Origin of the sequence: Nitrosospira multiformis (genome assembly GCF_900110185.1) — a bacterium.
Lineage (GTDB): Bacteria > Pseudomonadota > Gammaproteobacteria > Burkholderiales > Nitrosomonadaceae > Nitrosospira > Nitrosospira multiformis_A.
The window spans coordinates 346029-403325 of record NZ_FOCT01000002.1 but is presented as its reverse complement, the minus strand read 5'-3'; the positions used below and the strand labels follow the sequence as shown (position 1 = coordinate 403325).

Here is a 57297-nt window from a genome sequence, read left to right as displayed (position 1 = left end):
ATCGGTCCAGTGGACGGACGTACTGGTGATGTAATTTATCTACCCACAGGCCGGAGTATTGCTATGCCAGGCTTAACATTGGTAATGCGCTGGTTGGAGGGATTGCGCCAATATCAATTTATTCAGACGAATCCTCACCAAGTCACTGTCCGGTTGGAGCGAGGCGTGGATTTTAAACTCAGTGAGGATGAAGTGGTAGCCTTCCTGCGGAAAAAAATCACTGGGGAAGTCGATTGGCAAATTATTTGGGGAGCGCCTGAGTTAACTCGCAACGATAAGCTTCTCATCATTAGAAATGACTGGCTACGCCAGCAAGGTTTGACCAGGCCGCCAAGGGGGGAGCCTCAGTCTCACCTTTAAGTGGTATTTTAGCTGGATGAACATTGGATTCCGTATGCTCCCGGAAATCAGCATTGTCTCCACCATGTACCGGTCGCGACCGTTTCTTGACCGGTTCCTTGCCGAGTCCCTGCAAGCCTTGTCCGGCATCAAGTGTGACCATTTTGAGATATTGCTCGTCAATGATGGCTCGCCGGATGAGTCCCTGGCTTATGTACTCGAACGCCAGGCAGACATCCCGCAACTCGTGGTGGTTGATCTTGCGCGGAATTTTGGACATCACGCTGCTATACAAGCTGGATTACGGCATGCGCGAGGAAATCTCATTTTTCTCATCGACTGCGACCTGGAGGTGTCGCCGCTGGTGCTGGTAGAGTTTTATGCCAAACTACGCGAGACCAAATCCGACGTCGTTTTTGGCTATCAGGACGTACGCAAAGGCGGGCGGTTCGAGCAAATCAGTGGCGGTCTGTTCTGGAAGGGATTCAACCTGCTCAGCGATGTAAAGATTCCTGAAAACATTCTTACGGAACGGATCATGACGCGCCGTTACGTGGAAGCGCTACTGCAGATGGGTGACCGGAATCTTTTTCTCGGTGGTATGATGAGCTGGACAGGTTTTCAGCAAATCGGCCTGCCTGTTGTCAAGAAACAGCGCGAAGGCAGAAGCACATATACTCTCCTGCGACGTATCGGACTGATGATCAATGCAGTGAGTTCGTTCTCCGCTCAGCCTCTGATCTGGCTGTTCAATATAGGCGTGGTCATTACCCTGCTGAGTTTCTCATTTGCATTCTATCTTGTATTACGAAAGCTGCTGTTTGACGACACCCTCATGGGTTTCACTTCAGTAATGACCATGATGATGCTCAGCCTCGGTATTCTCACCACGGCAATCGGCCTTGTTGGTATCTACCTGGGGAAAGTGTTCAATCAGGTGCAGAACCGTCCCAATTATATCGTGAGAAATATTTTTACCGCTGATGATCAACCTGCAATCGATTGACAGTAACGTGGCGTCCTTCTGATTTAGAATGAAGAGCAAGGGATAATTAAAAAGCTCGTGCTCCATTTCTTCTTAAATAAAGGAAGATATTCATGAGCCTGGAAAATGAGCAGGATCCAACCGCATATGATCGCACTTATGTCCTGGATAACCGGCTAACCCTACAGTGGTACCCCCAAAGAGTCGTTGCCATGGCACAAACTGGCAGCATGTTGGAACTGGGCTTGGGGCACGGTTACTCCACTGAATATTTTGCAAAGACTTTTCAGCGCTACCAAGTGGTTGAAGGCTCCCAGGAGATGATTGATCGCTTCAGAAAGCGCTTCGCAATCGAGGGCGTTGATATCGCGCAGGGGTATTTCGAGGATTTTGAGACTGCCGAACGCTTCGATTCCATTGGAATGGGTTTTGTTCTTGAGCATGTGGACGATCCGGCCGCGATTATACGACGTTATGCCCAGTTCCTTTCTCCAGGCGGATCCATTTATATTGCCGTCCCAAATGCTGAATCCCTGCATCGGAGGCTCGGGCATGCGGCGGGCCTGCTCCCCGATATTTATGCTTTAAATTCAGCCGATCTCGAATTCGGCCATAAGCGTTATTTCACTCTGGAATCGTTGGTTACAATGGTACAGGGCGAGGGATTGGAGATACGCAAGGTTGAAGGTCTCTTGCTCAAGCCGATTACGACGCAGCAGATGCTCGATTTGAATCTCAGCGAGGCAATTTTGCAGGCCATGCTCAAAGTTGGCGTTGATTATCCCGAGCTATGCAATTCTTTATTGCTCCAGGCGAGCAGGCCCGCCTAGCACTGGCGTTTGGGCTACCCGAAAAACCTGAGCTGGCTTCGTAACAGGAAATACTATTTTCGATGCAGGCGTTCGGTCTTCGCTTCCATCATTTTGGCCTGGCCAGCAGACGGCCGGAGCAGACGCTTAAATTCCTCAAGGGGCTGGGCCACAAGGTCGCTATGCAGGTCTATGACCCACTGCAAAACGTGAATCTCTGGCTGTGTCCTCATTCTTCCATGCCTACTGTGGAGCTGGTCGCGCCAGCGGAGGGGCAGGGTCCCCTGGATGCAATCCTCACCCAATCGAGCGAAAGCATTTACCATCTCTGTTACGAAACCGAAAATCTCGAAGCCAGCCTTGAAGCCTTGAAGGCAGGCGGATTCCGCGTAATCTGCGTATCACCCCCAAAGCCTGCGATCCTCTTCGATGACAGACGGGTCAGCTTCTATATGATCAAGGATTTTGGCATAATCGAATTGTTGGAATCCCGTTGACGATATCGCCGGAGAAAAGTGTTTGCAGCCGTTTCCTCATTCCCCGCGGATATTCCCCCGACTCTGTCGGATCTTATCAGTGCCTCCGATACCATGTATGCCGCGATGTCCTCTACGGCTCCCGCATATCGCTTCGGTTTCTTACGCAACGTAACGCTGGAAGGGATTGAGCCTTATCTGCGCTACCACATGTTGAGGATGGGGCTGCGGCCTGAACTGATCTTCGGAGGTTATGGATCCATACGTCAGGATCTGATATTGCCCGATTCACCGCTGGTCAAGCATTGTCCAGACCTTCTAGTAACGGCGTTTATGCTTGAGGAGTTGGATCCGCATTACGGCCTCCCCGGGTGGAACGCATCACATTCCCGGGAGGAGTTGAGTGCTATTTTTGACGCCTTGGCGGCCAGCGACGCTCCCACCATCAGCCTCAATACGTTCATCGTTCCTTTTCGCTCGGAGACTGGCACACTAATCGCGGCTCCGGACGTTGCGAGCGAGGTAATCAGGCTTAATGATTTTGTCCGGGCCTTTGTCCGTGAGCACAGCCCACGTTTCTGTATAATGGACTGGGACCGGCTTGCTCACCGTATCGGCGAGGCCGAGGCCATGGACTATCGATATTGGTATATTTCCAAGGCCCCGTTCAAACGATCCTTTCTCGATGCCCTGGCGCGGGAGTTAACGAAGGTTGTACTTGCCCTCAAGGGGCATAGCAAGAAATGCCTGGTCCTGGATTGTGATAATACGCTTTGGGGCGGCGTTGTCGGGGAGGATGGCATTGAAGGTATCCATTTGGATGGTCATGATTATCCGGGGCGGGCGTATTACGATTTTCAGAAGACCGTCCTGCAATTGGCTGAACGCGGCGTATTAATAACGCTCTGTTCGAAGAACAATGAACAGGATGTGCTCGATGTCCTTGACAAGCATCCCTGGAGCCTGCTCAAACGCAACCACCTGTCCGGCTTCCGGATCAACTGGGACGACAAGGCTGCTAACCTGATCGAGTTGGCAAAGGAGCTGAATCTCGGTCTTGATGCTTTTGTATTCGTGGATGACAATCGGCGAGAGCTGGAATTAATACGGCAGGTACTCCCTCAAGTGACTACCTTGCAAGTGCCGGATAAGCTCTATGAATACCCGGCATTGCTACAGCGTGATGGCTTGTTCGATACGTTGATAACCAGCCAAGAGGATAAACTGCGAACCAGTCTCTATCAGACCGAAGCGCAGCGCAAAGCCGAACGAAATCAGCATCCGGATTTGGAGAGCTACCTTTTATCGTTGCAATTGGTGGTGAATATTCAAGTTGCAACCGACCGGGAGGCAATGCGGGTTGTACAGCTGACCCAGAAAACGAATCAGTTCAATTTAACGACCCGGCGCTATTCCGACCACGATATTGCGAGGTTTCGCTCATCCAAAGATGCCTGTGTCTATACCTTATCCGCCAGCGACCGTTTTGGCTCTCTTGGATTGGTAGGCGTATTTATAGTCCAACGCCGGCAAGAGACCGCCGTGGTCGATTCCCTTTTGATGAGTTGCAGAGCGCTCGGCCGCCGTCTTGAGGTAGCCTTTGTCCTGGAGTGCATGCGGCGTATTGTAGCGGATTGGGGAATCCTCACTTGGGAAGCAGAATACCTGTCCACAGCCAAGAACAGTCAAGTGGCGGATTTCTGGAGTACCCTTGGTTTTGCTCTACTGGAACAAGCGGAAGGACGTCGGCTCTATCGTTTGCAGGCCGCCATGCCAGAGATCGATCCACCGAGCTTTATCCATATTGAAAGAGAGTAGGCATTGCTATGTCTGACATAGAGAATCGCACCCGTGACGTTATGGCGAAAGTCCTGCAAATCGTACCACAAGATATCTCTCCGGACATTTCACGTAAGAATCTTCCCGCGTGGGACTCACTCAAGCACATGAACCTGATACTGGCCCTGGAGGAGGAATTCGATATCGAGTTCAGTGACAAGGAAATAGCCGATCTAAACAGCCTGCACCTTTTAGTGGACGCTTTGCGAACCAAGCATTCATGAATGGTGGTCAGTCTGATAGGCCTTTAGTCATCTTCGGCGTGGGAGAACTGGCCCAGTTGGCCTACTATTACTTTACCCATGATAGCTCCCGCCGCGTTGCTGCCTTTACCGTAGACCGCACCCATTTCCGGGAAAATCAATGCATGGGGCTACCGGTGCTTGCCTTTGATGAGGTAGATACGCGCTATGCGCCCGAGGAATACGATATGTTTGTGGCCTTAGGCTATACCCGATTGAATCAGGTTAGAGCTGAAAAGTGTCTGGAGGCCAAATCCCGTGGCTACCGCCTGGCGACATATGTCAGCAGTCGAAGCGTGACTTGGCCCGACCTGACCATCGGTGAGAACTGTTTCATCATGGAGGGAAACGTAATTCAGCCCTTCGTGCGAATAGGCAACAATGTCATCATCTGGTGCGGCAGCCTTGTCAGCCATCACGTCGAAATTGACGACAATTGCTTCATCGCTGCTCACGCAGTCATCTCGGGTCATGTAAAGATAGGTGCTCACAGCTTCATCGGTATAAACGCAACGCTCCGCGACAAGATAACTCTGGGGGAGCGCACTCTGCTCGGTGCCGGTGCTCTGGTCACCGCCAGTACTGACGAGAATACCGCCTACCTCGCTGCATCCAGCCAGGAAGCCGGCGTTCCAAGCTATCGACTGCAATCATTGCTCTAACAGAGCCATATCGTGCAAGTCAGGCCCAACAAAGTTGCCATCCTGCAATCCAACTATATACCCTGGAGGGGCTACTTCGATCTCATCCACGACGTCGATCTTTTCATCTTCTATGACGACGTGCAATACACGCATTCGGACTGGCGCAACCGGAACAAATTGCTGACGAAGGATGGGCCGCGATGGCTGTCGATACCTGCTGGCCATAATCTGAAGAGTCTGATCTGCGAAGTGGAAATTCCGGATCAGCGCTGGAAACAGCAGCACAGAAGCATAATCGAACAGAACTACCGAAGCGCCCCTTTCATCAAGGAATCACGACCGCTGCTGGATTTCCTGTATGAGAATTCGGTAACAAATCTTTCCGATTATAACCAGCGCGCAATCAGGCATCTGTCCGATATCCTCGGCATTCAAACCCAATTTACTGATAGCAGGCTTCTTGGAATCAATGGCAGGAAAACTGAGCGGTTAATAGGCATCCTCGAGAAAGTCGGGGCAACGACATACATTAGCGGTCCTTCGGCGCGGGATTATATCGATGAATCTCTGTTTGATGAGGCCGGTATCAAGCTGGAGTATAAGGAATACCCTGCTTATCCCACTTATCTGCAATGTTTTTCACCATTTGCGCCATTTGTTACTATCCTGGATCTGATTCTGAACGTGGGATCCGACTCGCCTCGTTATATCTGGGAATGGCGCAAGCAAATATAAAGAGCGGCCGTAATTGACCCAGGATAAGTGATACGATTAAAAAGTTGCGTCAGCGTGATCTCTGGTTCTGTTCCATCCGGTGATCCACTTTCCATAAGCTGCTGCGCCTGAGGTGAAGATGAAGGAACGATTCGATATAGCAGGACATGTTTATATCCTGTTAACCCTGCTGTTCACCGTGTATGGTCAACTGGTGCTCAAATGGCAGATGGGGCGGAGCGGCAGCATGCCGGAAGGAGGAGTCGATAAGGTTCTGTTTCTGCTTCAGCAGTTTCTCAACCCATGGATCATCTCGGGTTTGTTTGCGGCTTTTCTTGCCTCGCTTGCCTGGATGGCAGCCATGACACGTTTCGAGCTCAACTACGCTTATCCTTTCATGAGCCTGGCGTTTGTCATCGTCATGCTCTTCTCTGTGCTTTTCCTCAACGAATCGCTCACTCTCCAAAATGTCCTGGGCACGGTTATGGTTGTCAGCGGGTTGATTGTCATAGCTCGAGCCTAAGAGCGCCTTACCCAGACACGCCTATTTCAGCCATGATTCCTTTTAATAAGCCCTATATGACTGGAAAGGAGCTATGGTATGTCAGCCAGGCTCATGCGAACGGACACCTGGCCGGCGATGGGGTTTTCACGAAGAAGTGCAACTCGTGGCTGGAACACCGTATCGGGTGTAAAAAAGCGTTGCTGACGCATTCCTGCACGGCTGCGCTGGAGATGGCGGCCATTCTTGCGCAGATCGGACCCGGCGATGAAGTCATCATGCCTTCCTATACTTTCGTCTCCACCGCCAACGCGTTCGCATTGAGAGGAGGCGTGCCTGTATTCGTGGACATCCGGCCTGACACATTCAATATCGACGAAGCCCTGATCGAGGCCGCCATCACCCCGAAAACCAAAGCGATCGTTGCTGTCCACTACGCAGGAGTGGGATGCGAGATGGATGCCATCATGTCCATCGCCGAACGGTATGGTTTGTTTGTGATCGAGGACGCCGCCCAAGGCATTATGTCAACCTACAAGGGCAGACCGCTGGGCAGTATCGGCCATCTGGCAGCGCTGAGTTTCCACGAGACCAAGAACATTATTTCCGGGGAAGGGGGAGCCCTGCTGGTGAACGACGTACGCTTTGCGGAGCAAGCGGAAATAATCAGGGAAAAAGGTACTAATCGCAGTCAGTTTTTTCGTGGGCAGGTGGATAAGTATACCTGGGTGGATTTCGGCTCATCCTATCTTCCCAGTGAACTCATTGCTGCCTTTCTCTGGGCTCAAATAGAAGAGGCGGATGCACTCACGCAACGCCGCCTCGATATCTGGGACGTCTACCACGCTAATTTCGAGCTTTTGGAAAAACAGGGGAAGATCCGGCGCCCGATCATTCCTTCTGATTGCGTGCACAACGCGCATATGTACTATCTCCTGTTGCCCGACCTGGACAAGCGTACCGCCTTTATCAATGCGCTCCGGCAGAAGGGAATAGGAACAGTTTTTCATTACGTTCCTCTTGACAGCTCTCCCATGGGGGAGAAGTGGGGTCGCAAATCAGGCGCGTTAACGTGGACACAAGAGCTGAGTGACCGGCTGGTGAGGCTGCCGCTGTGGCTCGGACTGGAGGAATACCAGAACGAAGTTATTCAGCATGTCGCGGCCGAGTTATGAAAAAAGTCACGTTTCGGTTTCCATATTCCTTTGCATAAGTCATTTGGCACGACTTCCTATATGTTCCTGACTGGAGTTTCACGTAAATCTTCCGTTAAGCCTACTGGACCTGACCGCAAAAAAAATTGATGCGAATTCTGCATATCCTTGATCACTCCATTCCCCTGCACAGTGGCTACACTTTCCGAACTCTTTCGATTCTGAATGAACAACGGAACCTGGGGTGGGAAACCTTTCACCTGACCGGATCGAAGCAGGAAAATTGCAGTGTGCTGGAAGAGTTCGTGGAAGGATGGCATTTTTATCGTACCCCAGCCCCGCGAGGATTGAGGGCACGGCTGCCCGTCTTGAACCAACTGGGTGTCATGGAGGCGCTTACCCATCGCCTGGCTGAGGTGGTCAAGATTGTTGAACCGGATATCCTGCACGCGCATTCTCCAGTCCTGAACGCTTTGCCTGCCCTGCGCGTGGGGCGGAGATCGGGTATTCCTGTCGTCTACGAAGTCCGGGCATTCTGGGAAGATGCGGCTGTAGATCACGGCACTCACCGCGAATGGGGCGCGCGATATCGTCTCACCCGTGAACTGGAGAGTTACGCTTTAAGGCGTGCTGATGCAGTAACCACGATTTGCGAGGGGTTGCGCGGCGACATCCTCAAGCGGGGTATTCCCTCAGAAAAGGTAACCGTCATTCCCAATGCGGTGAATCTCGAAAATTTCAGGATGAGCGAGCGCGGGGATTTGCAACTTGCAAACGCCCTCGGGGTGGAGGGCAAGGTGTTACTCGGCTTCATTGGCTCGTTTTACGCCTATGAAGGGTTGACCGTACTGCTCAGCGCACTGCCCGGGATGTTGGCAGCAAATCCCGATATCCGCATTCTTCTGGTCGGAGGAGGGCCGCAGGAAGACGAATTAAAGTCTCTCACAGCCCGGATGGGCCTGCAAGGCAAGGTTGTTTTCACAGGCCGCGTTCCCCATGATCAGGTTCGATGCTATTACAACCTGATCGATATTCTCGTGTATCCGAGATTGCCCATGCGCCTTACCGACCTCGTCACGCCACTCAAGCCGCTGGAGGCCATGGCGCAAGGAAGGCTCGTTGCTGCTTCAGATGTGGGCGGGCATCTCGAACTCATCCAGGATGGAAAAACCGGTGTGCTTTTCAAGGCTGGCGATTCTGATGCTCTGGCAGCCCGGATATTGAATCTGATATCTCGCACCGATACTTGGGATGCCCTTCGGGCCGCGGCCCGCGACTTTGTCGAAACCCGGCGTAATTGGGCTGGCAGCGTGGCCGGCTATAAGGAGATCTATTGCACTCTCCTCTCAAGGAAAGCATCGTCATGAAAGCTGGCTTGCGCATTGGATTGGTTGGGCCTTTGCCTCCTCCTTCAGGGGGAATGGCTAACCAGACGTTGCAGTTGGCAGGGCTTCTGCGAGAAGAGCATGTTGAGGTGGAACTGATCCAGGTCAATCGCCCCTACTGGCCTGGCTGGATTGGAAGATTCAAGGGGATCAGGGCAGGATTCCGCTTGCTGCCCTATATCAGCCAACTGTGGTTTTCAGCAGGCAGGGTTCAATTATTTCACGTGATGGCCAATTCCGGCTGGTCCTGGCACTTGTTTGCTGCCCCCGCTATCTGGATTGCCCGGCTCAGGGGTAAGCCGGTGATTATCAATTACCGGGGAGGCGAGGCGGACTCCTTTTTTGATAAAGCCTTTTCGTGGGTAAAGCCGAGCTTATCAAGAGTCAGTGCAATTATCGTCCCTTCCGGGTTCCTGGAAGGGGTTTTTGGCAAACGCGGCTTTTCAGTCAGCATCGTTCCCAATATCATCGACCTGAGCCGCTTCGGAGCAGGGATGCGATCCGATGCCTCTACCGCGGCAGCCGGATCTGACTTTCCTCATATCATCGTCACCCGCAATCTGGAGCCGATTTACGACAATGAGACCGCACTGCGGGCCTTTCACATCGTAAGGCGCTCCTTTCCCGCCGCGAAGCTCAGTCTGGCCGGATCCGGACCGGAACGGCAGATGCTGGAGCAACTTGCCTTCGCATTGGGCATAGCGGATGCCGTGACATTCACCGGGCGCGTGGACAACGAGGGCATGGCTGCAATCTATCGCAGCGCGAGTGTGATGCTCAATCCGAGTCTCGCCGATAATATGCCCATATCGATACTTGAAGCTTTGGCAAGCGGCGTCCCCGTGGTGAGTACGAACGTGGGGGGGATTCCCTATCTCGTTGAGCATGAAAAGAACGCCTTACTCGTACCTGCCCGCGACCCCCAGGCGATGGCCAATGCAGTTCTGCGGCTGCTCAATGATGCGACCAGGACCAGGCGTTTGATCGAGGCCGGTATGGAATGCGTGCAGCGCTACACCTGGCCGAACGTGCGCGTCTCCCTGTTCCGTGTCTATGAGCAGGTTCTTGCCGCACCAGACAGATCCTGTTGAGTGACGCTGAAAGCTTTGATAAATGAAAAACAGAGACTGGTATACATCACTCGTATCGGGTCTTCTCTTTCCGCTGCAAGAGCGTCTCAAGGACCATTCCACAGTATCAGTACGCAAGGCGGTGGAGGTGTCTCAATGGTGGAACCGGGAGCGCCTGGAGGACTTGCAGCTGTTGAAGTTGCGCCATCTGCTGGCTGAAGCAGAAGCGCACGTACCTTATTATCGCGGGATATTTGCGGAGGTTGGCTTCAAGGCAACCGCGGTGTCTAGCCTTGCCGATCTGGCGCGCTTGCCACTTCTCGATAAACCTGCGATCCGCGCCAATACAGAGGCATTGAAGTCCGAAAAAGCCAGAAGCCTGCTCTTTCAATACTGGAGGGTCGAGCGCGGGGAACCGCTCACCTTTTATATCGGCAAGGAGCGCGTCAGCCATGATGTGGCGGCAAAGTGGCGTGTTACGCGCTGGTGGAACGTCGACATCGGCGATCCTGAGGTGGTCTGGGGCTTCCCTATCGAACTCGGCGCCTAGGATCGTCTTCGCATATTGCGTGATCGCCTGCTCAGAACAAGGCTGTTTCCGGCGTTCGAAATGTCGGAGCAAAAGCTTGACCACTTCCTTGGCGAACTGCGGGCCGCGCCTTCCAGGATGTTTTTCGGCTACCCTTCGGCCTTGTCCCATATTGCCCGTCATGCGCAGGCAAGAGGGCAGCGAATGGACGATCTGGGTATCAAGGTGGCATTCGTTACTTCCGAGCGGCTCTACGATGAACAGCGACAACAGATCAGCAAAACCTTCGGATGTCCTGTTGCCAATGGCTATGGGGGGCGCGATGCAGGTTTCATTGCCCATGAATGCGCGGAGGGCGGCATGCACATAACGGCAGAGGATATCATCGTGGAGATCGTGGATCGACAGGGGGTTCCGCTACCTTGTGGCGAAGCAGGAGAAATCGTGGTCACTCATCTTTCTACCGGAGAATTTCCGTTCATTCGCTATCGTACCGGCGATATAGGGATACTGGATGATGGGCTCTGTCGCTGCGGGCGGGGACTTCCTGTGTTGAAGGAAATACAGGGCCACAGCCCCGATTTTGTCGTCGCGCGGGATGGAACCGTCATGCACGGCCTCGCCCTGATCTACATCCTGCGGGACTTGCCGGAAATACGCAGCTTCAAGATCGTACAGGAGAGCCTGGCTACTACTCGAGTTTGCGTTGTTACAGAAAGCGGATTAACTCGGGAGATGGCCGCAAAGATCGAACGGGAATTCAAGGCGCGGCTTGGAAAGGAAGTAGATATCCAGATCAAGGAAATAGCGGAAATTCCATTGGAAAATTCCGGGAAATTTCGTTATGTTGTAAGTAACGTGCCATAGTCTGACACGGAGATGAGTTTGTTCGGGATCTAAAATCAATCTTTTCAAAATGAAGTGATTAAATGAAAGCGGAAAAAACCCCTTCCTCCTCAAAAACATATTATGACGAGCCGCGTGACGAGATGGTGCGTTTCGTTCCCACTTCAGTCAAGCGGTTGCTCGATGTTGGATGCGGGCAGGGGGCTTTTGGGGTAAGTTTGCTCCAAACCCATAGTCAATTGCAAATTTGGGGTATCGAGCCATTTGCAGACGCGGCCGAGGTCGCCCGGCAAAGATTAGCGAAAGTAATCAATACAACTATTGAAAACGCCTTGGAGAGTTTGCCCGAGCAATATTTCGATTGTGTCGTTTTCAATGACTCACTGGAGCATCTAGTTGATCCATGGGAGGTGCTAAGTAAACTAAGGCCAAAATTAACCCAAGGGGCGAAAGTAGTGGCATCGATCCCCAATGTTCGGTATTTCTGGGTGATAAAACAATTGCTGCAGGAAGGTGATTTTCAGTATGGGCCCTGGGGGGTGCTCGATAAGACGCATTTGCGGTTCTTCACCCAGAAAAGCATGCAAAGGCTGTTTATAGAGAGCGGCTACTCAATTGATCAGATTGAAGGGATTAGGCCCATCACTTTTCCTTGGAAGTTCGGATTACTGAACCTTTTGTGCCGCAAGTCTTTAGAAGATGCAAGGTACGAACGCTTTACTGTATTAGCGAGTCCTGTAGACGCATGATTCTTCTGAGTGCTAACCTATCGCCTGAAAAAATCCCGCAAACTCTTAAAAAAAGAGGCGGAAACTTTGGGCTCTCGATCCCAGGTGTCATGACTGGCGTCCTTGACAGGATGCCATAAAAGATTCGGCTCAAAACCGGGGGCTTCCATGGGTGGCCGAAAGACGAATGTGCCAGGGGTCAATGATTTGTCGAGCCGATTGTTGCGATAGTACCGATTCTCCCTTCCGTCTGGCACAAACTCGCCCTCTCCGCCAATATCCTCTATTTGCAATCCCCGGTATGCGAGCACCGTGGGCATCACGCCCTCTGAATGCCCGGCCCAGGAATTCTGGCGATATTCTTCTGCCAGTATTTCCAGAGCTGCTCTTGATAATCGCAAGATGGGATTGAACGAGCGCAGCCACTCCTGCCGAGGCAGCACTATCCCATCCGGCAGTTCCAGCGATTTCCAGAGCGGCCATTCGGGAATCTGATCGTGGCGAGCAATGCTGGTGCTGAGCATATCGGCGGGATGGTCCGCAAAATCAGCAAAGAAACGTCGCCAGTGGCCGGAGTAAACCACGTCGTATTCCAGATACCAGTAGTTGTCATAGCCCGGCAAGCGGTGAAAGGCACTCAGCAGCATGCCATCCTCATTGCCCGGGATTTTGCCGGGAAAGTAATGGCAGGCCTTTTTGTACTGGTGCCAATCGTGACTACCATGCCCGAGGGCGGGTGCTACCCGTGCAGCCTGCGCCTGACTGATCCTGGTTTCGTCGTAATAAAAGAAAACGTCATGATGCCGCGGCACTTCTTCGCGCAGTTTTTTCAGCCGGGCAAGAACCGTTTCCCCCATGAGGTGGCTGCTGAAAAGAACCGTGGTACGTTTCATAAGGAAAGTTCTCCTGGATTTCCCTTCAACCCTGCTGTACCAGCAAATGTTCCTTCAACGGATTACTGGCATCAAGTTCATCGTCAGACGTATAAAGGCGCATATGAGACTGCGAGGGCAGCAGAAACTCATGCTCCTTGATCGTCGCTCTCCAGCCGTGAGCCCCGGTCTCGATGGGATCGTAGGATTTTTTCACGTATTTCTGGATGGCGTGATCCAGGCTTAGCACAATATAGTGCTTGAGCTTGAAATCGACGGGATAGGGCTTGATGCCGGGAAACTGGATCACGTGCCCGCCACTGTCCCGGAGATTTACTGATGGGGGTAGCCGGTGGTTGCGCACCAGTTCGCGTAGGAAAGCCTTCGCGCCGGGCCAGCGCCGATTCTGTTTTTTCCATGCATTCAACCGGTGAGGGTAGCGTTGCGCGAAGGGGTAATACCAGTGCATCGTTTTCTGGAACTCGGCATTATCGTGATCGTTCGACTCCCTTACGGGCAGAAAGGTGTATTCCATGAAGTTGACTGCGTTGTAGCCTTTTTTGTCCACCTCTGCGATAGCCTCAGCGAGGGTCTGCGTAGAGTTGGGGGCAACCCTGATTTCGTCAGGATCGGCATGCATCAGCCAGTCCGCCTCAATCTCATCAGCAAGCTCTTCCTTGCGCATCAGAATTTTTTGCCACTGGTACATCCCGTTCCTGGGGATGCGTTCGATTGCGATCAGGTTGCGGCCGAGGTACTGCTGGGCAATTTCCACGGTATTGTCCGTGGAATCGTTATCCAATAAATAGACCTCTATGCCCTGCCGAAGGTAATGATCGAGGCATGCGCCTATAAATCTCTGTTCGTTGTAGCTTGCTAGTATGACGACGATTTTCATAAATCAGGAAGGCGGATAATGGGATTTACCACTCGCGCCACTCTTTTTAAAAAAACTGGTCGGATAAACGAGAAAAGACTAGTTTACCGCTTTTGGTATTACCTCTTCTGAGAAGGTGACAGAGATAATGCAGCTAATCTACGTTATTGAAGGGTTGAGCCAATTATAGTATTGGCTCAAACTCAATTTCTATTGGAAGGGAACATGGCGTTAAGGAAGCATATGGTAGCGTATGCCTCTTCGATCGCTAATGAGCCACGAAATAAGTATCTAGTATTCTCAAGGCTATTTGAAGAGAGCTAGAGCGTCAAACCTCAATTCTTTGGGCCAAGCCTACCGATCAGTTAAAATATTGATACTCTTAGCCGTTATATTAGCTGAACCCTACCTGGTTACCTTACCTGAATGACTAGACCGTTTGCGTGTTTCGCATGCATACACACATTTACACTTCCGATCCTCCACCCACGCCTACCCTGGACAAGAGAGTCTACTAGCCCAACTCCTTTATAAATCAGGAAACGAAGAGATTTAAATGCAACGCGAAGAGCGAACAGCCTCAGAACAGCGAGTGGCAAGGGTAATTGCCTTTTATCTACCCCAATTTCACCCCGTCCCGGAAAATGATGTATGGTGGGGCAAGGGATTTACCGAGTGGACGAACGTCGCAAAGGCCAAGCCACTTTTCCCGGGGCACTATCAGCCCCACATTCCTGCGGATTTGGGTTTTTATGATTTGCGCGTGCCGGAGACACGGATTGCACAAGCAAATATGGCAAGGGAATATGGAATAGAAGCGTTCTGCTATTACCACTACTGGTTTGCCGGCCGACGGATTTTAGAGCGCCCATTTAACGAGGTGTTAGCGTCCGGGCAGCCGGATTTTCCGTTTTGCTTGTGTTGGGCAAATCAGACTTGGACGGGCGTATGGCATGGTGCTCCTAATAGGGTTCTAGTAGAGCAAACATATCCTGGTATGGAAGACCATAAATCCCACTTTTATGCCTTGTTGCCTGCCTTTACGGATAAGCGATATGTTACCTTGGAAGGAAAGGCGATATTCCTGATATACAACCCGAGAGAGATTCCAGATTTGGAACGCGTAATTGAATACTGGCGGGAACTGGCACTAAAGGAAGGATTGCAAGGATTGCATTTAATCGGGATCGATAAAGACCCGAGTTGGCCTCAGCAGCACGGCTTGGATGCGTCGATCTGGCGATATCTTCCGCGTGTTGATATTACCTGGCAAAGTTGGCGCGAGCCCATTCAGAAACTCAAACTCTACTATAGAAAAAAAAGGGGACGCCCAGTAGTACACTCTTATCGGGACGTCCTACTAGACTTTCTCAAGGATGCGCGTCCCGAAATAAAAAACTACCCGTGTCTTTTGCCGAGTTGGGATAACACTCCTAGAAGTGGGAAAAATGGACTAGTACTAAAAGATTCCACCCCGGAACTGTTTGGGATCCAGGCGCAAGGGGCATTGGAGATGACCGAGGGTATCGATTTTGAGGAGCGGCTGATTTTCGTCAAGGCGTGGAATGAATGGGCAGAGGGTAATTATCTGGAGCCAGATTTGAAATTTGGAAAGGGTTACCTCGAAGTTATCAAAGAGGTATTTTGTAGATAGATATAAACTTTCCAAGTTCTTTCTTCGATAGAGACTCCTATTTTATTCCGTCTCGCCGCTTTCCATTACCCCGATGAACCGCTACTAGCCCTGGGCCTGCGCAATGCCTTTACGTACGTCAGAGCCTTGATCATTTCCGCAAACAGGGAAGACTTGAGTAACCATATCCCGGCCGTCCAGGCAAGCACGGTAGCAGCGATCACGGCACTCAAATACGGAAGAAAAACGAGCTGGACATCATCCAGTGTGAGCGCTGCAACGAGGGGAGAAATGACCGACACACAGGTTAGCAGGGCGTTCCTGATGTAGATGCGGGCAAATGCCTGGAAGCTTATTTCAAAAATGCGCTGCCCTACGAGCTGATAGGTGCATAGCTGTATGAAGTTAACCGCCATTATTGCTCCCGCCACCCAGATCAGTCCGTTCGGCGCCGACAGGAAAACGGCCGCGACCGTCAGGACTTGAAGGATGACGATGATGCGGAAAGAAAGGCGGATATGACCCGCGGAAATCAGCATCTGGTCCATCAGCACATTAGTATACACCAGGACCGCACCGAGGCAGAGAACGCGTAAGACAGGCGCCGATTCCAGCCATTGATCTCCGAACAGTAGCCGTATTACAGGTTCCGAGAGTACGGCGAGCGTGGCAAAGAAGGGCCAGGCGACAGCGGTTACGCATTCGACCAGAAAAAGGTACTGATCCTTGTCGAGCGCCCCATCGCGAAGCTGCCTGGAGAAGTGCGGGAGTATGACCCCCCAGAGTGCTTCCAGAAAAGCCTTGTTGAAAATGCTGATTGTACCAAGTCCCCTGCTATACAAACCCACAGCACTCATGTCCAGCAGTTTTCCCAGTATCCAGTCCGGAGACGTCTGGCCGGCGTGGGTGATCAACTGACGACTACCCGCATAACGGCAAAAAGCGAAAACGTGAGGAATCTCGCGTATACCGGGCAGAAGCAGCATCTCCTTGGAACGGAATACAAACGTTAAGAGCACGCTCGTTGCGGTTCCCGCGATCGCGCTCCAGACAAGGCTACGGTAAGCCTCCCCGGCAAGGGCGGAGAGTATGCCTACCAGTGAGGAGGTAATAGCGCTTGCCACCTGGATTACCATGAGGTGCTGGAATCGCATCTCCCGCCGAATGTGCGCGAAAGTAATGGCACCGATGGGTACCAGCAGGAAATTGATGCACAACAGGCCGATAACTTCCCGCACCCCCTCGCTATTGTAAAAATTGCCAATAGGGGTTCGAGCAAAAAACAGGATAAGCGCAATGCTCCAACCGAACAGCATGTTGAGTGTAAATGCAGCCCGAATGCGATCGGGTGTCAACTCCTTTTCTTGCACAATGTATTCATTGATACCGAACTCGCGCAGTAAATGGCCAAGGCCCACAAATACTGCTGCTACGGTGTAGACGCCGATGTCCGCAGGCGTGAGCAGGCGGGCCAGGGTGACGGTCGTGATGAAGTAAATGATGACCGTCAGGTATTTGTTGAGATATGAGTAAGCGAGTGCTACCCTAAAGCTAGTCACAGTTGTATGGTTTTATTTGTTGTATTGTCGTTTCCACATGTTTGCCTCTGCGTCCGTTGGTACTGTTCCCTTTGCGCCGTTTCATGGTGCTCAAGTAACGAATGACCGGAATAATAGCTCAGCATAATACCGGACTTGCTGGCTAAAAAGGAGCGAATACTGCCGCTTATCCTGCTTATAATATCGATACCAATCTAATAAGATTTGCCTCAGTCTGCCACCAATTCCCAGATTCTTCATAGGCTACTCCCGGGCCTTTTTCCTGATCCTAATAATCAGCATGACAATGAATCCGACGGTTTCGGTCGTTATACCCACTTATAACTGCGAGGCATACATAGCCGAGACAATCGATAGTATCCTTAACCAGACCTTCAAGAATGTGGAGGTCATCGTAGTTGACGACGGCTCCACTGATCGCACGCGGGAAATCGTCACTTCATATGGTGCTCCTGTCCGGCTCCTGTCGCAGTCCAATTCGGGGGTTTGCGCAGCGCGCAATTATGGAATCCGGGAGGCAGCGGGAAGCTATATCTGCCTCATGGATCATGACGACTACTGGTTTCCCGAGAAGCTGGCGCTGCAGCTGGAGCAAATGTTTTCGCATCCGGACGTAGGTCTCATCTACAGTACGTTTGTCTGGTGGCATCCCGACGAAGAGGGCGTATTTCCCGATCCGGAGAGCTTCAATATAGAAAAAATGCCTGGGGGGATAGACGAGGAATTTTCCGGATGGATATATCATCTGCTTCTACTCGATTGCTGGATTCTGACCAGCGCTGCATTGATACGCGCCGAGGTATTCGATAAATGCGGCGCTTACGATGAATCTCTTCCCTATAGCGAAGACTGGGACCTCTGGCTGCGCATTTCGCGGGAATATCCGGTTATCAAGCTGAATAAAGGACTCACTTTATACCGCCAGCATCCTAAACAAGGAAATCGTCTTGCCAGAGAGATCGACTATCGGACCGTGCTGCTGCGAGCTGCCGCTGCAAGATGGGGGTTATGCAGTCGCGATGGTCGATGCATTTCAAGACGGCAGTTCATGCAAAACATCGCTCGCTACCAGATGGAATTTGGACTGAAACATCTTGTATCCAACAACTTGAGGCTCGCCATGCACTCGTTATGGAGGGCCTGGCTGAAACATCCTGCCAATCTGAAAACCCTTGCCTATATCCCCGCAGGGCTCCTAGGCTGGCGGCCGAAGTGGTGAGGATCAGTACTTGCGTAATACTTTTTCGATCAGCCAGAAAGGTTTGGCCAGCAACCAGCTCAACGATCGGTAAATGCGGAAAAATTTGATCCGATAGTCGGCATGCTCCTGGTTGAGATAACGGATCTGCTCAATCAACTCCGGATTCCATTTTTTCTGATAAGAGGCAAAATCCGCCGCGACTCTGTCAATCCGCTCATCCAGATTCTCGCTATAGGAGCCTCCGCTTTCAGCAGCTTTTTCACTGAGGGCGCTGTACAGCTCATAAGCCATTAATTCAAGCCCCTGGTATCGTTTTGCTTCGGCGGCGGTTTTGTCGAATTTGTGATGACGGAGATCAGGAGAAACAAATCCCTCAATTTTCTCGTTTGCTTCGTTTATAGGTATGGGGAAGGTAATGCCAGCCTCCCGTTCTATTGTTTGCAGTACCCGGCCCGGATCAGTCACTACTTGGTCGAAGTCGATGAAAATCCGGGATTGTCCCCTTGAATACGACTCAGCGGACAACGTGTGGCTCAGCCACAAGACCAGCGCCTTTTCCCGTGAGAACCGATCGCGTTTTTGCAAGGATGCGATGACCTCGAACGGGTTCCGGTTCATGGAAATAAAAATTGGCCTGATCTGCCGCGCTTCGAGTATGGGCATCCACAATGGCAGCAGTCGGCACATCCGGGGATCCTTCAATGCCCACACAGAGGTCTCCGAAAAATCCCGTTTCACGAGGCTTTGGAGGCGGGCGACATACGGCTGAACCGCCTCGTCTTCCCACCACTTGTCCTTCAAAGGCAACAAGTCATCCCATTGCGAACGCAGGTGCAGAAGCAGTTCGTCATGCGTATCGACGATATCCTCGTGCTCCCAGAAGCCTTTCTCGTTTACGCCTTTTTGAGGAGCGTACAGACTGCGCCCCATCCTCACCCCAACCTGACCCAGGAGTCCCGTTAACAATGATGTGCCGCTACGGTGCATTCCGAGGATGATCAACGCAGCATTATCTTTCACTCGATCTCCCTTGTTTTCATCCCTGTTCCTGTGAGGGTCCGGATATATTTGCGGCATGAAACGTTCGTTATAGAAACTATTTGAAACAGCCAATCCTTGCCTGCTGAACGACCAATGGGTGGTAAATCCAGATTTTATGGGATTTTATGCCACGTGTCGTTCTTCTTCGAAAGTCGGCCAGGACAAGGAAGCGAGCAAGTAATGAAAGGGTTGAAAGCAATCGATAATTCGAAGTTGTAGACCTAACGGCTTGCTGCCATAATTACTTGAACACACTTGTGTTCGCTTCATTTTTTGTGCGGTTTCTGTCGTAATCAGCTCAGAATGCGACCGGCAAGCTCTAAAGACTTCCATCAACAAAGGTTTCCTCTAATCCTGGATCTTGACAAACTGATCACTGGGAAGTTACCGACTACGCTCCTGTTCTTCTGTATCTTGTACTTCGGTCCAGATATAAATCCGAATCGCTGCCGATATAATTCGGTTTATCCAAAAATCGGAATCTGAGATCGGAATATGAATACCAATACTGTATGGCATAACGCCACCATTACTCGGGCGCACCGGGAGAGGTTGAACGTGCACCGATCAGCGGTCCTTTGGTTTACAGGGCTTTCCGGTTCTGGCAAATCGACGTTGGCTCATGCGGTGGAGGAAAAGCTTTACCAGTTGGGCTGCCGCACGTTCGTACTTGACGGGGATAATGTGCGTCAAGGTTTATGCTCCGATCTGGGATTTTCCGTGGAAGATCGTTCCGAGAATATTCGCCGCATAAGTGAGGCAGCGAGGCTTCTGGTCGAGTCGGGCGTGATAGCAATGACCGCTTTTATTTCACCTTTTCGAGCTGACCGGCAAAAGGCACGCAGTATTTTTCCTCATGGGGATTTCATCGAGATTTTTTGCGAGGCCAGTCTCGCAGTATGTGAGCAGCGCGATGTGAAAGGACTTTATAAACGGGCTCGGGCGGGCGAGGTCAAGGAATTCACGGGGATATCGTCGCCCTATGAGACTCCTGTCAGTCCTGAGCTGATAGTCAGAACGGGCGAGTTGGGGCTTGAGGATTGTGTCGCGAAAGTAATTAGATATCTAGAGCAGCGTAACGTTTTCAGGGAAGGACTGAGCAGTACTGATGAAACCAGGCCGGGAATCGGACCAAGGATCATTAGCGATCACTAGCCGTTCTGTTGATTAGTCGATCAACTAGCGCTGATAAATAGAACCCGCCAATCGGGCATATCATGGGTTCAATAAAGACGATGCTTCAAAATCTTGATCTGTAAACATGAGAGACATTCTTGTTACCCTTATTGTCTTTGGCTTCCTGCCGCTAATCTTTACAAGGCCATATATAGGCGCTTTGATGTGGGTCTGGATCAGTGTAATGAATCCCCATACTCAAGGGTGGGGGTTTGCTACTAGCTTTCCGTTCGCGGCTATTATTGCAGCGGTCACGTTAATAACTCTTCTATTTACCAAAGAGCCGAAAAATTTGCCCCGAACCTCGATCACTTGGGTTTTCATAGCCTTCGTTCTCTGGATGAATGTGACCTCGATCTTTGCTATTTATCCAGATGAAATATACACCCAGTGGAACAAGGTGATGAAGATCATGCTGATGACTTTTGTGATCTTCATGCTCATCAAGACAAAAAAACATATCGAGCTTCTCATCTGGATAATAGTTATCTCGCTGGGATATTACGGAGTCAAGGGAGGCGTTTTTACGCTGAAAGGGGGAGGGGTTGATATGGTGTGGGGACCTCAAAGTACCTTCATTGGAGGAAACAATGAAATCGCTCTCGCACTCATCATGACTATTCCCCTGATGCACTATCTTCAAATCACCGTGCAGAAACCCTGGGCTCGGCACGCGTTTACAGTTGCCATGCTTCTATGTGCGGTTGCAGCGCTCGGCTCCTATTCACGGGGCGCTCTGCTGGCCATTGTGGCAATGGGAATATTCCTATGGCTCAAGAGTCGCCAAAAGCTTGGCCTCGCGTTGTTGGGAGCTATGGCTATCCCTCCTTTACTGGCATTCATGCCTGAGCAGTGGTCTCAAAGAATGGACAGCATCAATACCTATGAAGAGGACGGGTCGGTTCAGGGCCGTTTCAATGCCTGGTGGATGGCCTACAATCTTGCCAAGGCTCGGCCGCTCACCGGGGGTGGTTTCGAGATTATTACCCCTGAAATGTTCTACGCTTACGCCCCCAATCCTGAAGATGTGCACGCTGCTCACAGCATTTATTTTCAGGCGCTCGGTGAGCATGGTTTTGTCGGGCTGGGGCTTTACTTGCTGCTCGCATGGCTCACTTGGCGAACCGGTTCATGGATTATACGCAACACGAGAAAGCTCGAAGAGTACAGATGGGCTTCCAATCTGGCAACGATGATTCAGGTATCTCTTATCGGCTTTGCTACCGGAGGAGCTTTCCTTAGCCTTCTTTATTTTGACGTTCCCTACTATCTCATGGGGGCAATGGTTGCAATGCGTGTTCTGGTGGAAAAAGAACTCAAGCAAAAAGCCTCGGCGGCAGTCACTGCAAAAGCCCCCGGCTCTCCCCCACAGTTTGGGCAACTGAATCCCTCTCAATCGCAGCCGGTTGCGGGGGATTCAGGCTAGGATATGAGAGAAGAGTCGAAGAGTCATTGCCCTACAAACTCTCTGCTCGCCCTCCGGTTTTTTCTCCCATGAGGATCCCTAAATATAACCCTGTGTGTAACCTTGTGAACGACTCGGTAGACCGTACGGCACTTTGGCCACTGCTGACGGGCCATGCAATGTTGCATCTGCTTTCCCCCGGGGGTCGGCGCGCTCGCCTGTCCATACTGATTTATCATCGGGTGTTGCCCTGTCAGGATCCACTTTTTCCGGAGGAGTGCTACGCGCAGTCCTTTGATCAGGAGATGGAGCAGCTGGCGGCCTGTTTCAGGGTCATATCTCTCGGGGAGGCGATTCGTGGTCTCCATAATGGAACGCTGCCTCCACGTGCTGCCTGTGTCACTTTCGATGACGGTTATGCCGATAATGCGGAAATCGCTTTGCCGATTCTGAAAAAACGTGGCATTCCTGCCACTTTTTTCGTGGCAACCGGTTTTCTTGACGGGGGCCGGATGTTCAATGATACCGTGATAGAATTGATACGTCGTGCGCCGGGAAGCACCGTGGATCTTGACAGCTTGGGCTTAGGAAGGTTTCCGATCGGAACTGTTCCCGAGCGTCGTCAAACTATTCACCAATTATTGGGCAAGCTCAAGTATCTGCCCTCTGAATCCCGGCAATGGACCGGGGAGGCGATGTCGGCGTTAATTCCAGTCATGCTGCCTGACAATCTCATGATGACCTCTGAGCAGGTTAGGATGATGCACAATGCAGGAATGGAAATAGGTGGACATACCGCCAGTCATCCCATCCTGGCACAAATGGAGAACAGCGCAGCTTATGCTGACATCGCTACCGGCAAAGAGATGCTGGAGGGCATTATTCGCGCTCCAGTGCAGTTTTTTGCCTACCCGAATGGGAAGCCGGGAAGAGACTATCTGCCCGATCACGTCCGGATGGTAAAGAAGCTGGGGTTTGACGCGGCAGTCTCAACTGCTCATGGAGCAGCGGGAAAAGGCAGCGACCTCTATCAGCTACCTCGTTTTACTCCCTGGGATAGACGCCCGCTACGATTCGCCCTTCTGATGGCGCGAAATATGCTGAAAACTGGAGAAACAGTTTAACGCCTGATCATATAGGGGCTCCTGGTTTTTTCTTTACCCTCGAAGTTAATGATGGCTTCTGCGCAACAGAGGGAAAGCCTGAAATTCTCTCTTCTTTGAGAAGTTCATATAAGTCAAGTTTTCCACGACCATTTGCTCAATCTATGGAAAGACCCATTACAGGATTTGATACCGATAGTGAGGGAGATCCGATCGCAATTCTGACTTGCGGACACGCTCAGCATGTGCGGCATGATCCGCCGTTCATCAATCGGCCCTGGATCACTTCCGAGCAGGGGCGCGAAGGGATGATAGGAAAGACGCTTAACTGTGTCCGCTGCGATCAGTTCGAGTTGCCCGACTACTTTGTTCCATACAAGCGGACGTCCGTCTTCACTGAGGAAACGGTGCCGGCAGCGTTGAGAAAAGACCACTCGACCAAAACCGGCGTATGGGGGAAGATCATTGTGGAAGCGGGGAAGCTTCGCTATCGCGTCGGTATGCTGAATGTGGATACGGAACTGTCGGCAGAAACGGTTGGAGTAGTTGTGCCTGAAGTTCTCCATAATGTAGAACCTCAAGGCCCTGTCCGCTTTTTCGTTGAATTTTACCGGGCTCCGGATAAGGAGACCTAACGAGCATCTTTGGTACCTTCGTTGCATTCTTTGCTCAGGTATTCAGGGTAGAGCATCAGATATGACTCGGCTTCAGGGGCTGGGGGCAAAAAGATGGCGGCAATCGCAACGGCAGAGCTCGGCCTCAAACTCGAATCAATAATAGGAGTGTAGCCGTCGATGGGACGAAAAGTTGCATGAAACGAATTCTTCCAGTTCGAGAGACCCTTGGAAGTGAGCCCACAGTTCAGGGAATAGTCCGACTGTTCAGAGTTGATGATGGGGGTTTGATCGGAACCGGAATAGTCGATACTTCCGTAGAGCTCGTCTCGCAGGAACGAATTTTCATGCGCCCACCAGAATGATCCCGGGTGCTCTCCATCCAGAAATGAGACAATCCCAAGTCCGTTGCCGCTCCCTGCCCAGTTGACGGCGTTGACCAAGTGACCCAAAGCGCCGTCCCAGCAGGCAGGCGAGGTTAATGCCGGGACGCACCTGCCACCGTGGTCCTGGTCTTCTGCGGTGTTCAATATGTTTCCCGTATCCCCGCGAATCGCGTGAAAATCGGCATCCGAAGCAGTAATGAAGGTTCGATCTCCGCGTGCAGCTTCTATAGCAACCCGGTTATCCAGAATGCCTGTGTAATCAGGAACTGCCGCTTCCCCCATTGGAGGGCCAGTAAGAAAAGCCTCGCCACTTTCAATCACAAGGACATCAAAGCTGGCTAAATCCGGTGCAGGATCAGAAGATCCCCAGTAGCGCAGGTTCCACTCGATGCTATCAGCCTGTGGGAGCGTGTGAACGATTTCTGCCAGTTGCGAAATTTTCTGCCGGTATTCCGAGCGCTGATCGGCATACGTGTACCATAACACATTGATTGCTCCCGCATAGGAGTGGGAAGTGAAAGCAAATCCGGCAGCAAGCGCAAGCGTGAAAATCCGGAAATAAATATCTCTCATTCTGCCTCCCTTCCTTGTCTGACCATGGGAAACTCTCGTTTCATGTATTCTCGTAACGAGTGTGGGAGGAAATGTAAATACCAATTGATGATTCAACGGTGTTTCCACTTTTAACTGCATTCCACCTCTCGATGCTCGTATCCTGGTGAAGTCTTCACCATATTAAGTTTTTTGCAGAGTTTCCGTGAATGAAAAGAGGTCTTTCCATTGACTGTTGTGCGCAAGCAGATTAGAATCCGCGTGTTTTAAATAGGTCAAGCCGGATTTAATTATTCAGGAGACCTGGAAGAAGGAAACAAGCCGTGCTGGCCAAGGAATTGAATTAAAATCAGGTCTTCCACGAACACACGTTCAACGAGCTAAGGTCACTTTCAACATCTGTTTTTGTGACTGGCGCTTTCCGACGAAGCTCAGCAAATGCCCTGGATACGAAACAAGCCGGTACGCGTTGTCATGCGTTGGCAACTGATTGTCACACTGGCGATGGTGCTAACGCTGGGTTTGTTATGGGGATTCCACGGCGCAGCCTCAGCTTTTCTGGGCGGTGTGGTCAGCATTGTTTCTGCAGCGACGTTTTCTGCAATTGTCTCTAGGTCTCGCGGCTCCACTGCGGGCGGCATATTAATCACGGCCCTGAAAGCAGAAGCGGTAAAGATAGTCATCACAATTGCATTGCTCTGGCTCGTGATGACGCTCTACAAGGATGTTGTTGCGGTCGGCTTTATCGGGACCTTCATACTGACGGTTCTGATCTTCGGGCTGGCATTGTTCGTAACGGATGATGCAAAGGTTGCGCAAATAAAGCAATAAACAGTTGAGATAGGCAAATAAATGGCATCAGGCACAGAACTTACTCCAACTTCCTATATGTCGCATCACCTGACCAATCTGACGAGTTCGATCGGTGAGGGTGAATTCTGGACGCTACATGTGGATACGCTCATCATGGCGGCGCTGACCGGTATCGTCAGCCTCGGTTTTCTCTGGTGGGTGGTGCGCGGCGCGACTTCGGGCGTTCCCAGCAAGCGGCAGGCATTCGTGGAGCTTGCCATCGAATTCATCGATAATCAGGTCAAAAGCACTTTTCACGGAGATCGGCATGCATTTGTGGCGCCTGCTGCGCTCACCGTGTTTGTGTGGGTGCTCATGATGAACGCCATGGATTTCCTCCCGATCGATATCATGGCGAAGGTATACGAGCTGGTGGGGCTGCACAATTGGCGCAGCGTCCCGACTGCCGACGTGAATACGACGTTCGCGCTGGCGCTCTCCGTGTGGCTCCTGATGATCTTCTTCAACATGAAAGTCAAGGGCGTGGGCGGCTGGATACACGAACTGGTCTGCAGTCCTTTCGGCAAGAACCCTCTATTGTGGCCGGTCAATATCCTGTTCAATCTGGTTGAATACGTCTCCAAGCCGCTTTCGCATTCATTGCGGCTGTACGGGAACATTTATGCCGGAGAAATCATTTTTCTGCTGCTCGGCATGTGGGCTGCAACCGGCCTTGCCGGGACATTTTTTGGCACGCTGCTGAATGCAGGGTGGGCCATCTTCCATATTTTGATCGTCACATTGCAGGCATTTATCTTCATGATGCTGACGGTGGTTTATCTTTCCATGGCGCACGAGTCACACTGATTCTGCGCTGCTGTTCTTAACCAATTTCAATTACTACTAGAGAGGAAAACCAGATGGAGAATTTGCAATTCCTGGCCATGATTCAGGCATACACGGGCATTGGCATCGGCCTGATGATCGGCCTCGGCGCAGCCGGTGCCTGTATCGGTATCGGCATTATGTGCAGCAGCTTCCTGGAAGGCGCCGCACGTCAGCCGGAAATGATCCCGACGCTGCAAGGAAAAGTGTTCCTGCTGCTCGGTCTGATCGACGCGTCATTCATTATCGGCGTGGGTCTTGCGATGCTTTTCGCGTTCGGCAACCCGTTGCTGGCCGTAATCAAGTAATAGTGATTGCTCCCGGTATCATTCCCAGAGGCTAGCCATGAACATAAACTTCACGCTTATTTCCCAGGCAATGGCGTTTGCCATCTTCATCTGGTTCACGGTCAGGTTTGTGTGGCCTCCATTGATGCGCGCAATCGAGAATCGTCAGAAAACGATCGCTGAAGGTTTGGCTGCGGGCGAGCGTGGCAAGCGCGAACTCGAACTGGCAAGTCAACGCTCAGGCGACGTCGTCCGGGAGGCCAAGCAGCGAGCATCCGATATCATCGCGCAGGCGGAAAAGCGTGCCGCGGAGATCGTGGATGAAGCCAAGGTGGCCGCGAGAGAAGAGGGTGACCGCATTCTTGTGGGCGCCAAGGCAGAGGTGGAGCAGGAAGTGTTTCGCGCAAAGGAGGTTTTGCGCCAGCAGGTGGCGGACCTGGCCCTGGCGGGGGCCGCCAAGATCCTCCGGCGCGAGGTGGATGAAAAAGCGCACGCGGAACTGCTTACATCCCTCAAGGCGGAGCTCTAGCCGATGGCCGAAACGCGCACGATTGCCCGGCCTTATGCGGAGGCTGTCTTCAAATTGGCAAAAAGCCAGAACGATCTCGCACGCTGGTCGGACACACTGCAGTTGGCGGCCACTGTCGCGGCCGACGAAAATATCCGTTCACTGATCGGGAACCCCAGGATATCTTCCCGAAAACTGAGCGAGCTTTTCCTGGGTATTTGCGGGGACAGGCTCAATGAAGAAGGTCGCAATTTCATCTTGCTCCTAGCGGAAAATGGCAGGCTTGAAATTTTGCCTGAGGTGAGTGAGTTGTATGAGCAACTCAAGACCCGTTATGAAGGCGTGCTGGATGCCAAAGTTATTTCTGCTTTTGCCATGAATAATGCTCAATTGACGGACCTGGTGGCTGATCTCGAGGCTAGATTCAAACGCAAGATAGAGGCAAAAGTGAGTATCGATCCGGAATTGATAGGCGGCGTGATAGTCGAAATAGGCGATGAAGTGCTTGACGCCTCCGTGCGAGGTAAACTGGAAGCCATGGCTGTTGCACTTAAAAGCTAGGAGTTAACTGAAAAATGCATTTAAATCCATCCGAGATCAGTGAGCTGATCAAAAGCAGAATTGAAGGGCTTGAAGCAACCGCGGAAGTCCGGACACAGGGCACGGTAGTTTCAGTAACCGACGGCATCGTGCGCGTCCATGGGCTGTCCGATGTGATGCAGGGCGAAATGCTGGAGTTTCCCGGTAATACCTTCGGTCTTGCACTCAACCTCGAGCGCGATTCTGTAGGTGCGGTTGTTCTGGGTGAGTATGAGCACATTACCGAGGGCGACACCGTCAAGTGCACGGGTCGCATTCTTGAAGTTCCGGTAGGAGAAGAACTGATCGGCCGTGTGGTCAATGCATTGGGTCAGCCGATCGACGGCAAGGGGCCGATAAGCACGCAGCGTTCGGAGCCCATAGAAAAAATTGCACCAGGCGTGGTTTGGCGTCAATCAGTGAATCAGCCTGTGCAGACCGGATTAAAATCCATCGACGCCATGGTTCCCATCGGGCGGGGCCAGCGCGAGTTGATCATCGGAGACCGCCAGACGGGTAAGACAGCGGTGGCGATAGACGCGATCATCAATCAGAAGGGCGAGAATATGACTTGCATCTACGTTGCGATTGGACAAAAGGCCTCGTCCATCAACAACGTAGTTCGCAAATTGGAAGAACACGGCGCTATGGAATACACGATCGTAGTGGCGGCTACTGCGTCGGAGTCGGCAGCAATGCAATTCATCGCCCCTTACTCTGGCTGCACTATGGGCGAGTATTTCCGCGATACCGGAAGGGATGCCCTGATCGTTTACGACGACTTGACCAAGCAGGCATGGGCTTATCGCCAGATTTCCCTATTGTTGCGGCGTCCTCCTGGCCGGGAGGCCTATCCCGGGGACGTGTTTTACCTGCACTCCCGTCTGCTGGAACGCGCTGCGCGGGTTAGCGCAGCCTATGTGGAAAAAGAGACAAATGGCGCAGTCAAAGGGAAGACCGGTTCCCTGACAGCCCTTCCAATGATCGAGACTCAGGCAGGCGACGTTACCGCCTTCGTTCCCACCAATGTTATTTCCATTACTGACGGGCAGATTTTTCTGGAATCCGACCTGTTCAATGCGGGTATCCGGCCAGCTATCAACGCCGGTATTTCAGTGTCTCGGGTGGGTGGTGCGGCACAGACCAAAGTCATCAAGAAACTGGGTGGCGGCGTGCGTCTCGCATTGGCGCAATACCGGGAACTGGCTGCGTTTGCACAGTTCGCTTCCGATCTCGACGAAGCTACACGCAAGCAGTTGGAGCGCGGCAAGATGGTGACGGAACTGATGAAGCAGCCGCAGTACTCCACGCTGAGCGTGTCTGAAATGGCGCTTACCCTGTTTGCTGTCAACAAAGGGTACCTGGATGATGTGGAAGTGAGCCGTGCACTGGCGTTCGAGTCCGCGCTGAAAGGCTTCATCCGCAGCAAGTACGGCGCCATTCTGGACAAGATAGAGACTACCAAGGATCTGGATGCGGAGACCGAGAAGGAACTCGATGCGGCAATCCAGGATTTCAAGAAGAACGGAACATACTGACCGATGGCTGGCAGCAGGGAAATACGCAACAAGATCAAAAGCGTGAAGAACACGCAGAAGATCACGCGCGCAATGGAAATGGTGGCCGCATCCAAGATGCGCCGGGCCCAGGAACGCATGAAAAAAGCCCGGCCATATGGCGAGAAGATTCGCAACGTCGCCGCGCACATGAGCCGTGCTTACACCGAATACCGCCACCCGTTCCTGATAGAACGTGACACGGTAAAGCGCATTGGCATCATTGTTGTTACCTCTGACAAGGGTTTGTGCGGCGGGCTTAATACAAACGTGCTTCGCATGGCGGTAAGCAAGATGAAAGCCTGGGAAGCCGAAGGCGAACAGATCGAGGTGTGCTGCATCGGTAATAAGGGATTAGGGTTCATGAACCGCATGGGCGCCAATGTCATCTCGCATGTCGTGAGCCTCGGGGATGCGCCCGATCTGGAACGGCTGATCGGGGCAATAAAAGTATTGCTGGATGGTTATAACCAGGATCGTTTCGACCGCGTATATCTTTTTTATACCCGTTTCATCAATACCATGAAACAGGAACCGGCGATGGAGCAGTTGCTTCCGCTTTCCGATGAGCGTCTTAGAAGCAGTGATGGACCTACGGGGCAGCGTGGTGTATGGGATTACATCTATGAACCCGAAGCCCAACCCGTCATCGATGACGTCATGGTGCGATACGTGGAAGCCCTGATTTACCAGGCGTTGACCGAAAACATCGCATCCGAGCAATCTGCGCGCATGGTGGCGATGAAGGCTGCGTCGGACAATGCCGGGAATGTCATCAACGAGCTGACATTGATTTATAACAAGTCGCGACAGGCTGCCATTACCAAGGAACTGTCCGAAATTGTTGGCGGCGCGGCGGCAGTTTAAATAATTTGAATTGATTTTTTAGGGAACAATATGAATCAGGGAAAAATTGTTCAGTGTATCGGCGCGGTGGTTGACGTCGAGTTTGCGCGGGAAGAAATGCCGAAGGTGTATGACGCGCTCGTTCTTGAAGGCTCGGAGCTTACGCTCGAGGTGCAGCAGCAGTTGGGTGACGGCGTCGTTCGCACGATTGCGCTCGGCTCCTCCGAGGGGTTGCGGCGCGGCATGATGGTAACAAACACCGGTGACCAGATTCGTGTTCCTGTCGGCACTAAAACATTGGGGCGGATCATGGATGTTCTGGGTACGCCAATAGACGAAATGGGACCTATTGGCGCCGAGCAGAACAGATCAATCCATCAGAAAGCCCCTGCCTTTGACGAATTGTCCGCGTCTACCGAGCTGCTGGAAACAGGGATCAAGGTTATCGATCTCGTTTGTCCCTTTGCCAAGGGCGGTAAGGTGGGACTATTTGGCGGCGCGGGTGTGGGCAAGACCGTGAACATGATGGAGCTGATTCGCAACATCGCCATTGAGCATAGTGGATATTCCGTATTTGCGGGTGTGGGGGAGCGTACTCGGGAAGGGAATGACTTCTACCATGAAATGAAGGATTCCAACGTGCTCGACAAGGTGGCGCTGGTATACGGCCAGATGAATGAGCCGCCCGGCAACCGGTTGCGGGTGGCGCTTACAGGCCTGACCATGGCGGAACACTTCCGCGACGAAGGCAGGGATGTATTGCTGTTCGTGGACAATATCTATCGTTTCACCCTGGCCGGTACGGAAGTATCCGCGTTGCTGGGCCGGATGCCGTCGGCTGTGGGTTATCAGCCGACGCTGGCTGAAGAAATGGGCCGTTTGCAGGAGCGTATCACTTCCACCAAGTCGGGCTCCATTACCTCCATTCAAGCCGTGTACGTGCCCGCGGACGACCTGACCGACCCATCACCTGCTACAACCTTTGGTCACCTGGATGCTACCGTCGTGCTATCGCGTGATATTGCTTCGCTGGGGATCTATCCAGCGGTTGATCCTCTCGACTCGACTTCGCGTCAGCTTGATCCTCTCGTAGTGGGCGAAGAGCACTATTCGACTGCCCGGGCCGTGCAGCAAACCCTGCAACGCTATAAGGAATTGCGCGATATCATTGCAATTCTCGGAATGGATGAGCTTTCTCCTGAAGACAAGCTGGCTGTGGCAAGGGCACGCAAAATTCAGCGGTTCCTTTCACAACCCTTTAACGTGGCCGAAGTGTTTACCGGTGCGCCGGGAAAATACGTACCTCTGAAAGAGACCATCAAAGGCTTCAAAGGCATTGTGTCGGGAGAATACGACCACTTGCCCGAGCAGGCGTTTTACATGGTTGGCGGCATAGACGAGGCGGTTGAAAAAGCTAAAACCTTGCAATAATCAAGTTGATGAATCGGGCGACCGGATAAAACAGTCGTCCCGATTCAATGATGAATGGGAACTAAAATGGGCGTGTTTCACGTTGATATCGTCAGTGCGGAGGAATCCATTTACTCCGGTCCGGCTGAATTTCTGGTTGCGCCGGCAGAAGGAGGTGAGGTGGGCATTTATCCTCAGCACACCCCCATGCTGACGCGCATCAAGCCGGGATCAGTACGCATCAAGGTACCGCTGAAAGAAGAGGAATTAGTCTATGTTTCCGGCGGTATGCTTGAAATCCAGCCAGATGTCGTCACTATCCTTGCTGACACCGCGGTACGCGGCGCCGACCTTGATGAAGCAAAGGCCATCGAGGCCAAAAAGCGTGCGGAAGAAGCAGTAAGAGATCGAGCTTCCGCTCTGGATTACGCACGGGCACAGGCAGAACTGAGCGAAGCAATCGCACAACTCGCGGCAATTCAGAAATTACGGAAACGCGGACACTGATATTCGAACCAGAATTGAAAAAGGGCGGAAATACCGCCCTTTTTCAATTCTGTAAATCAATTCCTGAAGTCGAACTGACGAGCAGTCCATAGCTTACGCTCAATTGAACCGCCTGCCTGTAAAGACATCGGTATCTCTGCTTCGAAGTACAGCCGGACTTGAGTATGTCTGCTCTCGTATCCCCCGTTCGTTGCTGGAAGCTCCGAGCGGAAATACTGCAATCAGACCCGCACGGTCCCAATTTGCCACTTCATTTGGATTTGTGCCAGCTATATGATAAATTAATCCGGTTTCCATTTGTAAATCCGCTTCAACCTTAACTTCCTGCAGTTGATCTACCTTTGCGGGTTGAATATTACACGTTCCCGCATGTCCTGATATCTTCATGAATGTGTCCAAACTGAACATCGTCGTTCTTGCTGCCGGTCTCGGAAAACGCATGTACTCTGCGCTGCCAAAAGTGTTGCATCCCCTGGCAGGCAAGCCTCTCCTGGTGCATGTGCTCGATACCGCCCGCGCATTATCGCCCTACGCAACTTGTGTCATTTACGGACATGGGGGTGAGACAGTCCCGCAAACGATAGCGGATGAAAACCTTATCTGGGCGCAACAGGTCCCGCAACTCGGAACGGGTCACGCAGTGATGCAGGCCCTGCCTCATATCGAGAAAGAGGGCATTACACTTATTCTGTATGGCGACGTGCCTCTGACCAGCGTCGAAACATTAAAAAAGCTGATCGCGACGGCGGGAAAGCAAACATTAGGTTTACTGACGGTAGAACTTCCTGATCCAGCAGGCTACGGTAGAATCGTTCGGCATAGCGCAACGGGTGAGGTTGCCGCCATTGTCGAGGAGAAAGATGCCAGCGAATCCCAACGCAGCATCAATGAAATCAATACGGGCATCATGGCGGTTCCGAATCGCTATCTTCACAACTGGTTACACAAGCTTGAAAACAACAACGCGCAAGGTGAGTATTATCTGACCGATATTGTCGCGATGGCGGTGAAGGATGGGGTAAAGGTAGAAACAGTCAATCCCGCTCATGTATGGGAAACCACCGGAGTCAACAGCAAGGTTCAGCTCGCCGGACTGGAACGCATCTATCAGACAGCGCAGGCCAATAAATTGCTGGAGCAGGGTGTAGCGCTGGCTGATCCGTCGCGCGTCGATATCCGCGGTAAACTTTCTTGCGGCAGAGACGTTATGATCGATATCAACTGCATATTTGAAGGGGACGTTCAACTGGATGATGGTGTAAAAGTGGGTGCTCACACCATACTGAAAGACGTGCGGGTAGCCGCGGGTTCGGTAATCGCGCCATTCAGCTTGATAGAGGCTGCGGAAATTGGTCGAAATTGCCGTATCGGTCCTTATGCCCGTATTCGTCCGGGCACGCGACTGGAGGACGAAGTTCACATCGGCAATTTCGTCGAAGTCAAGAACAGCGCCCTTGCGGCTGGCAGCAAGGCAAACCACCTGAGTTACATCGGGGATGCCGTGGTGGGCAGGAGCGTCAACATCGGCGCAGGGACGATCACCTGCAATTATGATGGCGCCAATAAATACCAGACCATCATCGAGGATGATGTCTTTGTCGGCTCCGATACCCAGTTGATAGCACCGGTCAGAGTTGCCCGCGGTTCCACGATCGGTGCGGGTTCGACCATTACCAGGGATACGCCACCTGATATGTTGACGCTTTCGCGAGCGAAGCAGTTGAGTATCGATGGGTGGAAACGCCCGGTAAAAAAACCGAAGCCCAAAAATTGAGCATAGCCTTCCATCTTTTTCCATCCTTGAACCGCGCCAATTGCTGGTACCTGTAAGAAAGGAGTCTTTTGATGTGTGGAATCGTCGGTGCAGTCGCAAAAACCAATATCGTCCCCACTCTGATTGAAGGCCTGCGCCGGCTGGAATACCGCGGATATGATTCAGCCGGCATTGCACTGAACAATGGTCGTCTGCACCGGTTACGCACCACCGGGCGAGTCACCGAGCTCAGCAAGCTTGCGGATGAGCAACACTTCAGCGGAGACGTGGGTATTGCCCATACCCGCTGGGCTACGCACGGCGCTCCATCCGAGCGCAACGCTCATCCTCATTTTTCCGGAGAGACACCCAAGGTGGCGGTGGTGCATAACGGTATCATCGAAAATCATGAGGTGCTGCGTCAGCGTTTGCAGAAGGCAGGGTTCGAGTTCAGTTCCGATACCGATACGGAAGTCATCGCTCACCTCATTTCGTCTCATCTCAGGGAAAACCCAGATTTATTCGAAGCGGTATGCCGTTCCGTGGGCGAATTGCGGGGTGCCTATGCAATTGCAGTAATGGAGGAAGCAAGGGCGGAGCGCCTCATCGTTTGCCGCAATGGAGCGCCACTGCTGCTTGGGTTGGGCGAAGATGGGATCTACGCTGCCTCGGATGCTTCCGCCTTGCTGCAGGTTACCCGGCGCATGATCTATCTAGAAGAGGGCGATGTCGCCGAATTGCGCCAGGATGGCTACCGCATCGTCAATTGCCGTTACGATGGCGCACGTGCAGAGGTCGCACGAGCGGTGCAGGAAAGTGAGCTGACAAACGAGGCGGTGGAGATGGGCCCGTATGCGCACTTCATGCAGAAGGAAATATTCGAGCAACCCGGCGTCGTGGCGAACACGCTGGAAATGGTGCTCAATGCGCAATCCATCTCTCCGCGCCTGTTTGGTACCGAGGCGGAGAACATCTTCAAAAATACCAGAAGTATCCTCATCCTGGCGTGTGGCACCAGCTATCACGCTGGTGTCGTCGCCCGCTACTGGCTTGAAACCGTGGCGGGAATTCCTTGTAATGTCGAGATCGCGAGCGAATATCGTTACCGTAACCCGGCGGTTGGAGCCGACACCCTGATCGTGGGCATCTCTCAATCCGGAGAAACGGCAGATACCCTGGCCGCTCTGAGTTATGCAAGATCACTCGGACATCGTTACAGTCTGGCGATCTGCAATGTGGCCGAAAGCGCGCTCGTGCGCCAGACGGATTTACGCTTTCTAACCCGGGCAGGCCCGGAAATCGGTGTGGCCTCGACCAAGGCATTCACCACACAGCTTGCCGCGCTGATGCTGCTCACCATGACGTTGGCGAAATTGAACGGCAAACTGTCGGGTGAGAGTGAGCGCCAGATGATTACTGCCCTGCGCCACCTGCCTGTTGCGCTTCAGCACAGTCTTCAAGTGGAACCGCAGGTGAAAGCCTGGGCGGAAAGGTTTGCCGAGAAACGCCACGCCCTGTTTCTTGGCCGCGGCATGCATTATCCCATTGCGTTGGAAGGTGCGCTCAAGCTCAAGGAAATTTCCTATATCCATGCCGAAGCTTATGCTGCCGGGGAACTGAAGCACGGCCCGCTTGCGCTGGTGGATAAGGATATGCCCGTCGTCGCCATAGCCCCCAATGACGCACTGCTGGAAAAACTCAAGTCAAACCTGCAGGAAGTACGCGCCCGTGGGGGAGAGCTTTACGTTTTCGCCGATGCCGATTCCCACATTCAGGAAAGCGAAGGCGTGCACATCATTCGTCTGGCGGAACATGCGGGACTGCTCAGCCCTATCCTCCACACCATCCCCCTGCAGCTTCTCGCCTATCACGTCGCGCTGCAAAAAGGTACGGATGTGGATAAGCCGAGAAATCTGGCGAAATCAGTGACGGTGGAGTAAGAAGTATCTATTGAACTGACTATTGGCTAAAGCCGGTTTTCAGCCATATAGTTGCAGTTGCCATCCCGGCGGCAGTGCATAGCTAGCGAACGCTCAGGTTGTCTCACCTGTTTGTTCCAAGAGGGTATAGAGATAGTGTACAGCCTCATCCCCCGTATGGCTGTACCGAACCTTCGCGTCATAATACAGGGCTATAACAGCGGACACGCTGTCCTGATAGATTTCGAACCCATTCACATCTGCCTCGCGAAAGAAAAATCTTCCATCCATCGCGATGACATCTTCGGCCACCGACCCGCGTTCTTCCGGATTATCTTTTTCAAATTCCTGTACGAGTTCGTTGTGCATTACAAAGTCGTCAGAAACGGTGAAACAACTGTTTTCCTCGATCCCATGGATCAGGCACGACAGTAGCAGGACAAGTCTTCTCCTGTCGAGTCCGGATACTTGCTCCCGGGCTTGCTGGCGAACATAATCATCCGGGTACATCAAACGGTCCACCACTGCGTCGATCACCGCATCTTCCATGGCAAAAAAAGACCACGCATAGCGTGGTACAACAGTAACGATGGTGGTATCTGCCTTCAGCGCCTCGATAATGGATTCAATTTTTTCCTGCTGCTTTTCATCGTCGGTACAAAGCAACAGGAAATACCTTTCCAACAGTGCGTCGTAATCTTTCTGCAATTCTCGAATCTGAGCGCCTATTTTTGTTGCCTGATTATCACCTGCCGCCAATTCATCGCGGGAGATCAGACGCATCCCGATGAACCGGTCCGTACCTCCTGAAAGAAATTCGCTCGAATATCTCATCGCTATGTCCGTTGCGCTCTCACCTGCGCGCCAGAGGTACCAGGTCAGAGGAATATACTTATCGAAAGAGGCGAAGATACGTTCGGCTTTGGCATGAAACCGGCCATATAGATCCTGACAATTTACGTGACAGAAGCCCTGAGTATCCGCAGGCTGCGCCCGTGCATGACTGACCAGTTCTGCAAGAATCGTTGCCGGGGTAACCTGATCCCTGATCTGCATTTTGTCCGCCCTCGTAACCGTGAATAGGAATTGCCTGAGCAAAATACCCGCTTACATACCATTCTGCCCCCCCGAAGCGAAAAATTAAAGTGGAAAGTTCAAATCGGGAATCCTTCTGCCGCTGCTGGACTGCCAGCAGCCGCCGGATGGGGAGCAGGTTTGTGTCGCTCCCGGTGAAGAGAGCCGATGAAGAGGGTGTGCGGCCTACCGCGTCAGCAGCACCGGCCTGATTGACAGCGCCTCGGCGATTTTGTCCGCAGCCTTTCTGGCCAAGGCACGGTCAGGATAAGGACCTGCATGGACCTTGAACAGACCATCCTTTGCAATGATATCCAGGCTGGTCATCAGCGATGGTAATTCATTTCGCATGCGGACGACAAAATTATCCGCATTGTCATACGCATTGAAGGCCCCCAACTGCAGGTAGATCCCCGCAGGAACGGCAGCAGGTGTTTCGGGAGATGAAAGAGGGGCGCCATCGCCGGTAGGGCTAGCGGTGGGCGTATCAGCTACTGCCGGCGCAAAAGCGGCCTGGAACAGACCCGGCTGCGCTTCAGTGGAGTCCGGTTCGGTGGTGGTAATGACCGCCACCGATTGGTCGGCTATGGTTCCTGCCTGCCCATTTGGATTTGGACTAGCGGAAGAGCCGGAGGGAGACCTGGAAGTGCTGGATGTTGAACTTACACGCTGGGCAGGTGCAGCCGCGGCAAGCCGCGTGAAACTACCCGTTCCGGGCACAATGGATTCCACTTCGACCAGGCCGCTGCCCCCACCCAGTACATCCAGTTTATATGCGGCCGTATAGGAAAGATCAATGAGGCGATTGGAGAGGAAAGGTCCTCTGTCATTGACACGCACCACCACGGATTTCCCGCTCGCCACGCTTGTCACACGTGCGTAGCTCGGAATGGGGAGGGTGGGATGTGCAGCCGTCATGGCATACATATCGTAGACCTCCCCCGACGCGGTCTTCTGCCCGTGATAGCGGCGCCCATACCAGGATGCCATTCCCCGCGTTTTATAGGGCTCGTGACGCGTCATCGGTTTATACCGTTTTCCCAGAGCTGAATAAGGCCGCATGGTGGAGGCGCGCAAGGGTTCTTCCCGGGGAATGGCATCAGGGATCAGATGGAGATCGGCAGGTGGATTGTCGCCGGGACCATCATCCAGGTAATAACCGCCTCCTTTTTTCTTGCCTCCAAACAGAGTGGAGACCGATGAAGGCTTCGCAGTCTTCTCCTCGCTTTTCTCCAGCTTGAAAAAGGTGCCGCACCCGCTAAAGAAAAGGGGAATGGTCAGTACAACCATCCAAGCGGCGCATCGCCTGGCAATCGACTGGGCTGTTGACTGCGTCGTTGGCTGTGCAGTTGACTGTAAGAGGGGCAGGCCGGCAGGATGTGTATCCATAAGTATCACGTCTTAACAAGCTTCGGATGAGTCTGGATACTCATCAAAATACCAAATCCCAGCAACATTGTCACCATTGATGTGCCGCCATAGCTGATCAGGGGCAAAGGCACCCCTACCACGGGCAGAATGCCGATGACCATCCCGATGTTGACGAAGATGTAGGTGAAGAAAGTCAGCGTGATGGAAGCGGCGATGAGGCGGGTAAACTGGGTGGAAGCGTTGGCGGCAATCACCATCCCGCGGGCGATGAGAGCCAGATACAACAGCAGCAGCAGCAAATTGCCGAGCAGACCGAATTCTTCGGAGAATACCGCGAAGATGAAATCAGTGCTTCTCTCGGGGAGGAACGCAAGATGGGTCTGGGTGCCTTGCTGCCAGCCCTTGCCCAGCACTCCCCCGGAGCCGATGGCAATAGTGGATTGAATGGTATGGTAGCCGGCGCCAAGCGCGTCCTGCGTCGGGTCAAGAAGCGTCATGACGCGCTTGCGCTGATAATCATGCATCATGGACCAGAGCAGGGGAAGGCTTGCTCCCCCCGCAATCGCCACCGCCGCCATGATGCGCCAGGATAACCCGGAGAAGAACAGGACATAAAAACCGCTCGAGGCAATGAGCAGCGCGGTTCCAAGATCAGGCTGGCGCAGGATCAACAGTACCGGAGCCAGCAGCAGCAGGGTGGCCACGCCGTAATCCCGCAGCCGCAAGGTTGTCTCGTGCTTGTCGAAGTACCAGGCCATCATCAGCGGCACGGCAATCTTCATCAGTTCGGAAGGTTGGATGCGGGTTACACCCAGGTTCAGCCAGCGCCTCGCGCCATTGTTGACCTCCCCGAACAGCGCGACGCAGAGCAGCAGGAAAAGGCCGGCCGCGTATAACGGTAAGGCGATCCGCATGATATGCTCCAACGGAATATTGGCGACCAGCCACATCACGCTGAGCGCGACCAGCATATTGATCGCCTGACTCGTGACCCGCGCGCTATTGGCATCCGTTGCGCTGAAAAGCGTGATAAGTCCCGTTGCCATGAGCAGGAGAATTCCACAAAGCAGAAGACCATCGATGTAGCGCGTAAAGTAGTGCCCTGCGTGCGGGAGTCTAGCCATGCCCGTCCTCCCGGTTCTGCTGGTGCTCCTCATCCTCCTCTTCGTCCACCTGATCGACAGGCCGGGCAGCTGCTTCTTTAGGCAGTTTACCCAGCAGATAGTAATCCATCACCACGCGGGCAATCGGCGCCGCTGCCGAACCGCCATGGCCGCCATTTTCCACCAGTACGGACAGCGCAATTTTGGGGTTTTCAGCGGGGGCGTAGCTTATAAAAAGCGCATGATCACGATGGCGTTCATCGAGCTTGCTTTCCTCATACTTTTCCCCCTGTTTTACCCCCACCACCTGCGCAGTCCCCGTTTTTCCGGCAAAGGTATAAGCGGCCCCTGCACCGGCGACCGCGGCTGTGCCGCCCGGACGGGTTACATCGACCAGCGCATTATGTACCGCCTTCAAATTGGCGGGATCGAGTTTGAGTCGGTACAGCGGACTTGTGCCGAATTCCCGTACGATCCGGTTGTTACTGTCCAGGACCTGCTTGACGAGATGGGGACGGAACGCAGCGCCGTTGCCGGCGAGCACAGCGGTTGCAAATGCTAGTTGCAGCGGCGTGGTGAGATTATAACCCTGGCCAATCCCCACAGAAATCGTATCGCCCGCAAACCAGTTCTGTTTATGCCGTTGCATTTTCCACTCTTGAGAGGGCAACAAGCCGGCGGCTTCGCCTTCGATATCGATCCCAGTCTTTTTCCCCAACCCGAACTGACTGGTAAAATTGTAGATATTATCGATCCCGAGGTCATGAGCCAGCGAATAGTAATAAGTGTCGCAGGAGATAACCAACGATTTGTGAAGATCCACGAGGCCGTGACCGCCGGCTTTCCAGTCGCGAAAACGGTGAGTGCTTCCGGGCAGACTGAAGTAGCCGGGATCGCTGATTGCGCTTCCCGGCCAACGCTTCTTGAGTTCCAGACCAGCCAGAGCCATGAAGGGTTTGAACGTCGAGCCGGGCGGGTATACGCCACGCAAAGCGCGATTGTTCAGCGGCCGGTCGATGGAATTGTTCAGCAATTCCCAATTCTCGGTGTCGATCCCGTCTACAAAAAGATTCGGATCGAACCCCGGTCTGCTCACGAACGCGAGCACGTCTCCCGTTGCCGGTTCTATGGCGACAAGTGCGCCACGCCGGTCGCCAAACGCCTTTTCCGCGACTTCCTGCAATTTGAAATCGAGCGATAGCTTGAGATTCCTGCCCGCAATCGGCGGCGTGCGGGATATGACGCGAATTGCACGGCCGCCTGCGTCGGTTTCCATCTCCTCGATTCCGGTGATGCCGTGCAATTCCCTCTCGTAGCTCTGTTCGATGCCGATTTTTCCCATGTGCTGGGAACCGCGGTAATTGGCGAGTTCGCTGTCAGCCTCCAGCCGTTCCAGATCCTTGTCATTGATGCGCCCTATGTAACCCACCACGTGAGAGGCGAACTCGCCTTTGGGATACTGGCGGAACGGTCGCGCCTTGATTTCCACTCCCGGAAAGCGATAGCGGTTGGCGGCGAAGCGGGCAACCTCCACGTCCGATAATCGCGTGCGAATAGGCAAGCTTTCGAATCTTCTGTTCTCCTCCATCAATTTCTTGAAGCGCTTGCGGTCACGCGCGGAGATCTCCACTACCGTCGTCAGCTCATTGATGAGGCGCTCGAGATTTCCGATCCTGCTCGGAACGATTTCGAGTGTATAGGCAGAATAATTATGAGCGAGCACGACGCCATTGCGGTCAAAAATCAGGCCGCGGTTGGGAACGATCGGCGCAATGGAAATGCGATTGGCTTCCGCCAGCGTGTGATAGTGATCACGCTGAGAAACCTGCAGGTAAAAGAAGCGTGCGAACAGCAGCAGGAAGAGCAGCAGCATGAAGCCGGCGCTTATCGCCAGCCGCAGGCGGAAATTGTGTAACTCACGCGAGTAGCTTCGAAGCTCGATTCTGTGATTCATCTTGCATCGGAAGCAGACCAGGGTTTCTGCGGCACCCTCAATATGGCTGAGAGAAGCGGCCACAGTAACATGCCGACAATGCTGCCAAGAAAGAAGTTCCAGCCGGGGAAAGGAGAACCGGCAAACAGCCCGGCAAGAAGTGTGACGATCTGTCCTGAAAGCAGAACCAGTCCTATCTGGGGAGCTTGTTTATATCCTTCGAAGATACCCATGCGCCGGTTGAAGATCAGTGCCATGAACGCCATTACGCTGTACCCGAGCGCGTGTTGCCCGAAGGTACTGGCATTGCTGAGATCCATGAGCAGACCCATCCAGAATGCCATGCCGATGCCCACACGCTGGGGTTCATTGACATACCAGTAAAGCATCACCAACGCGACAAAATCGGGCTGCAGCGTCCGAGCGGTGCCTGTCAGCGGTATGAGATTCAGGAGTAGCGCCACGATCAGGCTGAGCATGATGAACCAGCCTTTGGCTGGCATCAGAATTTCGTGCCTGGATGAATTAGCGAGCGTCACTGTCTTCTCGCTTCCTGGGGGCGGGGCTTCATTTTGGTTGCTTCTGCCGGTGTTCCGGTACGAGGCGCCCGCGTGGAAAGGATTAACAGCTGCCGATTCTGATTCACACCGGAAGCAGGCGTGCAGATGATGCGCGCAAAGATATAATTGGGATTACGCTCGATCTGGGATACTGCAGCAACGGGAAGCCCCGGGGGATAGATGCCATCTATCCCGGATGTAACCAGCACGTCCCCTTCCTGAATGTCAGTGTTGATTGCCATATACCTCAACTCCAGCACTCCTTCCCTGCCGGTACCTGATATGATCGAGCGCAGGCCGTTGCGTACCACCTGCACGGGAACGGAATGGTCCCTGTCCGTGAGGAGAGTCACTTCCGAGGCCAGCGGGTAATTGCGGGTAACCTGCCCCACCACCCCCATATCATCTACGACGACCTGCCCCGACTCGATTCCGGCCATGCTGCCCTTGTCAAGCAATACCTTGCGATTGAATGGATCATGCGGCACGCGCAGGATTTCCGCCACTGTTGCCTTGTTTTCAATACGCTGAGTCGCATTCAGGAGCTTGCGCAGCTGGGTATTCTCGGCTTCCAGCGCACGCAGCCGGAGGAGCTGGCCTTTGTCAACGAGATGCTGCTGCTTGAGACGTGCATTTTCCTCCGCTATCTCGCCATGCTGGAAGAGTTCGCTTGTGGCATCGTACATTGACATGGGCACATGAGCCAGTTTCTGCAGCGGATAAACTATCACGGAAAAAATTTCCCGCACGCCCCCGAGATATTTGGATCGGCTATCCAGTGCCATCAGAAGCAATGACAGCATGACAAAAAAAGCCGTCCGAGCCAGTAAACTGGGGCTGTGCCTGAAAAACCGGGGAGAGATTTCTATCATGTGCGAAGTTTTATGTTCCCGATTTTCAGGTACTGGAAGGTACGGTGCATTGAAGGCGGTAGTGAAAGGTGGCAGTAGCGCAGTTATAAAGGTTATCAGTCACTGGCGAATATGCCAACCAGTTGATCCATGTTTTCCAGTGCAATCCCTGATCCACGCACGACGGCAGTAAGAGGGTCTTCTGCGATGATGACGGAAAGTCCGGTTTCCTCCATGAGCAGCCGGTCGATGTCGCGAAGCAGCGCGCCTCCGCCCGTGAGCACCAGGCCTTTTTCGGCAATATCGGCTCCGAGTTCAGGCGCGGTATGCTCCAGTGCGGATTTGACAGCGCTTACAATGTTGTTCAACGGCTCGGTCAGCGCTTCAAGCACTTCATTGCTCGAAATGGTAAAGCTGCGTGGAATACCTTCTGCCAGGTTACGGCCCTTGACTTCCAGTTCGCGTACTTCCGATCCCGGAAATGCGGAGCCGATGTCCTTTTTGATCAATTCGGCGGTTACTTCTCCGATCAGCATCCCGTAATTGCGGCGTATGTAGTTGATGATGGCTTCGTCAAACTTGTCTCCTCCGACGCGTACCGAGTTCGAGTAAACGACACCGCCCAGCGAGATCACGCCGACTTCGGTCGTGCCGCCCCCTATATCGACCACCATGGAGCCCGTGGCTTCCTCGACCGGCAGATTGGCGCCGATGGCAGCCGCCATCGGTTCCTCGATCAATTCCACTTTACGGGCGCCCGCGCCATACGCCGCTTCGCGAATGGCGCGACGTTCGACCTGGGTCGAACCGCAGGGTACGCAGATGACAATCCGCGGGTTGGCGGAAAACAGCCGCGGAGGATTTACCTTTCTAATGAAGTGCTTCAGCATCTGTTCCGTAACGGTGAAATCCGCAATGACGCCATCTTTCATTGGCCGGATAGCCGAGATGTTGCCCGGCGTACGCCCGAGCATCTGCTTGGCAGCCAGCCCTACTTGCTGAATGATTTTCTTGCCGTTGGGACCCCCATCCTGGCGTATCGCTACCACTGAGGGTTCATTGAGGACAATGCCTTGACCGCGCACGTAGATCAGAGTGTTCGCCGTTCCCAGATCTATCGCCATGTCGGTCGAAAAGTAACCCTTCAATACACTGTTATTTAAAAAATTAAGCATGATTTACGGAGTCCGTCGCGGAGGATAGTGATTAAAAGCAGGTGAAAAGAATCGGGCTATGATACTCTATTAGCTATTTGAATATAAGGGTTATAAAGGATTTAGCCGGAAATGTCTCTGTCTCTGGATGATGTGAAACGTGTTGCAAATCTGGCGCGCATCGAGATCAGCGAAGATGAGGCGCGCAAGGCATTGATCCAGTTATCAGGCATATTTGACCTCATCGAGCAGATGCAGGCAGTGGATACATCCGCGATAACCCCCATGTCGCATGCGCAGGATGTAATGCAGCGTCTGCGAGCAGATGCCGTCACGGAAATCGATCAGCGCGAGCTGTTCCAGTCGGTAGCTCCCCAGGTAGAAGCGGGACTTTATCTGGTGCCTAAAGTCATCGAGTAACCCAACGCAGGATCCCTGCGTGACCGCTCCCCTGTAATTTCTATTCTCCTTCCAGGAGCCTTTTCACGTTTTGCTTCATTTTGCTTCATCCAGCGAAAACCAGCCATGTTGAACGCCAGCCTCAAGCAACTTTCCGCGATGCTTGCCGCAAGGAAAATTTCCAGCGTTGAGTTGACCAGTGAATTTCTCAAGCGTTCCCGAGCGCTTAATCCCGAATACAACGCCTTCATCACTCTCGATGAAAGGACGAGCCTCGCTCAGGCGCAGGCGGCGGACATCTTGATCGGATCCGGGCGCGGCCAACCCCTGACCGGCATTCCCATTGCACAAAAGGATATCTTCTGTACCAAGGGCTGGCTCACTACCTGCGGATCGAAAATGCTGTCGAATTTCATCTCGCCCTATGACGCCCACGTGATCGGGCGCTTCAATGCCGTGGGCGCAGTCAATATTGGTAAAACCAATATGGACGAATTCGCCATGGGTTCCAGCAATGAAACTTCCTTTTACGGGCCGGTAAAAAATCCCTGGGATACCGCAGCCGTGCCAGGGGGAAGCTCCGGCGGTTCCGCCTGCGCGGTGGCAGCACGTATGGCGCCTGCCGCGACCGGGACGGACACCGGTGGCTCAATCCGGCAACCGGCGGCGTTATGCGGCATTTCGGGCCTCAAGCCGACGTACGGGCTGGTATCGCGCTATGGCATGGTCGCCTTCGCATCCAGCCTCGATCAGGGTGGGCCGATGGCTAAATCAGCGGAAGACCTGGCGCTGATGCTCAACGTCATGGCAGGGTTCGATGCCCGCGATTCAACCAGTCTCGAGCGCGAACCGGAAGATTACACGCGCGACCTGGAAAAGCCGCTCGACGGTCTGCGCATTGGCCTGCCAAAGGAATATTTCGTCAAGGAAATAGACGAGGATGTGGCGCGCGCGGTAGAAGCCGCCATCGGCCAGTATCGCAAGCTGGGAGCCGAAACGGTGGAGGTGTCGCTGCCCAATACGAAGCTTTCGGTTCCGGTTTATTACGTGCTTGCTCCCGCCGAAGCTTCGAGCAACCTGTCGCGCTTTGATGGCGTACGCTACGGTTATCGTGCTCCCGATTACCTGGATCTCAACGACATGTATCGGAAAACCCGTGCGCAGGGCTTTGGTTCAGAGGTGAAACGCCGCATCCTGATCGGCACTTATGTGCTGTCGCATGGGTATTATGATGCGTACTACATCCAGGCGCAGAAGCTGCGTCGCCTCATGGCACAGGATTTCGCCGAGGCATTCAAGCAGTGCGACGTCATCATGGGGCCGACTTCTCCTACAGTGGCATTCGACCTCGGGGAGAGGAGCAGCGACCCGGTTCAGATGTACTTATCCGATGCCTACACCATTGCGGTCAACCTGGCAGGCCTGCCTGCGATGTCCATTCCGGTTGGCTTCGGGCATAAAAACAGACCGGTTGGATTGCACATCATCGGCAATTATTTTGCCGAGGCACAAATGTTGAACGTGGCCCATCAATATCAGCTTGAATCAGATTGGCACACACGGATGCCAAAGGAGTAGAGGAGTAGATTGGTCAGTTGGGGGGAGCGGCTCAGTTCAAGCTGCTACTCGTCCCTCATAAAGCATCCGTATCAGAAAAAGGTATTCTAAAATGCAATGGGAAACCGTTATCGGTCTTGAGGTTCATGCCCAGCTCTCGACCGAGTCCAAAATATTCTCCGGCGCTTCGACTGCTTTTGGCGCCGCGCCCAACGCCGAAGCCTGCGCTGTCGATCTCGCGCTGCCCGGTGTGCTGCCGGTATTGAACCGGGGCGCGGTGGAGCGTGCAATCAGGTTTGGCTTGGCAGTGGGAGCAAAAGTCAATTCGCCTTCCATTTTTGCCCGCAAGAATTATTTTTACCCGGACCTGCCCAAAGGTTATCAGATCAGCCAATACGAATTGCCGGTGGTCGAGGGAGGGCACATCCAGCTTCAGATCGTCCAGGATGGAAAAGAGCAGGAAAAAATCGTGCGTCTCGTGCGGGCACATCTGGAGGAGGATGCCGGCAAGTCGTTGCACGAGGATTTTCACGGCATGAGCGGCATCGATCTCAATCGCGCCGGCACACCTCTGCTTGAGATCGTTTCCGAACCGGATATGCGCAGCAGTGTTGAAGCCGTGGCGTATGCAAAGACACTGCATACGCTCGTCCGCTGGATCGGCATCTGCGATGGCAACATGCAGGAGGGTTCCTTTCGCTGCGATGCCAACGTGTCTGTGCGTCTCCGGGGATCGGACAAGCTTGGTACCCGCTGTGAAATAAAGAACCTCAACTCGTTCCGTTTTCTCGAGAAGGCGATCGATTACGAGGCCAGGCGGCAGATCGAAATCCTCGAAGACGGAGGGTCCATACAGCAACAGACGCGCCTCTTCGATCCGGAAAAGGGTGAAACGCGCGCGATGCGAAGCAAGGAAGACGCGCAGGATTACCGCTATTTTCCAGATCCGGATCTGCTGCCGCTCGAGATATCCGGGAACTGGATCGAGGAAGTGAAGAAAGGGCTGCCTGAACTGCCGCAGCAAATGCGAACGCGGCTCGAGCATGACTATGGACTTTCCATGTACGACGCGCTCTTGCTCACCGCAGACCGTGACATCTCGGAATATTATGAGGCAGTCGTAGGAAAACTTCCTTCCGACCCTAAACTGTGCGCAAACTGGGTAATGGGAGAGGTATCGGCTTATCTCAATAATGAAGGAAGGTCGTTCGATGTCTGTCCGTTATCTCCTGCACAGCTTGCGCAACTTCTTCTGCGCATCAAGGATGGAACCATTTCTGGAAAGATCGCCAAGGATGTGTTCAGACAGATGTGGGCGCAGGCAGATGCGGAGAGCATCTCATGGAAGAATCGCGAGGGAGTGGATGAGGGCCTTGCAGACCGAATCATCGATTCACAGGGACTGAGACAGATATCCGATTCAAGCGCATTGGAGAATTTGGTATATGAAGTGCTGGCCGCCAACCCGAAATCGGTAGAGGAATTCAAGGCAGGCAAGGAAAAAGCCTTCAACGCACTGGTGGGCCAAGTGATGAAGGCCGCCAGAGGCAAGGCGAATCCAGCGCAGGTGAATGAGATATTGAGGAAGAAGCTGACGGAATAGGTCAATGACTGGACTGGATGAACCGGGAACGAGCGGGAATGCTTTATCTTTGCCCTGATAGAAACCCTTGCCCCAGTCCCATAGTCTCCATGGAAAAAGGATATACAACATGGAACCGGGCTTGGAGGGATTGTGCCATGCCTCGATGACTACAAGCAGCGGTTATAAGCGATTACGGCATCTGGCTCATGCAAGTCGTCAATAGAACAAGGATAGCAGGTAGCAAGCCGGTTTTGCCAAAATAGTATAGTATCTGTCCCACCCCGAAGTTGAAGCTGCGAAGCGGAACTATTCCGCTTGTCCTGTTTTCTATAAGTGTCATAGAGGAGAGGAAGGCGAGACATGTGCATTAACAGTTTTCCCTGCTGCCTGCTATTGCCGTATTACCATACCATTACGCAGCGACCCTCACTCCAGCGAACATCGTTCGCCGCCTCCAGCTTCGTCAGCCATTCTTTCCGAATTTCAGAAGAAATTCTTTGAAGGGAACCTGGCTGATCAATAAGTGTCCTACACAGTAGTATCACAAAAAAATAACAAATTCTTAACAATACAGCTATGATAGACGTGTCTTTCACCATAAGGAGAAAGGGCGATGAAAATGGGAAAACTTCTTACCGTTTCCTATTTGATGGGTATGACGGTAGCACTGGTGGCGGCAGCGTTCCTCTGATCTTGAGACCGCTAAGGGGAATGGCTCCTCCTCCTGTAACCCCTGAATGGTCCAGATTGTAACGGCTGGCGGTACACCCCATTCGCTTTCATAGGGATGGGGTTTTTGTTGTAAAGCCGGCAGCTAATGAGTAGCCGGATGACTATCCGTTTGAAGGTTTACCAGCCATCGCTCTACTTCGCCCAGAAGAAAATTTATTTAATGAAACTAGCCGCTATCACTACTGCTGTTGCGATATCGAGTACCGTGATTGTCGCATGGGTACTGGCTGCAGCCCTGCGTCACAGCGTCTTTTTCTACACAGCGGACGGATATATGTCACCCAGAACCGCCGTACGCGTGGGACTCATGAAAGATGAAGAAGCTTCATTCTCCGGCGGATTAGCGTTCAGAAAGACCGGGGGCGGTGGTTATGATTACCGGGAAGAAATGGCAATTGCCTTCATTGATCAAACAGGCCACACTGATATTGACCTGCTCGCCGTATGCGAACGTCTGGGGGATTGCGAATTACGAAAATGAATGCGTCTCCTATCTCCTATGAGACGACAGACAGGTTGCTTCAAATCTGATGGACGCCTGATGAATGGATAAGGCCCCGTCCAGCGAGGGCTCCCACAGGGTTATTCCTGGATTCAGGGAGTTCCCGTGCTTCACCAGCAGAAGCATAAACCTTCCTGACTTTCGTTTGGCCCTGGGCTGATCATTCAGGAAATCTTCTTTCAAAACCCTTTACTGGCACTGGCCTTGTGACCAGCGCCGCCCACCTCCTCTGTTCACAGAAAAGCAGTTCCAATATTGCCCACAACACAATAATACCTGAGCTTGACTTACTGAACAGGTGAGATGAGTCGAGCCAAAGCAAGAGTAGAGGCGGTGGGTAGAGAGCTGGGAGAAGCCTGAGGCAGAAATCAAATCAAAGAAAAGCCGGGACAGGGAGAACAGGGGCCAGGAGCGGGAGGCCTTGAGTCGGACAGAGCATCAAATACGTTTTCCGCCTACACTCTGTCTCCTGAGCTTTGTCTGCCGGGCTTTCCGGTGATGCACTACACTATCACCCGGGATATCAAACTCGTCATCCCGGAATACACGTTGCGTTTCTTTCAATAAGTAAAAAATATCAGTCAATTTATAAACTATCCATCGCGCGAACATTCTCTAATTTTTTTAATATATATAGCTCCTGAAAATCATGAAATGGAGCCAACGGAAATCACGATCGCCGGACAAGGGAAGGACAAATGACAGCTCAATATAAAAGGGTGGATAAAATGAAAGAAGAACTCGACGCGTTGCGCAAATATCGGGATACGCTCCCGGCCGTTTTCAAATTCAACCGCCAGGGCCCGGCGGCACGAAATGAAGAAGACCGCATGAGCACCCCGCCTGAACCCGAAGCAATCAATGAAATCACCGTCCGTCTCGGTCCGGATATCGACGAGCGGCTAACCCGGCTCGTGGAGGAATACGGTCATAACAAGCAATATTATCTGATCGAACTTGCGCGGAACGGCATCGAAGCGCTGGAAGATGCGCTTGAAGCTGACCGGGTAGTCATGCTTTCCCGTCTCAAAGGTGAAAAGATGATTCCGCTTGAGGACATCATGAGGAAGTATGACATACAGGATTAGTTTCAATCCGGCGGCGCAACGGGATCTGGATAAGATGGAGCCCCAGGCACGCCAGCGCCTTCTGAGATACCTGAGCGAGCGCATCGTACTCCTGGAAGATGCGCGCTGCCTCGGCGAACCCTTGCTTGCTTCTCAATTTTTCGGCTACTGGCGCTACCGTGTTGGAGATTACCGAATCACCTGCGACATTCAGGACGAAGAGTTGCACATTCTCGTCGTGAAAGGGGGCAATCGGCGGATGTGTGGCGTTGGCTAAGTTTCGTTCGGATTCATTGGTCCGCGACAAATTTCAGGACGTTTCCGTTGATGCAATAGCGCTTGTGGCTGGGGGGCGGCCCATCATGAAATAGATGGCCGAGATGAATGCCCGAGCTTGCGCTCCGTACTTCAATCCGTTTCATGCCGTGAGAGTTGTCTTCGTGCAGGGTAACGGCGCCTTCCACCGGTTCAAAGAAACTGGGCCACCCCGTTCCACTTTCAAATTTGGTATTGCTGTAAAAGAGGGTTGCGCCTGTGACAGGGTCGATAAATCTTCCCGGACGCTTTTCATCAAGATTGGACGCGGTAAAAGGAGGCTCGGTACCTTGCTTGAAGGCGATTTTCTGCTGCTCGGGCGACAGCAGTTGAAAACCCAACCATTTCCAGAAATTGGATTTCTCGCCGTTGTATCCCGTGTAGCGAGCAACCTCCTTACCGTTCTTGAACAGCACGATGGTGGGGGCCGCGAACAAGGGCTTTTCCAGAGTCCAACCGCTGGGCGGATTCGAGTTCAACGTCCTGGCAATCGGCACTTCCGCTTGCCAATGGCTCATTATGTCTTTTTCGAAGCGCTCGCAAAATTCGCAATGCTCGGCCTCGAACGCCACCAGCTGCCGGGCAGGATTCAGATCGTCGCTCTTCAGGGCCTCCACGCCGATTTTGGACGGGGTCGAGGCCACAGAAGTGCCGGAAGAGATGGAGGACGTATGCGTCTGCGCAACTTTCCTGACTGACCCGGGATATTTCACTCCAGTACCACCCAAGCCGCAATACCCATCGGGATTCTTTTTCAGGTAGTTCTGGTGATATTCCTCAGCGGTGATGTAATTCTTGAGTGGCAGGATCTCCGTGGTGATTCTGCCGTAACCCGCAGCATCCAGTGCTTTTTGATAAACAGTCCGGGTTGCCAGTCCCACAGCCTTCTGGTTCGCGTCATGGTAATAGATGGCACTGCGATAATTACTGCCGATATCATTCCCCTGGCGATTGCCCTGAGTGGGGTCATGGCTCTCCCAGAATTTGCCCAGCACTGTTTCCAGCGTTACCTTGTCTGGATCGAAAACCACCTTGACCACTTCCGCATGATTGCGCACTGTAGTTTTACCGGTACGAAGCGCTCTTTCATGATTCAAAATGTCTTGGTAACCAGCGCCGGGAAGGTCACCGCCTGCATAACCGCTTTCCACGTCGACCACCCCGGGAATTTCTCCCATGCGCTTCTCCGCACCCCAGAAGCACCCCATCCCTAGAACGACGTAATCCGTTGCCTGCCCAGGTATCGTGATTTTCTCCACTGCATATGCACCCATAATAATGCCCAAGGCCGCTGCCATAGCTACAACCCTTTTCATTTCAAGATGCCCCTATATAAATCCTGGTTATGAGATCTCGATCTCGTTTTTTGATACTCCAGTGCAATTTGAAATCTGAAATGAAAATAAATTCCCCTGAGTACAACGATCGGGGGAGAGGATGGAAACGTCTCATGCATTCTTTTCCTTTCCGGGTCTGCGCTGGCTGTCAGGGGATTTCAAGGCGGCAGAAGCTCGGAAGCAATAACAGAGAGTTTAATAAGGGGCCATTTAGGACCTGTAGCATTGGAGCTCTACCCGACTGGGACGCAGCGTTTGAGGGGAAGAGTCAATGGCAAAGCATTATGGCTGGGCGCGGCTCTTCAATCGCATACCCTTGGGCATAGTCAACACCTATCTTTCGCAGCGCCTCAAGAAAAGACTCTTCCTCTACCCATTCCGCTATCGTCTGGATTTTCATTACATGGCCTATATGATTAATCGCCTCAACCATAGCATGGTCAATAGGATCATTGAGCATGCCCTTGATGAATGCTCCATCGATTTTTAAATAGTCTACAAGCAAGTGCTTGAGGTAAGTAAAGGAGGACATTCCGCTGCCGAAGTCGTCAAGGGAGAAGCGGCAGCCGAGCTCCTTTAGCTTGCGGATCAATGCGGCAGCCTGAGTAAGGTTTGCGATTGCCACAGTTTCCGTAATCTCGAAACAGATCCCGGCAGGATCAACCTGAGATTGCTTGAATTGGTCCACCACGAAATCGTATAAATGCTCATCGCAAATAGATGCGCCTGAGAGATTGATAGTGCAGGTGTCTTTTGTGCCTTGTGAGCGATATGAAGCGTATTGGGCAAGGGCATTGGTGATTACCCATCTGTCGAGTTGAGGCATGAGGCCATAGCGCTCCGCCGCGGGGATGAAGGCCATGGGAGGTACTAGCTCGCCATTTTCTCCTTTCATTCGCAGCAGTATCTCGTAGTGGTTAGCGCTTGAAGGTGCGGAAAGGGGCAATATTTTCTGTGAATACAGTACGAACCGCTGCTTGTCGAGAGCTTTGTGCAGGCGTTCCACCCATCCCATCTCGCCACGGCGTTTCTCGAGGTTCTTGTCATCAGAAGCATAGAGTTGAACACGGTTACGCCCCTTATCCTTGGCAAGGAAGCAAGCCGTGTCTGCCATACGTAAAACGTCCGAGAAAGTTTGCTCGCCACCGGAGAAAGTAGCCAGGCCGATGCTTATCCCAAGCGAGAACACCCGCTCTTCCCAGACGAAACGGAACTCCTGCACGGTTTGCCGCAGCACTTCAGCCACGCGAAATGCCGGTCCCCTTGGACATCTTTCAAGCAATAAGCCGAATTCATCTCCTCCCAGGCGCGCCAAAGTATCATCCTTTCGCAACTTTGCTTGCAGGAGGGCGGTGAGTTGTTTCAGCAACTCATCCCCTGCAAGGTGACCACAAGTATCGTTTACGATCTTGAATTGATCGAGATCAAGATAAAGCAGAGTATGCTCGTCAGCCTCTTTATCGCGCTCCAGGACCTGTTTCAGGCGCCGCTCGAATTCATGCCTGTTGATCAGCCCCGTCAAGGCGTCGTGCGTCGCCTGATAGCGCATTTCCATCGCCATCTTCTGTGCATGGCTGACATCGCGGAATACCAGCACGACGCCGATAATTGAACCATTTTGGTCTCGAATGGGCGCGGCCGAGTCTTCGATCGGAAAGGTTTGGCCGTCTCGCCGTATGAGCAACGCATGGGAATTGAGGCTTACGGTCTCCTTGTTCCTTAAAACCCTTTCGACCGGACTGGGTGCCAGCTTGTTGGTTTCTGCATGGATGATTTGAAATACGTCTTGAAGAGGCAAACCCTTTGCGTCATCGGAACTACAGCCAGCCATAGCTTCTGCAACCGGATTCAGATAGGTAACGCTCCCTTCGGTATCCGTTGTGATAACGGCGTCACCAATACAGCTCAAGGTAACGCGCAGGAGTTCCTTTTCTTCAAAAAGCGCTTTTTCCGCTATTTCACGCTCAGTGAGATCCCGTCTGAGTTGGGTTTGGATTTCCTTGGTACGCTTGCGCTCGGTGATATCGCGGATGGCGCTGGATACCAGGATTCCTTCCTCGGTTTCAATGGGACTAAGACTGATTTCAACAGGAAATTCAGTGCCATCGCGGCGCAGGCCGTAGAGCTCGAGTCCGATACCCATTGGACGCGTGCGGGGTGCACGGAAAAAATCTTCCCGAAACCCCGGATGTTTTGAGCGGTAACGGGGTGGAATAAGCATCTCCATCTTTTTACCGAGCAACTGTTCTCGCTGGTAGTCAAACAATTTTTCGGTTTGGGAATTCACCAGCACGATTTCGCCATTGCGATTCACAATGACGATCGCATCGGGTGCCGCTTCCAGCAGTCCGCGAAATTTCTGCTCCGCTTTTTTTCGATCGCTGATATCGCGGATTGCACTTATGCTAAACCTAGCCTCATCCGTTTCAATGGGACTCAAGCTGATTTCCACTGGAAATTCGGTGCCGTCCTTGCGAAACCCGTATAGCTCCCAGTCGGCGGCGACCATTCGGATATGCGGATGGGTAAAGTAAGCGGCGCGTTCTCCCGAATGGAGGCCGCGCTTGCGGGGGGGCAGCAGCATTTCCACGGGCTGGGCGCGAAGTTCGTCTGCGCTATATCCGAACAGTTTCTCCGTTTGCGTGTTGATCAGGACTATCCGTCCTGTCGAGTTCACTATGACTATTCCATCTGGTATTGAATCGAGCAAATTGCCGAATTTGGTATTGATCAGCTTGGCATCGCGCAACGCTTTGATATGCGTGATATCCGTACTTGTAATCAGGACGTAGCCATCCTGGCGCTGATCCTGCGACAAGACTTTGAATGACATGTTTACATAGACCAGCAAGCCGTCTTTTTTGCGACATAAGATCTCGTCCACTGAAGCCCTTGCCTCGTGCATATTTCTCAGGCTCTGGTTGATCTTGGATCGATGATCAGGGGCACCGACGAGTTCAGTAAGCCTCCTTTGCAAGGCTTCCGCCGCCGTATAGCCAAATATCGATTGCGCGCCCTTGTTCCAATAAACGACAACGCCATCGGCGGTGGTAACAATTGCGCCGCCAGGCATTTCATCAAGAACAAGCTTGCCAAAATCTGTTGTTATTACCTTCGGCTCCATTCAGATTTACGAAAAATAGGAAAGACTTTAAAAGAGAGAAGTTAATAGCTGCAAAGATTATAGGTGGCACGGAAATGACTATTTGTGCTGTCAATCGTTCGCTGGCTTTCGATGCCAGCAGATTGGCTGACATTTACATCATGGCTTTGGCGTGAAAAGAGGTAAAGCTATTTGCACCTGTAAGATTTTACAGGTGCAAAAGTACTCATTCTGTAGTCTCATATGTTTATTAACTCACGTGAATACAGAAAGTATTTCTTTAAAAAGCTGGCAGTGATAACTAGACCTGCTGTTTCCAGCAGTGCAAGGCCGATAGTAAAAGCGGAATAATTCAATGTAACCGGGTTTTCGAGTTTTCTCGGCTTGTCGCCCAGGTACCCGCGATAGAAGGGCGGACAATATCGAAAATCCAACTCTTAGGCGCGGACTATGACTGCTCCGAAGAGTTACCTGGCTTTGTCTGTCCTGGCATCTTATTCCTTTACTCCCACTCGGTGAGAAGATGGTGCTTGCTGAGGCGCTCCATCACTATAACAATTTATATCGATCATGAAGTTTGATACCACAGTAAGGGTCGGAAATCATTATTTGGTTTTTTTCCTGGATGATCAGCGGTACTCCTTGCATTTGCCTGCGGTGGAGGGCGTCGCACGCATGGTTTATATAACGCCGCTACCCGGGGCGCCGGAGATTGTGCTTGGCGTAGTTAATCTTCGCGGCAAAGTTGTCCCTATCGTGGACATTCGTCAACGGTTTGATCTTCCAAAGCGCGAAATTTTGCTGACTGACTGGCTGATTTTCGCCCATACGACGACCCGTGTTGTGGGGCTGGCGGTAAATTCAGTGATGGGAGTTGAGGAATGCCTGGAACAATGTGTGGTTCCAACAGCCGAATTCTTTCCTCCCCTCAAGTACTTAAAGGGAGTCATCAAATTTCAGGATGGATTGATCCTTATCCAGAATCTTGACGAATTCCTTTCATTAGAAGAAGAAAAGTCCTTGGATTTGGCACTTAGTACCTCATAGGGCATGCAAATCACCCTTCCTCATGTGCTGGTCTCGCAGCTAAGTGATTTAATAGCGATGAAGATGGGCTTGTATTATCCGCAAAAGCGTTGGGGTGACCTCGAGCGCGCAATTGCGGCTGCCGCACCCGAGCTTGACATGCCGGACACTGAAACAGCTGCCCGTCACCTCCTTTCCACTTCCCTGACCCGCAGACAGATCGAAATACTTGCTTGCCGCCTTACTGTCGGGGAGACCTACTTCTTCCGGGAGCAGAAATGCCTGGACGTACTTGAACAAAGTATTCTTCCGGAACTGATACGGAAATGCAAAGAAAACAATCGCCAACTGCGCATTTGGAGTGCGGGCTGTTGCACGGGCGAAGAGCCCTATTCGATTGCCATACTCCTTGATCGATTGTTCAAGAAGCATGGGGAGGAATGGAATGCGACAATCCTTGCAACAGACATTAATCCGGTATTCCTGGATCGAGCAGCCGAGGGCCTATATAGAGAGTGGGCTTTTCGGGGGACCCCGGATTGGATTAAAGAGCGTTACTTTAAACGAAAAAAAAACGGCCTATTCGAGATAGTGCCGCATATCCGTAAAAGAGTAACGTTCTCCAATCTAAATCTGGCCGAGGATGTGTATGCATCGCCGGCCAATGCCACCCGCGCCGTGGACGTCATCTTCTGCCGAAATGTCCTGATGTATTTCAGCTCTCCGGCAGTTAAAAGGATTGGACAGGGCTTTCATCGATCTCTAGTCGACTACGGATGGCTCATTGTGAGTCCGGTGGAAATGTCTGGTGACTCGTTTCCGCAGTTCCGACTTCATACCGTTTCCGGAACGGGCCTCTATCAGAAGATTGACAGTCACGACGGGCATGGAAAGGACAATTACTTCTCCTTTGGTCCGTCATCGGATGCCTTCTACAAGGTAGCTTCAGTGCCGCCCCCCAGTCTGCAGAGCTGGGAAATGCCCCTTTCGCTCGAAAGCATGGAACCGCAAATATTGCCGGTGGCATCAAGCCCCTTCACTCAATTAACAAGCGTGCAAGATGTTGCAAGCCAATCAGCGAATCAAGAGCGGTCCAATACGCTTTATCACGAAGCCCGCCGCTATGCCGATCGAGGCGACCTCACCAGGGCTGTAAAACAGTGCGAGGAAGCAATTTCCGCTAACAAACTGAACCCTGCGGCTTACTATCTCCTGGCAACGATTCGCCAGGAGCTGGGGCAGGCCAAGGAAGCAATGCGGTGCCTGATGAATACGCTATATCTTGATCCTGATCTTGTGCTTGCCCATTTTGCTTTGGGTGGCCTCTGTCTGACGCAGGGCAAAAGCCGGGAAGCAGAACGTCATTTTGATAATGCACTATCGCTGTTGAATGGATATTCATCCAACGACATTCTCCCGGACTCAGGCGGTCTGACCGCCGGAGACCTCACTCATGTCATTACCTCTATAAGGACATGCGATTCACTCAATCATCGGAAATAAAGAGTAGGGCATCACATGACAACTAGAACCTTAGGGTTTCAAAAAAGGAAAGTGGCTTCCGGGAATTCTCCTCGTGCAACAGTGGACAGCACTTGGATGCCTTCCAATGAAAAAATTCAGCAGATCTTGCAATTGAGGGCATTGGCCCTGGCTCAGGAGTTACCGGCTCAAGAGGTACGGAATGAAGACATTGAAATCGTGGAATTTATTCTTGGTTGTGAACGCTACGCCCTCGAATCGTGCTATGTCACTCAGGTCGCCGAGGTTGAGGACATCACACCGCTGCCCTGCACCCCTGGCTTTATTCGCGGCATTGTTACCCTGCGCGGGGAGATCCTGCCGGTCATTGACCTGAAGAAGTTTTTCGAAGTGCCGGAGAAGGAGTTGCGTGGACGCAACAAA

Annotated in this window: 56 protein-coding genes (2 of these 56 running past the window's edge); 41 read left to right on the top strand and 15 right to left on the bottom strand. The window is 52.5% G+C overall.

The annotated features are described in order from the left end of the window. The 15 genes from BMY01_RS04075 to BMY01_RS04010 form a co-directional block, all read left to right on the top strand. Window positions 1–360, top strand: the end of a protein-coding gene (locus BMY01_RS04075) for a phenylacetate--CoA ligase family protein (RefSeq protein WP_139176695.1). It extends 957 nt beyond the left edge of the window; the window shows 360 of its 1317 coding nt (coding positions 958–1317); its start codon lies beyond the left edge, outside the window; it ends in the stop codon at window positions 358–360. A 16-nt stretch (window positions 361–376) separates the two neighbouring features. After that, entirely contained in the window at window positions 377–1345 is a 969-nt protein-coding gene (locus BMY01_RS04070; RefSeq protein WP_254772592.1) for a glycosyltransferase family 2 protein, read from the top strand. 92 nt (window positions 1346–1437) lie between these two features. After that, entirely contained in the window at window positions 1438–2154 is a 717-nt protein-coding gene (locus BMY01_RS04065) for a class I SAM-dependent methyltransferase (RefSeq protein WP_074744504.1), read from the top strand. A 62-nt stretch (window positions 2155–2216) separates the two neighbouring features. Continuing rightward, a complete protein-coding gene (locus BMY01_RS04060; protein WP_074744502.1) occupies window positions 2217–2630 on the top strand; it encodes a VOC family protein in 414 nt (137 codons plus the stop codon). A gap of 18 nt (window positions 2631–2648) precedes the next feature. After that, a complete protein-coding gene (locus BMY01_RS04055; protein WP_074744500.1) occupies window positions 2649–4427 on the top strand; it encodes an HAD-IIIC family phosphatase in 1779 nt (592 codons plus the stop codon). An 8-nt stretch (window positions 4428–4435) separates the two neighbouring features. Further along, a complete protein-coding gene (locus BMY01_RS04050) occupies window positions 4436–4672 on the top strand; it encodes an acyl carrier protein (protein ID WP_074744498.1) in 237 nt (78 codons plus the stop codon). Beyond that, window positions 4669–5352, top strand: coding sequence for an acetyltransferase (locus BMY01_RS04045; RefSeq protein WP_074744496.1), 684 nt, complete (start codon window positions 4669–4671; stop codon window positions 5350–5352). The genes BMY01_RS04050 and BMY01_RS04045 overlap by 4 nt, the downstream gene beginning before the upstream one ends. Window positions 5353–5364: 12 nt before the next feature. Continuing rightward, window positions 5365–6069: a WbqC family protein gene (locus BMY01_RS04040; RefSeq protein WP_074744494.1), complete on the top strand. Its 705-nt coding sequence runs from the start codon at window positions 5365–5367 to the stop codon at window positions 6067–6069. A gap of 118 nt (window positions 6070–6187) precedes the next feature. Continuing rightward, a complete protein-coding gene (locus BMY01_RS04035; RefSeq protein ID WP_074704859.1) occupies window positions 6188–6571 on the top strand; it encodes an EamA family transporter in 384 nt (127 codons plus the stop codon). A 32-nt stretch (window positions 6572–6603) separates the two neighbouring features. Continuing rightward, a complete protein-coding gene (gene rffA, locus BMY01_RS04030; RefSeq protein ID WP_074744492.1) occupies window positions 6604–7725 on the top strand; it encodes a dTDP-4-amino-4,6-dideoxygalactose transaminase in 1122 nt (373 codons plus the stop codon). Between the two features lie 128 nt (window positions 7726–7853). Continuing rightward, entirely contained in the window at window positions 7854–9071 is a 1218-nt protein-coding gene (locus BMY01_RS04025) for a TIGR04063 family PEP-CTERM/XrtA system glycosyltransferase (RefSeq protein ID WP_074744490.1), read from the top strand. Beyond that, window positions 9068–10180: a glycosyltransferase family 4 protein gene (locus BMY01_RS04020; protein WP_074744488.1), complete on the top strand. Its 1113-nt coding sequence runs from the start codon at window positions 9068–9070 to the stop codon at window positions 10178–10180. Before BMY01_RS04025 ends, BMY01_RS04020 begins: the two co-directional genes overlap by 4 nt. A gap of 22 nt (window positions 10181–10202) precedes the next feature. After that, the gene (locus BMY01_RS18715) at window positions 10203–10709 is read left to right on the top strand and encodes a hypothetical protein (protein ID WP_368086227.1); all 507 of its coding nucleotides are present in this window, start codon (window positions 10203–10205) and stop codon (window positions 10707–10709) included. Between the two features lie 60 nt (window positions 10710–10769). After that, on the top strand, window positions 10770–11555 hold the full coding sequence (locus tag BMY01_RS18710) for a phenylacetate--CoA ligase family protein (protein ID WP_368086226.1): 786 nt from the start codon (window positions 10770–10772) through the stop codon (window positions 11553–11555). A gap of 62 nt (window positions 11556–11617) precedes the next feature. Further along, the gene (locus BMY01_RS04010) at window positions 11618–12283 is read left to right on the top strand and encodes a class I SAM-dependent methyltransferase (RefSeq protein WP_074744486.1); all 666 of its coding nucleotides are present in this window, start codon (window positions 11618–11620) and stop codon (window positions 12281–12283) included. Window positions 12284–12300: 17 nt separating this feature from the next. Here the strand turns inward: BMY01_RS04010 and BMY01_RS04005 are convergent, their stop codons facing one another. Together BMY01_RS04005 and BMY01_RS04000 are read right to left on the bottom strand one after the other, a co-directional pair. Further along, window positions 12301–13155 (bottom strand): hypothetical protein, encoded by an 855-nt coding sequence (locus BMY01_RS04005; protein WP_074744484.1) that lies wholly within the window; start codon window positions 13153–13155, stop codon window positions 12301–12303. 25 nt (window positions 13156–13180) lie between these two features. Beyond that, window positions 13181–14032 (bottom strand): glycosyltransferase family 2 protein, encoded by an 852-nt coding sequence (locus BMY01_RS04000; RefSeq protein ID WP_074744482.1) that lies wholly within the window; start codon window positions 14030–14032, stop codon window positions 13181–13183. Window positions 14033–14567: 535 nt separating this feature from the next. Here BMY01_RS04000 and BMY01_RS03995 point away from each other — a divergent pair. After that, a complete protein-coding gene (locus BMY01_RS03995) occupies window positions 14568–15665 on the top strand; it encodes a glycosyltransferase WbsX family protein (RefSeq protein WP_074744480.1) in 1098 nt (365 codons plus the stop codon). A gap of 65 nt (window positions 15666–15730) precedes the next feature. Here the strand turns inward: BMY01_RS03995 and BMY01_RS03990 are convergent, their stop codons facing one another. Beyond that, complete coding sequence (locus BMY01_RS03990; RefSeq protein ID WP_074744478.1) at window positions 15731–17203, bottom strand: oligosaccharide flippase family protein; 1473 nt, start codon at window positions 17201–17203, stop codon at window positions 15731–15733. Between the two features lie 286 nt (window positions 17204–17489). Here BMY01_RS03990 and BMY01_RS03985 point away from each other — a divergent pair, with 286 nt between their 5' ends. After that, on the top strand, window positions 17490–18422 hold the full coding sequence (locus BMY01_RS03985; RefSeq protein ID WP_074744477.1) for a glycosyltransferase family 2 protein: 933 nt from the start codon (window positions 17490–17492) through the stop codon (window positions 18420–18422). 3 nt (window positions 18423–18425) lie between these two features. Here BMY01_RS03985 and BMY01_RS03980 read toward each other — a convergent pair whose 3' ends face one another. After that, window positions 18426–19424 carry a sulfotransferase family protein gene (locus BMY01_RS03980; protein ID WP_074744475.1) on the bottom strand — a complete coding sequence of 333 codons (999 nt, stop codon included), beginning with the start codon at window positions 19422–19424 and terminating at the stop codon, window positions 18426–18428. Window positions 19425–19940: 516 nt separating this feature from the next. Between BMY01_RS03980 and cysC the strand changes: the two genes are divergently transcribed. The 4 genes from cysC (at window position 19941) to BMY01_RS03960 (ending at window position 23764) form a co-directional block, all read left to right on the top strand. Beyond that, window positions 19941–20600, top strand: coding sequence for an adenylyl-sulfate kinase (gene cysC, locus BMY01_RS03975; RefSeq protein ID WP_074744473.1), 660 nt, complete (start codon window positions 19941–19943; stop codon window positions 20598–20600). Between the two features lie 106 nt (window positions 20601–20706). Further along, entirely contained in the window at window positions 20707–22047 is a 1341-nt protein-coding gene (locus tag BMY01_RS03970) for a putative O-glycosylation ligase, exosortase A system-associated (protein WP_074744471.1), read from the top strand. 104 nt (window positions 22048–22151) lie between these two features. After that, window positions 22152–23150 carry a polysaccharide deacetylase family protein gene (locus BMY01_RS03965; protein ID WP_254772590.1) on the top strand — a complete coding sequence of 333 codons (999 nt, stop codon included), beginning with the start codon at window positions 22152–22154 and terminating at the stop codon, window positions 23148–23150. Between the two features lie 143 nt (window positions 23151–23293). After that, window positions 23294–23764, top strand: coding sequence for a DUF3565 domain-containing protein (locus BMY01_RS03960; protein WP_074744469.1), 471 nt, complete (start codon window positions 23294–23296; stop codon window positions 23762–23764). Here BMY01_RS03960 and BMY01_RS03955 read toward each other — a convergent pair. Beyond that, window positions 23761–24702: a PEP-CTERM domain protein gene (locus BMY01_RS03955; RefSeq protein ID WP_074744467.1), complete on the bottom strand. Its 942-nt coding sequence runs from the start codon at window positions 24700–24702 to the stop codon at window positions 23761–23763. The two genes, BMY01_RS03960 and BMY01_RS03955, sit on opposite strands and share 4 nt — an antisense overlap. Window positions 24703–25119: 417 nt before the next feature. Here BMY01_RS03955 and BMY01_RS03950 point away from each other — a divergent pair, with 417 nt between their 5' ends. From BMY01_RS03950 to BMY01_RS03910, 9 genes are all read left to right on the top strand, one after another. Continuing rightward, window positions 25120–25512 carry an ATP synthase subunit I gene (locus tag BMY01_RS03950; protein ID WP_074744466.1) on the top strand — a complete coding sequence of 131 codons (393 nt, stop codon included), beginning with the start codon at window positions 25120–25122 and terminating at the stop codon, window positions 25510–25512. A 21-nt stretch (window positions 25513–25533) separates the two neighbouring features. Further along, entirely contained in the window at window positions 25534–26340 is an 807-nt protein-coding gene (gene atpB / locus BMY01_RS03945; RefSeq protein WP_074744464.1) for a F0F1 ATP synthase subunit A, read from the top strand. Window positions 26341–26393: 53 nt separating this feature from the next. Further along, on the top strand, window positions 26394–26666 hold the full coding sequence (atpE, locus tag BMY01_RS03940) for a F0F1 ATP synthase subunit C (protein WP_011379667.1): 273 nt from the start codon (window positions 26394–26396) through the stop codon (window positions 26664–26666). A gap of 37 nt (window positions 26667–26703) precedes the next feature. After that, window positions 26704–27174 carry a F0F1 ATP synthase subunit B gene (locus BMY01_RS03935; RefSeq protein ID WP_074744462.1) on the top strand — a complete coding sequence of 157 codons (471 nt, stop codon included), beginning with the start codon at window positions 26704–26706 and terminating at the stop codon, window positions 27172–27174. Window positions 27175–27177: 3 nt separating this feature from the next. Continuing rightward, entirely contained in the window at window positions 27178–27714 is a 537-nt protein-coding gene (locus tag BMY01_RS03930) for a F0F1 ATP synthase subunit delta (RefSeq protein ID WP_074744460.1), read from the top strand. 14 nt (window positions 27715–27728) lie between these two features. Continuing rightward, complete coding sequence (atpA, locus tag BMY01_RS03925; RefSeq protein ID WP_074744458.1) at window positions 27729–29270, top strand: F0F1 ATP synthase subunit alpha; 1542 nt, start codon at window positions 27729–27731, stop codon at window positions 29268–29270. A 3-nt stretch (window positions 29271–29273) separates the two neighbouring features. Then, window positions 29274–30155 carry a F0F1 ATP synthase subunit gamma gene (atpG, locus tag BMY01_RS03920; RefSeq protein ID WP_074744456.1) on the top strand — a complete coding sequence of 294 codons (882 nt, stop codon included), beginning with the start codon at window positions 29274–29276 and terminating at the stop codon, window positions 30153–30155. A gap of 30 nt (window positions 30156–30185) precedes the next feature. Next, window positions 30186–31565 (top strand): F0F1 ATP synthase subunit beta, encoded by a 1380-nt coding sequence (gene atpD, locus BMY01_RS03915; protein WP_011379672.1) that lies wholly within the window; start codon window positions 30186–30188, stop codon window positions 31563–31565. 66 nt (window positions 31566–31631) lie between these two features. Continuing rightward, window positions 31632–32051 (top strand): F0F1 ATP synthase subunit epsilon, encoded by a 420-nt coding sequence (locus tag BMY01_RS03910; RefSeq protein ID WP_074744454.1) that lies wholly within the window; start codon window positions 31632–31634, stop codon window positions 32049–32051. A gap of 99 nt (window positions 32052–32150) precedes the next feature. On the opposite strand, the gene BMY01_RS03905 is transcribed toward BMY01_RS03910, so the two are convergent. Further along, window positions 32151–32438, bottom strand: a complete 288-nt coding sequence (locus BMY01_RS03905) for a hypothetical protein (protein WP_074744452.1) — start codon at window positions 32436–32438, stop codon at window positions 32151–32153. Here BMY01_RS03905 and glmU point away from each other — a divergent pair. Together glmU and glmS are read left to right on the top strand one after the other, a co-directional pair. Next, window positions 32437–33825, top strand: a complete 1389-nt coding sequence (gene glmU, locus BMY01_RS03900) for a bifunctional UDP-N-acetylglucosamine diphosphorylase/glucosamine-1-phosphate N-acetyltransferase GlmU (RefSeq protein WP_217638605.1) — start codon at window positions 32437–32439, stop codon at window positions 33823–33825. The genes BMY01_RS03905 and glmU overlap by 2 nt on opposite strands. Window positions 33826–33896: 71 nt before the next feature. Beyond that, window positions 33897–35744, top strand: coding sequence for a glutamine--fructose-6-phosphate transaminase (isomerizing) (glmS, locus tag BMY01_RS03895; protein WP_074744450.1), 1848 nt, complete (start codon window positions 33897–33899; stop codon window positions 35742–35744). A 93-nt stretch (window positions 35745–35837) separates the two neighbouring features. Here glmS and BMY01_RS03890 read toward each other — a convergent pair whose 3' ends face one another. The 7 genes from BMY01_RS03890 to BMY01_RS03860 all read right to left on the bottom strand — a co-directional run bounded on the left by BMY01_RS03890 (window position 35838) and on the right by BMY01_RS03860 (window position 43790). Further along, window positions 35838–36779, bottom strand: a complete 942-nt coding sequence (locus tag BMY01_RS03890) for a hypothetical protein (protein WP_074744448.1) — start codon at window positions 36777–36779, stop codon at window positions 35838–35840. 204 nt (window positions 36780–36983) lie between these two features. Continuing rightward, on the bottom strand, window positions 36984–38186 hold the full coding sequence (locus tag BMY01_RS03885) for a septal ring lytic transglycosylase RlpA family protein (protein WP_074744596.1): 1203 nt from the start codon (window positions 38184–38186) through the stop codon (window positions 36984–36986). A 5-nt stretch (window positions 38187–38191) separates the two neighbouring features. Further along, window positions 38192–39292, bottom strand: coding sequence for a rod shape-determining protein RodA (gene rodA / locus BMY01_RS03880; protein ID WP_074744446.1), 1101 nt, complete (start codon window positions 39290–39292; stop codon window positions 38192–38194). Next, a complete protein-coding gene (gene mrdA / locus BMY01_RS03875; protein WP_074744444.1) occupies window positions 39285–41225 on the bottom strand; it encodes a penicillin-binding protein 2 in 1941 nt (646 codons plus the stop codon). The genes rodA and mrdA overlap by 8 nt, the downstream gene beginning before the upstream one ends. Beyond that, the gene (mreD, locus tag BMY01_RS03870; RefSeq protein WP_074744594.1) at window positions 41222–41707 is read right to left on the bottom strand and encodes a rod shape-determining protein MreD; all 486 of its coding nucleotides are present in this window, start codon (window positions 41705–41707) and stop codon (window positions 41222–41224) included. Before mreD ends, mrdA begins: the two co-directional genes overlap by 4 nt. A gap of 32 nt (window positions 41708–41739) precedes the next feature. Then, window positions 41740–42636, bottom strand: a complete 897-nt coding sequence (gene mreC / locus BMY01_RS03865; protein WP_074744442.1) for a rod shape-determining protein MreC — start codon at window positions 42634–42636, stop codon at window positions 41740–41742. Between the two features lie 95 nt (window positions 42637–42731). Continuing rightward, window positions 42732–43790, bottom strand: coding sequence for a rod shape-determining protein (locus BMY01_RS03860; RefSeq protein ID WP_074704936.1), 1059 nt, complete (start codon window positions 43788–43790; stop codon window positions 42732–42734). 111 nt (window positions 43791–43901) lie between these two features. Here BMY01_RS03860 and gatC point away from each other — a divergent pair, with 111 nt between their 5' ends. The 6 genes from gatC (at window position 43902) to BMY01_RS03830 (ending at window position 49888) form a co-directional block, all read left to right on the top strand. Further along, window positions 43902–44189, top strand: coding sequence for an Asp-tRNA(Asn)/Glu-tRNA(Gln) amidotransferase subunit GatC (gatC, locus tag BMY01_RS03855; RefSeq protein WP_074744440.1), 288 nt, complete (start codon window positions 43902–43904; stop codon window positions 44187–44189). Window positions 44190–44294: 105 nt separating this feature from the next. Next, the gene (gene gatA, locus BMY01_RS03850) at window positions 44295–45746 is read left to right on the top strand and encodes an Asp-tRNA(Asn)/Glu-tRNA(Gln) amidotransferase subunit GatA (protein ID WP_074744438.1); all 1452 of its coding nucleotides are present in this window, start codon (window positions 44295–44297) and stop codon (window positions 45744–45746) included. A 91-nt stretch (window positions 45747–45837) separates the two neighbouring features. After that, on the top strand, window positions 45838–47328 hold the full coding sequence (gene gatB / locus BMY01_RS03845; RefSeq protein ID WP_074744436.1) for an Asp-tRNA(Asn)/Glu-tRNA(Gln) amidotransferase subunit GatB: 1491 nt from the start codon (window positions 45838–45840) through the stop codon (window positions 47326–47328). Window positions 47329–48139: 811 nt separating this feature from the next. Continuing rightward, window positions 48140–48523 carry a hypothetical protein gene (locus BMY01_RS03840; protein WP_139176692.1) on the top strand — a complete coding sequence of 128 codons (384 nt, stop codon included), beginning with the start codon at window positions 48140–48142 and terminating at the stop codon, window positions 48521–48523. A gap of 719 nt (window positions 48524–49242) precedes the next feature. After that, window positions 49243–49632: a hypothetical protein gene (locus BMY01_RS03835; protein ID WP_081353672.1), complete on the top strand. Its 390-nt coding sequence runs from the start codon at window positions 49243–49245 to the stop codon at window positions 49630–49632. After that, window positions 49616–49888: a type II toxin-antitoxin system RelE family toxin gene (locus BMY01_RS03830; protein ID WP_074744434.1), complete on the top strand. Its 273-nt coding sequence runs from the start codon at window positions 49616–49618 to the stop codon at window positions 49886–49888. Before BMY01_RS03835 ends, BMY01_RS03830 begins: the two co-directional genes overlap by 17 nt. A gap of 13 nt (window positions 49889–49901) precedes the next feature. Here BMY01_RS03830 and msrA read toward each other — a convergent pair whose 3' ends face one another. Further along, on the bottom strand, window positions 49902–51242 hold the full coding sequence (gene msrA, locus BMY01_RS03825; RefSeq protein ID WP_081353670.1) for a peptide-methionine (S)-S-oxide reductase MsrA: 1341 nt from the start codon (window positions 51240–51242) through the stop codon (window positions 49902–49904). Between the two features lie 289 nt (window positions 51243–51531). Next, the gene (locus tag BMY01_RS03820; RefSeq protein ID WP_074744432.1) at window positions 51532–54387 is read right to left on the bottom strand and encodes a bifunctional diguanylate cyclase/phosphodiesterase; all 2856 of its coding nucleotides are present in this window, start codon (window positions 54385–54387) and stop codon (window positions 51532–51534) included. Between the two features lie 549 nt (window positions 54388–54936). Between BMY01_RS03820 and BMY01_RS03815 the strand changes: the two genes are divergently transcribed. The 3 genes from BMY01_RS03815 to BMY01_RS03805 all read left to right on the top strand — a co-directional run. Next, on the top strand, window positions 54937–55413 hold the full coding sequence (locus tag BMY01_RS03815; RefSeq protein ID WP_074744430.1) for a chemotaxis protein CheW: 477 nt from the start codon (window positions 54937–54939) through the stop codon (window positions 55411–55413). Window positions 55414–55416: 3 nt separating this feature from the next. After that, window positions 55417–56895: a CheR family methyltransferase gene (locus BMY01_RS03810; protein ID WP_074744428.1), complete on the top strand. Its 1479-nt coding sequence runs from the start codon at window positions 55417–55419 to the stop codon at window positions 56893–56895. A gap of 96 nt (window positions 56896–56991) precedes the next feature. After that, window positions 56992–57297, top strand: partial view of a chemotaxis protein CheW gene (locus BMY01_RS03805; RefSeq protein WP_254772588.1) — the 5' portion only. It continues 225 nt past the right edge of the window; 306 of the gene's 531 nt are visible here — the first part of the coding sequence; its start codon is at window positions 56992–56994; its stop codon lies beyond the right edge, outside the window.

Bases quoted from the DNA above. Each gene is read 5' to 3' on its own strand.
- BMY01_RS03890 (WP_074744448.1), bottom strand. From the start codon at position 36,779: ATGCAGATCAGGGATCAGGTTACCCCGGCAACGATTCTTGCAGAACTG.
- atpB (WP_074744464.1), top strand. From the start codon at position 25,534: ATGGCATCAGGCACAGAACTTACTCCAACTTCCTATATGTCGCATCAC.
- glmS (WP_074744450.1), top strand. From the start codon at position 33,897: ATGTGTGGAATCGTCGGTGCAGTCGCAAAAACCAATATCGTCCCCACT.
- BMY01_RS03860 (WP_074704936.1), bottom strand. From the start codon at position 43,790: ATGCTTAATTTTTTAAATAACAGTGTATTGAAGGGTTACTTTTCGACC.
- BMY01_RS04050 (WP_074744498.1), top strand. From the start codon at position 4,436: ATGTCTGACATAGAGAATCGCACCCGTGACGTTATGGCGAAAGTCCTG.
- BMY01_RS03935 (WP_074744462.1), top strand. From the start codon at position 26,704: ATGAACATAAACTTCACGCTTATTTCCCAGGCAATGGCGTTTGCCATC.
- gatB (WP_074744436.1), top strand. From the start codon at position 45,838: ATGCAATGGGAAACCGTTATCGGTCTTGAGGTTCATGCCCAGCTCTCG.
- BMY01_RS03930 (WP_074744460.1), top strand. From the start codon at position 27,178: ATGGCCGAAACGCGCACGATTGCCCGGCCTTATGCGGAGGCTGTCTTC.
- BMY01_RS03835 (WP_081353672.1), top strand. From the start codon at position 49,243: ATGACAGCTCAATATAAAAGGGTGGATAAAATGAAAGAAGAACTCGAC.
- BMY01_RS03910 (WP_074744454.1), top strand. From the start codon at position 31,632: ATGGGCGTGTTTCACGTTGATATCGTCAGTGCGGAGGAATCCATTTAC.
- BMY01_RS03905 (WP_074744452.1), bottom strand. From the start codon at position 32,438: ATGAAGATATCAGGACATGCGGGAACGTGTAATATTCAACCCGCAAAG.
- BMY01_RS04060 (WP_074744502.1), top strand. From the start codon at position 2,217: ATGCAGGCGTTCGGTCTTCGCTTCCATCATTTTGGCCTGGCCAGCAGA.
- atpE (WP_011379667.1), top strand. From the start codon at position 26,394: ATGGAGAATTTGCAATTCCTGGCCATGATTCAGGCATACACGGGCATT.
- BMY01_RS04000 (WP_074744482.1), bottom strand. From the start codon at position 14,032: ATGAAAATCGTCGTCATACTAGCAAGCTACAACGAACAGAGATTTATA.
- mreC (WP_074744442.1), bottom strand. From the start codon at position 42,636: ATGATAGAAATCTCTCCCCGGTTTTTCAGGCACAGCCCCAGTTTACTG.
- BMY01_RS04025 (WP_074744490.1), top strand. From the start codon at position 7,854: ATGCGAATTCTGCATATCCTTGATCACTCCATTCCCCTGCACAGTGGC.
- BMY01_RS03830 (WP_074744434.1), top strand. From the start codon at position 49,616: ATGACATACAGGATTAGTTTCAATCCGGCGGCGCAACGGGATCTGGAT.
- rodA (WP_074744446.1), bottom strand. From the start codon at position 39,292: ATGGCTAGACTCCCGCACGCAGGGCACTACTTTACGCGCTACATCGAT.
- BMY01_RS03810 (WP_074744428.1), top strand. From the start codon at position 55,417: ATGCAAATCACCCTTCCTCATGTGCTGGTCTCGCAGCTAAGTGATTTA.
- BMY01_RS18710 (WP_368086226.1), top strand. From the start codon at position 10,770: ATGTCGGAGCAAAAGCTTGACCACTTCCTTGGCGAACTGCGGGCCGCG.
- BMY01_RS04035 (WP_074704859.1), top strand. From the start codon at position 6,188: ATGAAGGAACGATTCGATATAGCAGGACATGTTTATATCCTGTTAACC.
- BMY01_RS03840 (WP_139176692.1), top strand. From the start codon at position 48,140: ATGACTATCCGTTTGAAGGTTTACCAGCCATCGCTCTACTTCGCCCAG.
- mreD (WP_074744594.1), bottom strand. From the start codon at position 41,707: ATGCCAGCCAAAGGCTGGTTCATCATGCTCAGCCTGATCGTGGCGCTA.
- BMY01_RS03960 (WP_074744469.1), top strand. From the start codon at position 23,294: ATGGAAAGACCCATTACAGGATTTGATACCGATAGTGAGGGAGATCCG.
- mrdA (WP_074744444.1), bottom strand. From the start codon at position 41,225: ATGAATCACAGAATCGAGCTTCGAAGCTACTCGCGTGAGTTACACAAT.
- glmU (WP_217638605.1), top strand. From the start codon at position 32,437: ATGAATGTGTCCAAACTGAACATCGTCGTTCTTGCTGCCGGTCTCGGA.
- gatC (WP_074744440.1), top strand. From the start codon at position 43,902: ATGTCTCTGTCTCTGGATGATGTGAAACGTGTTGCAAATCTGGCGCGC.
- BMY01_RS03970 (WP_074744471.1), top strand. From the start codon at position 20,707: ATGAGAGACATTCTTGTTACCCTTATTGTCTTTGGCTTCCTGCCGCTA.
- BMY01_RS18715 (WP_368086227.1), top strand. From the start codon at position 10,203: ATGAAAAACAGAGACTGGTATACATCACTCGTATCGGGTCTTCTCTTT.
- BMY01_RS04020 (WP_074744488.1), top strand. From the start codon at position 9,068: ATGAAAGCTGGCTTGCGCATTGGATTGGTTGGGCCTTTGCCTCCTCCT.
- BMY01_RS04005 (WP_074744484.1), bottom strand. From the start codon at position 13,155: ATGAAACGTACCACGGTTCTTTTCAGCAGCCACCTCATGGGGGAAACG.
- BMY01_RS03820 (WP_074744432.1), bottom strand. From the start codon at position 54,387: ATGGAGCCGAAGGTAATAACAACAGATTTTGGCAAGCTTGTTCTTGAT.
- BMY01_RS03950 (WP_074744466.1), top strand. From the start codon at position 25,120: ATGCCCTGGATACGAAACAAGCCGGTACGCGTTGTCATGCGTTGGCAA.
- gatA (WP_074744438.1), top strand. From the start codon at position 44,295: ATGTTGAACGCCAGCCTCAAGCAACTTTCCGCGATGCTTGCCGCAAGG.
- atpG (WP_074744456.1), top strand. From the start codon at position 29,274: ATGGCTGGCAGCAGGGAAATACGCAACAAGATCAAAAGCGTGAAGAAC.
- BMY01_RS04010 (WP_074744486.1), top strand. From the start codon at position 11,618: ATGAAAGCGGAAAAAACCCCTTCCTCCTCAAAAACATATTATGACGAG.
- rffA (WP_074744492.1), top strand. From the start codon at position 6,604: ATGATTCCTTTTAATAAGCCCTATATGACTGGAAAGGAGCTATGGTAT.
- BMY01_RS04070 (WP_254772592.1), top strand. From the start codon at position 377: ATGAACATTGGATTCCGTATGCTCCCGGAAATCAGCATTGTCTCCACC.
- BMY01_RS04065 (WP_074744504.1), top strand. From the start codon at position 1,438: ATGAGCCTGGAAAATGAGCAGGATCCAACCGCATATGATCGCACTTAT.
- BMY01_RS03985 (WP_074744477.1), top strand. From the start codon at position 17,490: ATGAATCCGACGGTTTCGGTCGTTATACCCACTTATAACTGCGAGGCA.
- BMY01_RS03955 (WP_074744467.1), bottom strand. From the start codon at position 24,702: ATGAGAGATATTTATTTCCGGATTTTCACGCTTGCGCTTGCTGCCGGA.
- BMY01_RS04045 (WP_074744496.1), top strand. From the start codon at position 4,669: ATGAATGGTGGTCAGTCTGATAGGCCTTTAGTCATCTTCGGCGTGGGA.
- atpA (WP_074744458.1), top strand. From the start codon at position 27,729: ATGCATTTAAATCCATCCGAGATCAGTGAGCTGATCAAAAGCAGAATT.
- cysC (WP_074744473.1), top strand. From the start codon at position 19,941: ATGAATACCAATACTGTATGGCATAACGCCACCATTACTCGGGCGCAC.
- BMY01_RS03885 (WP_074744596.1), bottom strand. From the start codon at position 38,186: ATGGATACACATCCTGCCGGCCTGCCCCTCTTACAGTCAACTGCACAG.
- BMY01_RS03815 (WP_074744430.1), top strand. From the start codon at position 54,937: ATGAAGTTTGATACCACAGTAAGGGTCGGAAATCATTATTTGGTTTTT.
- BMY01_RS03995 (WP_074744480.1), top strand. From the start codon at position 14,568: ATGCAACGCGAAGAGCGAACAGCCTCAGAACAGCGAGTGGCAAGGGTA.
- atpD (WP_011379672.1), top strand. From the start codon at position 30,186: ATGAATCAGGGAAAAATTGTTCAGTGTATCGGCGCGGTGGTTGACGTC.
- msrA (WP_081353670.1), bottom strand. From the start codon at position 51,242: ATGAAAAGGGTTGTAGCTATGGCAGCGGCCTTGGGCATTATTATGGGT.